The sequence below is a fragment of the Holdemania sp. Marseille-P2844 genome (assembly GCF_900120005.1).
Lineage (GTDB): Bacteria > Bacillota_I > Bacilli_A > Erysipelotrichales > Erysipelotrichaceae > Holdemania.
Genome location: NZ_LT635450.1, coordinates 343534 through 394692 on the forward strand (window position 1 = coordinate 343534; position 51159 = coordinate 394692).

Annotated in this window: 51 protein-coding genes and 1 rRNA gene; 1 reads left to right on the forward strand and 51 read right to left on the reverse strand. The window is 50.1% G+C overall.

Annotated elements, in window-relative coordinates; translation table 11 throughout:
• Positions 1–169: 169 nt before the first annotated feature.
• The 44 genes from BQ7364_RS06275 to BQ7364_RS06500 all read right to left on the reverse strand — a co-directional run bounded on the left by BQ7364_RS06275 (position 170) and on the right by BQ7364_RS06500 (position 45637).
• On the reverse strand, positions 170–982 hold the full coding sequence (locus BQ7364_RS06275) for a class B sortase (protein WP_072683914.1): 813 nt from the start codon (positions 980–982) through the stop codon (positions 170–172).
• 39 nt (positions 983–1021) lie between these two features.
• Positions 1022–1495: a DUF5640 domain-containing protein gene (locus BQ7364_RS06280; protein ID WP_072683915.1), complete on the reverse strand. Its 474-nt coding sequence runs from the start codon at positions 1493–1495 to the stop codon at positions 1022–1024.
• A gap of 85 nt (positions 1496–1580) precedes the next feature.
• On the reverse strand, positions 1581–4373 hold the full coding sequence (locus BQ7364_RS06285; protein ID WP_072683916.1) for an InlB B-repeat-containing protein: 2793 nt from the start codon (positions 4371–4373) through the stop codon (positions 1581–1583).
• Complete coding sequence (locus BQ7364_RS06290) at positions 4370–4708, reverse strand: hypothetical protein (RefSeq protein WP_072683917.1); 339 nt, start codon at positions 4706–4708, stop codon at positions 4370–4372. Before BQ7364_RS06290 ends, BQ7364_RS06285 begins: the two co-directional genes overlap by 4 nt.
• Before the next feature lie 172 nt (positions 4709–4880).
• Positions 4881–5522 (reverse strand): PrsW family glutamic-type intramembrane protease, encoded by a 642-nt coding sequence (locus tag BQ7364_RS06295; RefSeq protein ID WP_072683918.1) that lies wholly within the window; start codon positions 5520–5522, stop codon positions 4881–4883.
• On the reverse strand, positions 5519–6130 hold the full coding sequence (locus tag BQ7364_RS06300) for a hypothetical protein (RefSeq protein ID WP_072683919.1): 612 nt from the start codon (positions 6128–6130) through the stop codon (positions 5519–5521). The genes BQ7364_RS06295 and BQ7364_RS06300 overlap by 4 nt, the downstream gene beginning before the upstream one ends.
• Positions 6120–6470, reverse strand: coding sequence for a hypothetical protein (locus tag BQ7364_RS06305; protein WP_072683920.1), 351 nt, complete (start codon positions 6468–6470; stop codon positions 6120–6122). The genes BQ7364_RS06300 and BQ7364_RS06305 overlap by 11 nt, the downstream gene beginning before the upstream one ends.
• A complete protein-coding gene (locus BQ7364_RS06310; RefSeq protein WP_072683921.1) occupies positions 6457–7011 on the reverse strand; it encodes an RNA polymerase sigma factor in 555 nt (184 codons plus the stop codon). Before BQ7364_RS06310 ends, BQ7364_RS06305 begins: the two co-directional genes overlap by 14 nt.
• A gap of 301 nt (positions 7012–7312) precedes the next feature.
• The gene (locus BQ7364_RS06320; protein ID WP_072683923.1) at positions 7313–9118 is read right to left on the reverse strand and encodes a CHAP domain-containing protein; all 1806 of its coding nucleotides are present in this window, start codon (positions 9116–9118) and stop codon (positions 7313–7315) included.
• Positions 9111–9944: a class B sortase gene (locus BQ7364_RS06325; protein WP_072683924.1), complete on the reverse strand. Its 834-nt coding sequence runs from the start codon at positions 9942–9944 to the stop codon at positions 9111–9113. The genes BQ7364_RS06320 and BQ7364_RS06325 overlap by 8 nt, the downstream gene beginning before the upstream one ends.
• Before the next feature lie 16 nt (positions 9945–9960).
• Positions 9961–12288 carry a VirB4-like conjugal transfer ATPase, CD1110 family gene (locus BQ7364_RS06330; protein ID WP_072683925.1) on the reverse strand — a complete coding sequence of 776 codons (2328 nt, stop codon included), beginning with the start codon at positions 12286–12288 and terminating at the stop codon, positions 9961–9963.
• A gap of 5 nt (positions 12289–12293) precedes the next feature.
• On the reverse strand, positions 12294–12644 hold the full coding sequence (locus BQ7364_RS06335) for a PrgI family protein (protein WP_072683926.1): 351 nt from the start codon (positions 12642–12644) through the stop codon (positions 12294–12296).
• A 7-nt stretch (positions 12645–12651) separates the two neighbouring features.
• Positions 12652–12867, reverse strand: a complete 216-nt coding sequence (locus BQ7364_RS06340; RefSeq protein ID WP_072683927.1) for a hypothetical protein — start codon at positions 12865–12867, stop codon at positions 12652–12654.
• A gap of 22 nt (positions 12868–12889) precedes the next feature.
• A complete protein-coding gene (locus BQ7364_RS06345) occupies positions 12890–13726 on the reverse strand; it encodes a VirB6/TrbL-like conjugal transfer protein, CD1112 family (protein WP_072683928.1) in 837 nt (278 codons plus the stop codon).
• A 66-nt stretch (positions 13727–13792) separates the two neighbouring features.
• The gene (locus tag BQ7364_RS06350) at positions 13793–14146 is read right to left on the reverse strand and encodes a glutamyl-tRNA amidotransferase (protein ID WP_083538468.1); all 354 of its coding nucleotides are present in this window, start codon (positions 14144–14146) and stop codon (positions 13793–13795) included.
• Between the two features lie 16 nt (positions 14147–14162).
• Positions 14163–15956, reverse strand: coding sequence for a VirD4-like conjugal transfer protein, CD1115 family (locus tag BQ7364_RS06355; RefSeq protein WP_072683930.1), 1794 nt, complete (start codon positions 15954–15956; stop codon positions 14163–14165).
• On the reverse strand, positions 15943–16134 hold the full coding sequence (locus tag BQ7364_RS06360) for a hypothetical protein (RefSeq protein WP_072683931.1): 192 nt from the start codon (positions 16132–16134) through the stop codon (positions 15943–15945). Before BQ7364_RS06360 ends, BQ7364_RS06355 begins: the two co-directional genes overlap by 14 nt.
• A 3-nt stretch (positions 16135–16137) precedes the next feature.
• Positions 16138–17028, reverse strand: coding sequence for a hypothetical protein (locus BQ7364_RS06365; protein WP_072683932.1), 891 nt, complete (start codon positions 17026–17028; stop codon positions 16138–16140).
• A gap of 5 nt (positions 17029–17033) precedes the next feature.
• Complete coding sequence (locus BQ7364_RS06370; RefSeq protein WP_072683933.1) at positions 17034–17843, reverse strand: PcfB family protein; 810 nt, start codon at positions 17841–17843, stop codon at positions 17034–17036.
• Positions 17806–19245: a relaxase/mobilization nuclease domain-containing protein gene (locus BQ7364_RS06375; RefSeq protein WP_072683934.1), complete on the reverse strand. Its 1440-nt coding sequence runs from the start codon at positions 19243–19245 to the stop codon at positions 17806–17808. The genes BQ7364_RS06370 and BQ7364_RS06375 overlap by 38 nt, the downstream gene beginning before the upstream one ends.
• Positions 19246–19249: 4 nt before the next feature.
• Positions 19250–19684 carry a plasmid mobilization protein gene (locus BQ7364_RS06380; protein ID WP_072683935.1) on the reverse strand — a complete coding sequence of 145 codons (435 nt, stop codon included), beginning with the start codon at positions 19682–19684 and terminating at the stop codon, positions 19250–19252.
• The gene (locus BQ7364_RS06385) at positions 19677–19790 is read right to left on the reverse strand and encodes a DUF3789 domain-containing protein (RefSeq protein ID WP_139248579.1); all 114 of its coding nucleotides are present in this window, start codon (positions 19788–19790) and stop codon (positions 19677–19679) included. The genes BQ7364_RS06380 and BQ7364_RS06385 overlap by 8 nt, the downstream gene beginning before the upstream one ends.
• Before the next feature lie 225 nt (positions 19791–20015).
• Positions 20016–20189 carry a hypothetical protein gene (locus BQ7364_RS17935; RefSeq protein ID WP_159432761.1) on the reverse strand — a complete coding sequence of 58 codons (174 nt, stop codon included), beginning with the start codon at positions 20187–20189 and terminating at the stop codon, positions 20016–20018.
• Between the two features lie 12 nt (positions 20190–20201).
• Complete coding sequence (locus BQ7364_RS06390; protein ID WP_200798768.1) at positions 20202–21608, reverse strand: ATP-binding protein; 1407 nt, start codon at positions 21606–21608, stop codon at positions 20202–20204.
• Positions 21609–21747: 139 nt separating this feature from the next.
• Positions 21748–22440 carry a hypothetical protein gene (locus tag BQ7364_RS06395; RefSeq protein WP_072683936.1) on the reverse strand — a complete coding sequence of 231 codons (693 nt, stop codon included), beginning with the start codon at positions 22438–22440 and terminating at the stop codon, positions 21748–21750.
• Between the two features lie 17 nt (positions 22441–22457).
• Complete coding sequence (locus BQ7364_RS06400) at positions 22458–23417, reverse strand: DUF3991 and TOPRIM domain-containing protein (protein WP_072683937.1); 960 nt, start codon at positions 23415–23417, stop codon at positions 22458–22460.
• Positions 23418–23426: 9 nt separating this feature from the next.
• Positions 23427–23762 (reverse strand): DUF3848 domain-containing protein, encoded by a 336-nt coding sequence (locus tag BQ7364_RS06405; RefSeq protein ID WP_072683938.1) that lies wholly within the window; start codon positions 23760–23762, stop codon positions 23427–23429.
• A 96-nt stretch (positions 23763–23858) separates the two neighbouring features.
• Positions 23859–31232, reverse strand: a complete 7374-nt coding sequence (locus tag BQ7364_RS06410) for an SNF2-related protein (protein ID WP_234973157.1) — start codon at positions 31230–31232, stop codon at positions 23859–23861.
• Between the two features lie 119 nt (positions 31233–31351).
• Positions 31352–31705 carry a TnpV protein gene (locus BQ7364_RS06415; protein ID WP_072683939.1) on the reverse strand — a complete coding sequence of 118 codons (354 nt, stop codon included), beginning with the start codon at positions 31703–31705 and terminating at the stop codon, positions 31352–31354.
• Between the two features lie 871 nt (positions 31706–32576).
• On the reverse strand, positions 32577–33122 hold the full coding sequence (locus BQ7364_RS06425) for a hypothetical protein (RefSeq protein ID WP_072683941.1): 546 nt from the start codon (positions 33120–33122) through the stop codon (positions 32577–32579).
• Complete coding sequence (locus BQ7364_RS06430) at positions 33119–34072, reverse strand: hypothetical protein (protein WP_072683942.1); 954 nt, start codon at positions 34070–34072, stop codon at positions 33119–33121. Before BQ7364_RS06430 ends, BQ7364_RS06425 begins: the two co-directional genes overlap by 4 nt.
• Positions 34072–34470, reverse strand: a complete 399-nt coding sequence (locus BQ7364_RS06435) for a DUF7007 domain-containing protein (protein WP_083538470.1) — start codon at positions 34468–34470, stop codon at positions 34072–34074. The genes BQ7364_RS06430 and BQ7364_RS06435 overlap by 1 nt, the downstream gene beginning before the upstream one ends.
• Positions 34470–34739 (reverse strand): hypothetical protein, encoded by a 270-nt coding sequence (locus tag BQ7364_RS06440; protein ID WP_072683944.1) that lies wholly within the window; start codon positions 34737–34739, stop codon positions 34470–34472. Before BQ7364_RS06440 ends, BQ7364_RS06435 begins: the two co-directional genes overlap by 1 nt.
• Before the next feature lies 1 nt (position 34740).
• Positions 34741–35526 carry a hypothetical protein gene (locus BQ7364_RS06445; protein ID WP_234973155.1) on the reverse strand — a complete coding sequence of 262 codons (786 nt, stop codon included), beginning with the start codon at positions 35524–35526 and terminating at the stop codon, positions 34741–34743.
• 2 nt (positions 35527–35528) lie between these two features.
• Positions 35529–35762 (reverse strand): hypothetical protein, encoded by a 234-nt coding sequence (locus BQ7364_RS06450; protein ID WP_234973156.1) that lies wholly within the window; start codon positions 35760–35762, stop codon positions 35529–35531.
• 154 nt (positions 35763–35916) lie between these two features.
• Positions 35917–40164 carry a SpaA isopeptide-forming pilin-related protein gene (locus BQ7364_RS06455; RefSeq protein WP_072683980.1) on the reverse strand — a complete coding sequence of 1416 codons (4248 nt, stop codon included), beginning with the start codon at positions 40162–40164 and terminating at the stop codon, positions 35917–35919.
• 175 nt (positions 40165–40339) lie between these two features.
• Positions 40340–41284 (reverse strand): ParB/RepB/Spo0J family partition protein, encoded by a 945-nt coding sequence (locus BQ7364_RS06460; protein WP_072683945.1) that lies wholly within the window; start codon positions 41282–41284, stop codon positions 40340–40342.
• On the reverse strand, positions 41241–42062 hold the full coding sequence (locus BQ7364_RS06465; RefSeq protein WP_072683946.1) for a ParA family protein: 822 nt from the start codon (positions 42060–42062) through the stop codon (positions 41241–41243). The genes BQ7364_RS06460 and BQ7364_RS06465 overlap by 44 nt, the downstream gene beginning before the upstream one ends.
• Positions 42063–42176: 114 nt before the next feature.
• Positions 42177–42347, reverse strand: coding sequence for a hypothetical protein (locus BQ7364_RS06470; RefSeq protein ID WP_200798769.1), 171 nt, complete (start codon positions 42345–42347; stop codon positions 42177–42179).
• Positions 42348–42760: 413 nt separating this feature from the next.
• Positions 42761–43168, reverse strand: coding sequence for a 30S ribosomal protein S9 (gene rpsI / locus BQ7364_RS06475; protein ID WP_006059536.1), 408 nt, complete (start codon positions 43166–43168; stop codon positions 42761–42763).
• Positions 43169–43183: 15 nt separating this feature from the next.
• Positions 43184–43621, reverse strand: coding sequence for a 50S ribosomal protein L13 (gene rplM / locus BQ7364_RS06480; RefSeq protein ID WP_006059537.1), 438 nt, complete (start codon positions 43619–43621; stop codon positions 43184–43186).
• Between the two features lie 255 nt (positions 43622–43876).
• A complete protein-coding gene (locus BQ7364_RS06490; protein WP_072683949.1) occupies positions 43877–44737 on the reverse strand; it encodes a DUF4097 family beta strand repeat-containing protein in 861 nt (286 codons plus the stop codon).
• A complete protein-coding gene (locus tag BQ7364_RS06495) occupies positions 44734–45324 on the reverse strand; it encodes a DUF1700 domain-containing protein (protein WP_072683950.1) in 591 nt (196 codons plus the stop codon). Before BQ7364_RS06495 ends, BQ7364_RS06490 begins: the two co-directional genes overlap by 4 nt.
• A complete protein-coding gene (locus BQ7364_RS06500) occupies positions 45317–45637 on the reverse strand; it encodes a PadR family transcriptional regulator (RefSeq protein WP_072683951.1) in 321 nt (106 codons plus the stop codon). The genes BQ7364_RS06495 and BQ7364_RS06500 overlap by 8 nt, the downstream gene beginning before the upstream one ends.
• Before the next feature lie 101 nt (positions 45638–45738).
• Between BQ7364_RS06500 and BQ7364_RS06505 the strand changes: the two genes are divergently transcribed.
• Positions 45739–46116: a hypothetical protein gene (locus BQ7364_RS06505; protein ID WP_072683952.1), complete on the forward strand. Its 378-nt coding sequence runs from the start codon at positions 45739–45741 to the stop codon at positions 46114–46116.
• Between the two features lie 123 nt (positions 46117–46239).
• Here the strand turns inward: BQ7364_RS06505 and truA are convergent, their stop codons facing one another.
• From truA to rrf, 7 genes are all read right to left on the reverse strand, one after another.
• Complete coding sequence (truA, locus tag BQ7364_RS06510; protein ID WP_072683953.1) at positions 46240–47040, reverse strand: tRNA pseudouridine(38-40) synthase TruA; 801 nt, start codon at positions 47038–47040, stop codon at positions 46240–46242.
• Positions 47037–47834 carry an energy-coupling factor transporter transmembrane component T family protein gene (locus BQ7364_RS06515; protein ID WP_072683954.1) on the reverse strand — a complete coding sequence of 266 codons (798 nt, stop codon included), beginning with the start codon at positions 47832–47834 and terminating at the stop codon, positions 47037–47039. Before BQ7364_RS06515 ends, truA begins: the two co-directional genes overlap by 4 nt.
• Positions 47831–48688: an energy-coupling factor transporter ATPase gene (locus BQ7364_RS06520; protein ID WP_072683955.1), complete on the reverse strand. Its 858-nt coding sequence runs from the start codon at positions 48686–48688 to the stop codon at positions 47831–47833. The genes BQ7364_RS06515 and BQ7364_RS06520 overlap by 4 nt, the downstream gene beginning before the upstream one ends.
• Positions 48664–49491, reverse strand: a complete 828-nt coding sequence (locus BQ7364_RS06525; protein ID WP_072683956.1) for an energy-coupling factor transporter ATPase — start codon at positions 49489–49491, stop codon at positions 48664–48666. The genes BQ7364_RS06520 and BQ7364_RS06525 overlap by 25 nt, the downstream gene beginning before the upstream one ends.
• Positions 49492–49726: 235 nt before the next feature.
• Positions 49727–50287: a hypothetical protein gene (locus tag BQ7364_RS06530; protein WP_072683957.1), complete on the reverse strand. Its 561-nt coding sequence runs from the start codon at positions 50285–50287 to the stop codon at positions 49727–49729.
• 51 nt (positions 50288–50338) lie between these two features.
• The gene (locus BQ7364_RS06535) at positions 50339–50926 is read right to left on the reverse strand and encodes an O-methyltransferase (protein WP_072683958.1); all 588 of its coding nucleotides are present in this window, start codon (positions 50924–50926) and stop codon (positions 50339–50341) included.
• 138 nt (positions 50927–51064) lie between these two features.
• Positions 51065–51159 (reverse strand): 5S ribosomal RNA (gene rrf / locus BQ7364_RS06540); the annotation flags it as partial.

Here is a 51159-nt window from a genome sequence, read left to right on the forward strand (position 1 = left end):
TCTTGTTTTATTGTCTTTTTTCATATTCAGGGTTATTATGTCGAACAGATAAAAAAGAGAGCGCCCAATCTGCTTTTACAGATCGGACGCTCTCCGTATATTCAATGCCGATGGTCGGCACCCTGGGCTATTCAATTTCATCTTAGATGCCTCCTTTCGGCAAACAGGATTATGGGTTGCTTTCCACGCCTATCACGATGATCCGGTCACTTTTGGTTGCTCCGTAGCAGGTGGACAGCGTAAGGAGCTGCTGACCGTATTCGGGCGTGATGCTGGTGTCATACAAGGCACGGCGCTTTATTTCAGCAATTTTGTTATTATAATCAGTTTCATCGGCGGCAGTATGGAAGTCATACCAGCCGTCGTTATTTTTCACATACACTACTGCAAAAACAGTATACAGTTTCAGTCCCCGTGCGGTCTCAAACTCAATAACCGGATGTTCTGTGAAGTAATCCTCGTTTCGGTACTGCGTCACATCGGAGAACATGGTGCCATTTCTCATGTTGTGACCGTAGATGATCAAGTTGTCACAGTCCAGCGTGTTATCGCCGTCAAGAAAGGGGATACCGGCATTGCTGTACTCTTTATCAAAATTCAGCCGCAGATAGCGTTGCGGTTCGCTGGGCGTGTGCATCACGGGATAATCCACCGCCGTGTCCTCGATATACACCCAGCCGATGCAGTCTGCGTTTTTCTCAAACAGCGGTGTAAGGTTACGGGTAAACACGGGCGCAGGTTCCTGCGGCTCGGTTACTTCGATCACTTCGGCTTCTTCGACGCTTGCGGTTTCGCTGTTTTCCGGTTCGGTTATATCCTCAGATTTATCAGGGACGGTAACATCGGCAATAAGGTCTGCAAGCTCATTGAAATCGTCGATCTCCTGCTGGCGGTCTTTGACCTCGCCAATGATCATTATGATTGCCACGACCATGACTGCAGCAAAAAAGAGAGTCAAGAATGGCAATATTTTCTTAACCATTCAAGACCCTCCTTTATTGGTCAAGGTTATTGCTTTCATTTATTTGTTTTCGATCCTTGTCAATTCATAAGTGCCGCCGATGGTTCCTTCGCCGCCTACAAGGGTCATTTTGTCATCATCAACCGTAAAAGTATAACTGCCGTCGTGGACGGATTCGTTTTCATAGTCGATGTGGATCTGATCTTTTTCAATCGTATAGGTAAACACATAGGACGTACCCGGCAAAATCATCATGCCGCTTCCGTCATCGTAAAACTCATAAAAGGTCGTGCCATCCACATCCCATTTTCCAATAATGGAATTCGAAGCGCCGGAACAGCCCTTACAAATCAGCACGATAATAAGGATCAGTATAGCCAGCGCAATAGCGGCGAGGATACCTCGCTGCATCATAATCTGGCGGTGGCGTTTTTTCTTTCTGCGCAGTCTTTCCGCATTGCTGAGATATCGTCCACCATTTGACCTCTGCGACGGATAGGTACGTTCTGCGGGCTGGTTGTTTTGCTCGTTCATATAATCTCTCCAAACTTATACCCACCATAAAGGGCGGTGGCGGAATTGACCGTCACCGCCCTTCGTTTAAAGGTGTGGTATCAATTTACTTTACGGAAAATTTCTTTTTTCCGAATACAGTTGTTGCTACTACGCCTGCACCGCTGATGAACAGCAGAGCGATCCAAAGGAACATATTGCTGTTATCACCAGTCTGCGGAGATTTGGTATCATCAGTCAGTTTGGCAATCACGGTTGCGGCCTTTGTGATTTCATTCTTTGCATCCGCATCCGAGAAATACTTGCCGCAGTCCTCGCAATACCAATACTCAATATTTCCCTCCGCGTTTTTCGTCGCCGCCTTCGCTTTGATGTGCTTGAGGTCGGTATGGTTGTTGGCGTTGATCTCACCATAGGCTGTACCGCAAACCTCACACTTTGCTTTTTCGGTACAGGTAGCCGTACCGCCAGTATGTCCGTCATTGACAGTCACGGTCATTTCAGCCTTGTTTCCTGCCTTGTCGGTTACAACAATGGTCTGTTTGCCATCAGCCGGCGAAAGAGTAAATTTCCCGTCCGTGAGGGTAACAGCCGTTCCGTCCATGGTGACGCTGTCAACATACTTTTCATCAATCGTAACCGTCTGCGCTTCACAATAGGTCTTGCCGTCTATAATGCCGGAAATCAAAGGATCAACATTATCCAGCACAACGCCGTTGGAATTGATATAGCAGATGTTACCGGAGCTATCGGTCAGCTTTGCGTAGATCACATATTCGTTATTCGGTTCAATGTAAAACGCACCCGTGTATGCAGTAAATACGCTGGCGTTCAGTTCGTCAACGGTAAGCTCCTTGTCGCTTAACAAATAGGTAATGGTAACATTATCACCGCTGTTGTCGCTTGCCGTGATCGTCACTTTCTGTGTATCCTTAAAGAACAAGCCAAAGGTAATGTTGTTAAAGAACGTATTCCATTTGCTTTTGTCAACCGTAATTTCGCCTGTCGGGCAGGTAACATCTTTCCACTTTGCGTAGAGCGTCAGGCTCTCGGTGACGGTGGTGGTGAAGTCATACTCTGTGGTGCAACCCGCTTCAGTGTACCAGCCGCCAAAGGTGTAGCCCTCGTAGGTGGGAGCGGTGGGTTCGGTTACCGTGCCGCCGTGGCTGACAGTCTGGCTGTCCACCTTGCTTCCGCCCTGGCTGTCAAAGGTGACCGTGTAAGTATTCAGCGTCCACTTTGCGTAGAGCGTCAGGCTCTCGGTGACGGTGGTGGTGAAGTCATACTCTGTGGTGCAACCCGCTTCAGTGTACCAGCCGCCAAAGGTGTAGCCCTCGTAGGTGGGAGCGGTGGGTTCGGTTACCGTGCCGCCGTGGCTGACAGTCTGGCTGTCTACCTTGCTTCCGCCCTGGCTGTCAAAGGTGACCGTGTAAGTATTCAGCGTCCACTTTGCGTAGAGCGTCAGGCTCTCGGTGACGGCGGTGGTGAAGTCATACTCTGTGGTGCAACCCGCTTCAGTGTACCAGCCGCCAAAGGTGTAGCCCTCGTAGGTGGGAGCAGTGGGTTCGGTTACCGTGCCGCCGTGGCTGACAGTCTGGCTGTCTACCTTGCTTCCGCCCTGGCTGTCAAAGGTGACCGTGTAAGTATTCAGCGTCAGCGCAGGCGTGCCAAGTTCACAGGTTATCTGGAGCTGAATCGGCACACTATCTCTGGTTGCAATCGTACAATCTTCCGGCGTCTTGCCGTTCATGGTGACAGCCGGCGCCAGCTCCAGACCTTTGTTGTCCAGACACAGCCAGAGTGTATACTGCGTGCCGGCCTGAAACACTTCGGTTTCACCCATGGGGCGCCACTGGTAGCCCTCTATATAAAAAACATATTTTGACCAGCCAATATCCTGAATATCGTCGGCGCTGAATTCGACGCCCGGTATCGTGGATTCAAAGCTGTAGGTGATGTCGTTCGGCGTATTGCCCACCTCGAAGCCGTCGACCGTGACGGCGAGGGCCGGCGCCACCGGCGTGCCGAATTCACAATCCATCATGATACTCCGATCGCCCGTGTTGAACCCGCAAGACTCCGGTGTTTTGCCGTTTATCGTGACAGCCGGCAGTTCAGAAAGACCCTTGTCTTTCAGTTCGAGTACGAGCTGATAGCGCGTGCCTGCCTCGAACCACTCATCGTCATAAATAATACTTTCCCACCCGCCGATTTCTTCGACGTATTTGTTCCAAGCAATCAACGCCACATCGTCTTTGCCGAAGGTGACGCCCGGGATCGTGGATTCGAAGCTGTAGGTGCAGTCGGCCGGCGTTTTGCCCACCTCGAAGCCGTTGACCGTGATGGCGAGGCCGCCCGTTTCGCCGGCGGATAAAGGCTTATACGTTGCAGTCACACTTACCGGCCCTGCAGGCATGGTAAAGGTGGTCGTTGCACTGTTTGCGTCTGCAAGGGTAACATTGCTGCCACTCTCTACAATCCACTTATCAAATACCATGGCGTCAGAAGGGTCCATACCGTCAGGAGGCGAATCTGCGGTCAGGGTAACCCTTGTACCCTCTGCTGCTTCGCTGATTTCAGTGCCGCATGCGGTTGCTTTACCGTTTGTTACGGTAATGCCGCTTTCCGGTAATTCAAGAGAGCGTTGAAGTTCTGTCAAATCGCTGTAGTTTACCACGCCGTCTCCATTAAAATCTGCGACAACGAGTTGTTCATTGATGAAACTTTCAAGACCTTCAAGATAATTTTGAAGGAGGATGGCGTCTCTTTTCGTAACTGATCCGTCTCCGTTTATATCGCCTACTATGGTATCGAGCGGCACATCCGCAAAAGCCGTCACCGGGCAGAGCATCAGCACCATGCAAAGGGTAAGCAGGATGCTCAAAATTCGTTTTTTCATGTTTGCTCCTCACTTTCTCCCGCATCCTCCGTGCGGTTTGTTTTTTTCTTTTTGAGCCGGATGCAGATCACGGTCAGCGTCACGCCTACCACAAAGGCGGCGATGCCGACCACGATGTACGCGCCCGCATCCTCCCGCAGCAGCACCGAGCCGTAGCCCTCCGCCACAGCGGAGACGCCCGGCGCCTGTACGCCTTGCAGGAGAACGCTGATACCGGCAAGGAGAAACAGGCCAAACACTGTAAGAGAAAAAAGCTCACGGTTTTCACGCCGCCGCCTGTACCGCCGCGTCCTGCGGCGGATCTCCCGCACCCGGATTTCCGTCCTACCGGTCATAATCAAAACCTCCTTTCGCGTTTTGTCATCGGGGCGTCTTTTGCACCCCTCTACTATCCTAAATACAAAAAATCAGAAATCCTCTCACCCAAAATCAAAATTTTTTCAAAAAAATTTTCAAAAAAATTGGAGCCGCCCCGATTTGGGACGGCTCCATGCGCCAGTCAGCGTATTATTTCAAATGAATATTCAGGTTTGGCAAGGACCGCTTTACCACGAACAGACAGGCGATCAGCAGCGACGGGAACAGGTAGCCCGTCATGTTCCACGGGCTGTCCGCCGTAATGAGCAGGTTATAGATGGCGTGAAAGCCGGTGCAGGCTCCGAGGATGCCCGCCGTGCCGGTCAGCGCCAGCCAGCGGCGTCGGAACACATAGGAAATACCAAAGCCCGTCAAAATCCCACAGAGGATGTGAATCGCACCGGCGGAGATCCCGCGAATGAGCAGAAAGGTAAAGTCCTCCGCACCGTTCTCCGTCAGGTAACACACGTTTTCAAAGGTGGCAAAGCCCACGGCAATAGCGATGGCCGCAGACGGCAGCTCTTTTGGCTCCGGCTCGAAGATCAGAAAGTAGAACAGCAGCGGCAGCAGCTTCATCACTTCCTCGCAGACCGGCGTGATCTCAATGGCGGCAACTGTGGTATCCACGCCGTAATACCCCATGAAAAAGCTGCTGACGTAGGCACCCAGCAGACAAACGCCCATGCCGACGGTGAGAAACAGCGTAAAGCTGCGGGCGCGGCCTTTCGTGAAGAACAGGGACAAAATCAGCGGAATGGCAAGACAGATAAAGATATTTTCGATATAGGTCATTTCTCCGCCACCTCCCGCAAATTAAGGATCAGCAGCGCCACAAGGGAGAGCGTCAGCATAATGTCCACGGCGAAGTAGAGATTGAACCTTGTAAAATCCTCCATGAACGCAGACACAAAAAAGAGGCCCACCTGCAGCGCGGTGCAGACGGCAAAGCAGACATCTGTCCGCCGGTGCGCCGTACCTCTTTGCAGCCGGAACAGGGACAGATACGCAACTGCACTCACCGGAACCGCGAACAGCCCCGACACCAGATAGGACGCCATGAACCGGAAGGCCAGGATAGACGCCGCAATCAGACCCGCACATACAGCGGGGACGGGCAAAACGCAAAGTTTCATGCCCTCCGTCCGCATAATTTGGAGCGAAAGAAAGAAAAACCACGATGCGATCCATGATATTTCCGCCACATAGAACACACGCGGAGTGTCGCCGGTGATAGCGAGGTGCAGCACATAATACAGCGTTCCCATGAAAAAGCAGGCATAAGCAAGGGCGAGGATCAGGCAGCGGCGGTCTTTGTACCGGAACAGGTGAACCACAGCCACCAGCACGGCGCAGGCCAGGACCGCCACCTGAAAAAGATTGTCAATGATTTCAAAGTTCATCGTCCCTGTCCTCCCGCTGCCTGCGTTCCTTCCTGCGGCGCAGACGGTACAAAAGCACCGTCACGCACACGCCCAGCAAAAAGGCCAGAAGTCCCATCAGGATATAGCCCAGCGCCGCATGGCTTCCCACAAGGCTTGCCGCGCCCGAAGCATGGCTTACGCCGCTTTCGGAGACACCCGCCATCAGGCCGGGCATCCACGCGCCAATGCCGACCACCAGCAGCAGACAGGCCGCTATGCAGGCCGCGTCCAGCCGACGCTGTTTCTTTTTCTGGTTTTCCCGCTTTATTTCTGCCGTCCGTTTGTGAATCAGACGGGTCCGTTCCTCATTCGTCCGCATAGGTAAATCCCTCCTGCTCTAAAATCGTTTTGAGGCTTTGCTTCCCCCGATAAACCAGATTGGAAATCTGCTTCTCGGTCTGCGCCATAACCGCCGCCGCGTCCCGGTAGCTCATATTCTCAAAGTAGACAAGGTACAGGGCTTCCCGGTACTCTGCCTTCAGCTTCTCCATTGCGGCGTAAAGCTGCCGGTCACGCTCGCTGCGAATAAGCTCCGTATCGGCCAGCGTGTCGCTTTTGGGTTCAAAGGTCAGCTCGTCGAAGCGCAGGAAGCGGATGCGGTGTTTCTGCTTGTGCCGCAGGGCAAGGTTGCGGGCGGTTTTATATAAATACGCCTTAAAGCTGCCCTCATCCTTAATCGGGCGTTCCTTTGCAAAGAGCTGGGAAAAGGCTTCGATCATCAAGTCCTCGGCCTCGTGAATGTCTTTCAGATAGCCGTTTATGTAGAGCGTCAGCGCATCGCCGTACTTTTCAACCAGCGTGTCGGCGGCCTTGTCCTCGCCGTCCAGATAACGCCGGTATAATATTTCATCGGAAATCATGTCTGCCGCCTCCCTCCGCGTTTTTCTATGCGCGGGTCAGCCGGCTTTTTGGCGTCCTCCGGGATTGCCCAGGATCGTCCAAAGCGGGACGCGCCGGGGATGCGTCCCTGTGCCACATATTGATTGACACGGCGCTCCGATATACCCCATTTGTAGGAAGTTTCCCGTATGGAGAGATAACCTTTCATACGCTCTCCTTTCTAATCGACACAATAATACAAAATATATTATATACGAATATCCGTAGATTTGCAAGAGATTCAGGAAAATATGTAGGCAGCCTCATACGAGGCTACCTATTTTAATAGGCCGGGATACCGTAGCCGAGAATTTCATAATAGCCGAGAGGATAATCCCGCCTGTTGCAGCTATCGCTCGTGTTACCCTCAATGGTATAAACTCTGCCATTCTCTACTTTCTCAACGATACCCACATGGTCGGAAAGTCCGTCCTGCGGACCGGAGGAACCATCAGGATTGTCCCAATCGAAGAAGATAATCATGCCCGGTGTAGGCTGTGCGCTGTTGTCTGCCCATTGCCCACGATCTTTGAACCACTGTACGCCGTTGACACAACCGGCGAATTTCGGGATAATGCCGTTTTCGATATAGCCGCACTCGTTGGCACACCACGATACGAAGCAGGCGCACCATTCCACACGGCTTCCAAAGCCATACCATGACCAATAAGGCTCACCGCCAACATTACCGATCTGCGACATGGCAACGGCGACAATGGCATCATCTGTTGCACCGATCCCATACAAAGCAGCCGCCCACAGGGAATTGTTTTCATCGGATAACAGTTCCGTAAGCTGCGCCCTCTGGTCATCATTAAAACCGAAGTGGTCTGCCATTTCATCGGCAGTCTTGTGACTGACTGTGATATACAGATAGGTTTGGGTCACGGTGGTTTCCGTTTCCACGATATTTCCGTTGCCGTCATCCGTTTCTGTAATGACAGTTTCCGTCTTGCTTTCCGTCCGGGAAGATATGGCGTTCATCTGCCAGAATATATCCTTTAGGATCGCTTTCTTGGATTCATCCATAGACGCCACATCCTGGGCATTGTCCGGGTCGGTGGTGGTCTTAACGGCATAGACTGCCAGCACCTCCGGCCATACCGCACGGGAGCCGGACATTTCCAATACATCGTAACTGATATTCGCCTTTGTGGTGTCGATCTGACTTTGATAATCGTCATTGATCTCCTGTACCACGGTCTGCATGGTCATCCCGGAGCCGGTATCCTCACCGGAAAAGAAGATACCGAAGCAGGAGCCGACGATCAGTGCAATCAGACAGATAACAACGATAATAACCACAGCTACCCAGCCTCCTGCAGCAATAGCGGCAACCAATGCTTTCACACCGGCAATAATCGCTTTCACGGCTGCAACTGTTGCTTTCGCCACGGCCTTGGCAGCTACAACCGCTGCCTTTGCCGCCGCCCGTGCAGCCTGCGCCGCAGCTCTGGCGGCTTTAGCCGTTGCCTGTGCGGTTTTCTGCGCCGTTTTCGCTGTAGCCTGTGCCGTCTTAACAGTGGTCTTTGCTGTCTGTTCTGCGGTCTTTATGGTTTTCTGTGTTGCTTTTACAGAACCCTTTGCCGTCTTGACCGTAGCCTTGCCAGTAGATTTCGCGGTCTGCTTTACAGTCTTTTTTCCACGCTCCACAGTTTTGACCGTCTTATCCGCAGAATGGGATACACGCTGCCCGGTACGCTGGGCACCTTTTTTCTGCATCTGCTTTTCAGCCTGTTTCTGTGCCTGCTGCTTTGCCGCTTGTTGTGGCGTTTTGGGTTCGGATGGGGTCTTTTTCTTTTGCTGAACATAGTCCCGTGCCTTGGAGATGTTTTCCTTGGTGGTTTCCAAACCCTTGCGCCCCTGCTTATCAAATTGGTGGACAGCTTCATAGGTGACAGCTTCGGTAGCACCCGTCATGCGGTCAGCGGCATATTCATCCGGGTTGTTTTCCGCAGAATATACGCCATGCTCCGCCTTGTCCTTGGTACGCACATAGGCATCCTTCATGCGCTCTCCGGCAACCGCCGCTTTGTCTATGGTTTTAATGGTGCCTTTGACAACATCCCTTGTTTTAATATCAGCCATCGGACACCACCTCCCCATCGGGAGGCAGGATCAGCTTTGCCACAACGACCATTCTGCCATTGGTACGGCTGTACTCGCAGGTGGAGAGTGTGATCAGCCTGTCGCCGTACTCGGCAGATACCCCGGTATCATACAGGGACAATTCCTTGCACCCGGCAATATAGGCATCAAACGCCGCTTCATCCTCCGCATCTATAAAGTGGTAATACTTAAAGCCCTCGACGGCAGTAGCCACGGTCTTGAATACAGCTATGATCTCATACTTACCAAAAGCAGACAGCGTATCAAAACGGATGGTTTTGTGCTGCTCATAGAAATCCCTGCTTTTGTATTGGTTCAGGTCGGCAAACATGGAGCCGTTCTTCATGTTGTGTCCGTAAATAATAAGGTTGTCGGAGTTGTCAATATCACATTCCTCCTGCACATACGGCACACCGTAGTCACTGTAATTCTTATCAAAGCCGTGCTTCAGATAAAAGTCGGGATTGTCCGGGGTCTGCATGACGGGATAATCAATGCTTGTTCCCTCAATGCTGATCCAGCCGATAAAATCATTATTCTGCTCATATACTGCACCGTACTTGTCATAGGGCGTAGGCTGCGGGGCTGTTTCCGGCTCATCCGTTCCCGGTAGCGTTTTGCTTGGCTCCGTCTGTCCGGTTTCATCGGTCTGCACGGCAACTTCTGTGTTCAAAAGGGCGGAAACACTTTCAAAGGCTTCTTTGCTTTCCTGCTCCGCCGCATAATGGCGGTACACCATCACGCCGGAGAACAGAAAGAGGACGGCGAAGATCACCGTCCCGGTTATCAAAAATATACGCTTCATGGCAGTAACCTCCATATCATCCCTGGGTGAATACACCCTCGCCGGGTTTTGTGGTAATCAGTTCGTAGAGCTTCGTATCCCTTGGGAATTTATTGATGAACGGCACAAGGGCACTGCCGTAACGCATCAGTCCGCAACCGGCATCTGCATTTGTAACATAGCTCATCTGCTCCGGGGAAATATTGAGAAGCTGGGCCAGCTTTTCACGGTCAGAAGCCGCCTGACTGAGCATTACAATAAATTCACTATTGGACAGCATGGTGCTGGCCTGCACGGAGTCCAGAAGATACTCCACATTCTGCGTGATGGCGCAGGGGTAAGCATTACGCTTTCTGAACTGTCGCCATGCAGAGGTAAAGAAGTTTCCGCTGTACTCGTTTTCATAGACAATATGAAATTCATCCACGAAAATGTGGGTACGCTTTCCACGCTTCCAGTTCAGTGTAACACGGTTAAGCATGGCATCCGTAATCGTCAGCAGACCCGCAGGCTTTAACTGTGCGCCGAGATCGTGAATATCATAGGAAATAATGCGGTTGTTGGTGTCCACATTGGTTTCATGGGCAAAGATGTCAAGGGAACCGGAGGTAAACAGCTCCATAGCAAGGGCAAGGTCACGGGCTTCCGGCTCCGGCTGTTGCAACAGCTTTTCACGGAGGGTACAAAGGGTCGGCACCTTGCCGGTCTTTTCCTGCTCCCGGTACACCTCTGCGGTACAGCGGTCAATGATGGATTTCTGATGTGCGCCCACGCCGTTTTTGTCGATCTGCTCGATCAGCGACATGATAAACTGCGACTTTTCCACGATGGGGTTATTGTCGCCATAGCCCTCCACCATTTCCATAGCGTTCACACGATCTTTGCCGCCTGCGGCAATACGCACCACGGAACCACGCAAGGCACGGACAAGGGGCGAATATTCGCCCTCCGGGTCACAGATCAGAATATCCTCATCCGGGCAGGACAGCGCCAGAAAGATGATAAGCAGCTTCGCAAAGAAAGATTTGCCTGCGCCCGGAACGCCCAGCAGGAACATGGACTGATTCAAGAGGTTGGCAAGGTTGCAAAGGATCAGATTGTGGGAAATGGCGTTTTCCCCAAAGTAAATGCCGCCCACTTCCTGTATCTCCTGAACCTTAAAGGGCATGAACACCGCAAGACTTTCCGTGGTAAGGGTACGCAGGGCGTTGATCTTTCTCACACCGATAGGCAGTGCCGTGTTAAGTGCATCAAGCTGCTGATACTTCATCGTGGCAAGCTGGCACAGGTGCTTTCTTGCCGTGGACAACAGGATCTCCGTGTCGGAGTCAAGCTGTTCCTTGGTATCCGCCACATGAACCATGGTAATGACGGCAAACATCATGCGCTGGTCACGGCTGGTAAGGTCATTGAGAAATTCCTTGGTTTCTCTGCGCTGCAATTCCATATCGTAGGGAACCACAGCAGAGAAATTGTTGTTGGCGTTCTGCCTGCGCTGCCAGTTGGTAATGTTGGTTTCAATGCCCAGCATACGGTTTTCCACTTCACGCACCGCTTCATCCGTGGATACCGGGATGATGTCAATGGAAAGCATCATATTCCGGTTCAGATCGGTCAGCTCCGTTACCATGTCATCCTTAATATAGGAAGCATAGTCTTTCAGGAAAATGACACGGGCGAATTTGTCGCCCAGCTTGATATAATCTGCGTGTTTTTCCAAGCTGTCCGGGCAGATATAGTCACGGAAGTCGTGACCTTTACGCATCATGTCACGGGCATCAAAATGGAACGAGGTTTCTTCTCCGCTGCGGTAGAAGTCATGCAGGATACGCAGCTTTTCCGTTGCGTCCAGAGGCACACACTTGGAGCCGAGGGCGGTAAAATGGGCGGTAAGGTCTGCGCCCACACGGGCAAAGTACGCCCTTGCTTCCTCCACATTCTTCTTGTGGATGGAAATGGTGATATATTTCTCCTGCATGATGCCGTTTGCGCCGGTGGCTTTATCAAGGAGCATCTGGTTATACTCACGGCGGTATTCGTCCAGTTCATCCCCGGCCATGGGCAGGAGGATGGCTTCCTCAAAGTCCTTGCGGTTCATACGGCGGTTGTTAATGGTGATCTTGGTGGTGGCACCGCAATCCAAACTGTTCAGCAGTTCGGAGTAGGTCAGAAACATGGCTTCCTTATCCTCACGGGATGCCACAAAATAATTGATGTCGGTAAATCTGAAGGTCTTGGCAAATTTATTTCCGACTATAAAAATACCGTCCTTCCAGATGCGGCGAATGGGTATCACATCCTGCACCTTGCGAGGGACGGTATATTTTTCTTTATCCAGCTTGAAAAGTTTACTGAGTGCTTTCATCCGGGTTACGCCTCCTTTTCATGTTTTGCGATACAGTCCTTTAGGGCTTCGTAGTAATAATCGGTAGGCTCAAAGCGGATTTCCCGTGGCTCGATCATCTCCGAGCGCAGCCATGCCCACAAAAACTGTTCGGCGGTCATGCCGTGGTAAGTGATAAAGCCCATAGCGGCAAAGGGAGCCGCACCGAGAATACACATCCAGGATACGGTTTCCGTTCCCACATAGGGCTTCATTACAAAGTAAAGCAGCACGGCAACGCCCACTGCCAACAGCGAAAAAATGAACTGCCGCATGGACAGTCCAAAGAACATGGATTCCGTATAGTTACGGATCTCACGATTGATTTTCACTTCCATCTATATCTCACCCCTCTTTCACATCGCCGGTGGAGATATAGACGATACTGCTCTTGGGAACATAGGCAAAGCCCACAATGGGATCGCCAAATTCCAGAATTTCATTGGGTTCTGCATTTTTGTATCTGCCGATCAGTCCATTTTCCATAGGCAGGTCATAATCTTCGGACACCTCAATCATTGAGCCATCCAGCAAATGAAGTAAATACATCTGATAGCACATAATTTCTTGCTCCTTTCATCGGTTATAAGCCCATCATTTCACGCACAACACGGTCAGCCATTTTCACAGCACCGACCAAGACGAGCATATTGAAAACCAATTCTCCGATATAGCTCCAGACCATCGACACTGCTGCGGCATTGGGATCGACCACAGGAGGCGATGCGGCAAACAGGGAGAAAATAATACAGCCCAGCACGATAATTGCGCCCTCCAGACAGACGGCGGCGTAAGACTTGATAAAGGCCACGCCTACGCTCTGCGTCGGTTCGCCTGCAAAGGTCGCCAGCGGCACCGGGGATATGGCGGTATAAAGGTACAGCTTAAAAAATCTGCCGTACACGGTCATAATCATAATAAAGGACAATACCGTGACAAACAGACCGCCGATCAGCGTGACCGCCCATAGCGGGATGCTTTCAAAAAAGCCGCAGTCCTCAACAGCGGTTACGATCTCCGAGGGGAGAACGGTCTGCTGTGCTGTACCAAAGCCTGCGGCGGTCATAATGGTGGAAATAAGCCCCTGCACGATACTGAATAATGCCAGCATCAGCTCCATGCCGTAAGTGACAACGCCTTTTGCCATCGCAAAGCGGATAAACAGCTTTAATGCCGTTTCCGGGCGTTTGGTTTCGGCAAAGGAACCGCAGGTGCGCATCACACCCACCACAAAGAACAGCACAAGCAGGGCAAGGCCGATTGCCTGTACTGCGCCGTTGATGTTGACAATAACATTCCAGATCGTGCCGCCCTTAAACTGCTGGGGAGACTGCGTGATGAGCGTCCATATTTCCGCCAGCTTCTCATTCCATGTTTCCAGAGCGTTCTCAAGGTTTTGTACGACCCAGTTATCTGACATTTCGGGTTCCTCCTTTCAGCGAAATAGCGGCAGGACGGTTGCCCGTCCCGCCGCACACCGCATAGATTAGCCAGTAATGAGGGTCAGAATTTCCTTGGCGAAGGTGATAACGATACCACCTGCAAGGGTCAGGAAGCCGTTGGAACGCTGAGAAGGGTCATGGGACTGGAGGGAAAGACCCACCTGCACAATACCCCAGCCGAGCAGGATCAGACCTACAGCACGGATCAGTCCAAAGATGAAGTCGGACAGGTTGTTGACAACGGTAAGAGGGTCGGTGCCTGCGGCAAAGGCCGTCATGGACATACCCATTACAAGGGTCAGTGCCAGCACGGTCATCACATAAAAACGGAAGCCCTTTTTTACCTTTCCGGGCATAGGCAGCTTGTTGGTGTTCTTGGTGTTGTTCAGTTTCTTCATGGTAATTTACCTCCTGTTAATTGGTCAGAGCTTCCATTTCCTCGTCGGAAATCAGCTCATAATCGGTTTCGGTTGCTTCAAACTCCGGCAGACCGTCAAGGTCAATATCCAGAGCAGAAAGGGTTGCAACGGCGTGTTCTGTGCCGCCGTGCTGATATGCTTTTCCTTGCCCGTCGGTGGTGTACTGCACATTCGGGTGTTGGAGAAGATCATACTTTTCGTCCATAATGGGATATTCGCCACGGATAAACAGCAGCGCATAGCGGTTGTCCAGCATACGCACCTCCGATGCGTCCAGCAGCTCACGCCCCGTGATCTGATAGTTGGTGCTGTAATTGCCGCTTCGTCCGGTGGACTTTCCGTAGGTGTTGGTGTCGATTGTCTGCTTGCCGAGGTAGGATTCTGCGATCATCTTGTGCGTCCCGGTTTCGTTACCGCCGAGATAGAGAAATTCATCGCAGTTGCCCAAAATGCTTTCCCATTGTTTTTCAAACAGGGCTTTAAGCTGGGCGATATTCTGAATGATGATGGACACGCTGATATTTCTGGAACGCATGGTAGCCAGCAGCTTGTCGAAGTCATCGGGCAATGAAACATTGGCAAACTCGTCCATCAGAAAATGCACCGGCACGGGCAGGGAACCACCGTACCTGTGGTCAGCAAGATAAAATAACTGCTCAAAGGTGGAGCCGTAGAGCATACTGACCAAAAAATTGAAGCTCACATCATGGTCGGGGATCAGCGCAAAGAGCGCCATTTTCTTTTCGCCCAGGGATGCAAGCTCCAGTTCGTCCGTTGCAGTCAGCGCCGCAACGCTGGACAGGTTAAATTTCTCCAGTCTTGCCGCAAGGGTGATCTGGATGGATTTCAGCGTTTTGGCAGAACCGGAGTGATAGTCCTTGTAATACTTCACGGCGATGTGTTCCGGGTCACGCATTTCCAGCCTTTCAAACAGCTCATCAAGGGGCGATTGATAGGTGTCATCGTCCTCCCGGACTTCACCGGCACGAAGCATCTCCATAACCATCGGGAAGTTCTGTTCATCCTTTGGCGCTTCATAACGCAGGTAGAACAAAATGGCAAGCAAAAGCATTTGGGCAGCGGTATCCCAAAAAGGATCTTGTGTCTGACTGCCTTTTGGTGTAGTCGCCTTAAAGAGATTTGTGACCAGCTTTTGCACATCGTTGTCACAATGCAGATAGGCAAAGGGGTTATAGCAATGACTTTTTTCCATGTTCAAAAGGTCAACCACCTTTATCTCATAGCCACGCATGGCAAGCAGTGCGCCCGTATCCCGAAGCAGCTCGCCCTTACAGTCCAGCACAAAAAAGGATGTGTTTGCCTGAAGCAGATTCACTTTCGCATAGAAGCGGCTTTTACCGGCACCGCTGCCGCCCACACAGACGGTATTGAGATTACGCCTGTGTTTTCTGCCGTCCAGACCCATGCGAAAGTTCTTTGTAAAGATACGGTTTGCATACGGGTCACTATGGTCGCAATACTTTTTGTTGATCGCTCTGACATTGCCCCATCTGGCAGAGCCGTGTTCTTCCCCTTTGCGGTAATTGCGTCGGGTGGAAAGGAAAATACCAATACCCAAGCCATAAGCGCATAAAAAAATGAGGACAGTTTTTAGGCTGTCCTCACATAGCGTAATATGGAATGGGTTATTCATGGCTTCCGGGAACCGTACAATAATTTCCGGCAACCCACCCGGCAAGGCAGGCGCAAGGAGCAATCCCAGCCATGTCACCGGGATAATACCCAGCAGGCACAGGATGTTCCTTGCACGGCGGTCATCGTTCTTCACGGGAACCGAAACGAACCTTTTTCACCGGGGCATCAATGGTTTTTAAGAGAATTTCATCCACAATATCCGTGGGACGATCTTCTCCAATCAGGTCGTTTCTCATTTCATTCAGAGCGTTTATCACAACGCCGTGTTCATACTTGTCCAGAGTTAATACACGCTTTTCTTCCTTTCCCATGGCTTATCGCTCCTGTTCCTTGGATTTGGGAGCCCTGTTCTGCTCAAAGACACGGGCCATCCTTGCGGAGATCTCGCTGGCGGCATCCCGGATCTCCGTCAGCGTGGCTCGGACGCTTTGTGCATCCGCTTCACGGAAATCGTCGGGCAGACGGCTGAAATCATAACCGCTGCAATCAATACCGTTTTTGCGGCACAGCATATAGGACACGCTGTATGCCGCAAACGCCGCACCCTCACGGGTGTAGTTTTCATTGACGGCGGCAAGCTCGGCATGGGCAAGCTCCTTGGATACGCTGCGGAAAATATCGTCTGCCGTCATGCCACGGCGGACGAAAATGACCTGCTGATCGTGGTCATACAGTGCGCCCATGTGATTGGGAAGCTCGTTTACCGTCTGCATCGGCACGGGAGGATTGCTGATAAGACCACGGAGCAAAAGCCGGTCATCCATGCTGACCGAAGGCTGAGCCTTGGTTCTTGTTGTGGTCTGGGACACATCAAACACACGCTTCACATTGTAGGAAGTGGCACGGGTGCCGTCCTCACGCTCATACTCATCACCGGGTTCCAGAATGGAAATACTCTGCGGATTTTTCTTGACATAGACGCCGGCAGCTTTCCAACCGTCAAAATCTTTCAGTTGGGTAGCCTGCGGCATCTGCGCCAGAATCAGCAGCGCATTGGTTGCGGAGTATCGGTCAAACCGTGCCTGCACATCCAGATAATCCCGGTATCTGCCACCGTCCGCACTGACGGCTTCTGCGGTGGTATCCGCAAGGTCATAGACGGCCTTGCGCTCTGCCTGCTTTTTTTCTGCCCATGCTTCTTTGTCGAAGGGCTGGTCGGTTTTCCGTGCAGGCTGAGCATCAAAAATATCATCAAAATTGCTCATTTTTGTTACCTCGCTTTCGATTTATGCTTTTTCTTTCTGTTACCCGGCTGCTTGTGCTGGTTGGTTTTCTGCTGCGGTTTCTTGCCGGGTTGTTCTTTGGCTGGAGCCGCAGGTTTCTCCGCTGTTTCCTGCCTTGCAGCCTTGATCTCCCTTAGTTCCTCACGGACAGAGGGGCGGTCATCGGCTTTTTTAGCAGTACCCTCGGCGGTTCTGCTTGGCTTCTTTGAGGTAGGCTCGGACGGAGGGGATTTTTCCATCTTCGCCGCAGAGGGGTTTGAGCTTGCAGGTTCCTCCTTTTGGATGGGCGCACCCAGCATTTCATCCAGCAGCTTATCCTCGGCGGATTTGTCCGGTGTAGTGTGTTCCGGTGCTGCAGGTGTCGCCGCACTTGCAGCTCTGCTCTGTTCAATGTCATGCTTGATGGATGCAGCATCCACGGTAGCCAGCTTGAAGCGTTCTACAATGCGGTTGATCTTGGACGCATCCTCCGCACGAACCATTACATCCACCAGCCCATCCTCGGATTTTCCCTTGCCACGCAGGGCGCAGTACACGACACCGTACCGCTTGGCTTCCTCGGCAAACTGTTTCAGATGTTCCTCGCTGATGGTAAATACCTTTAATTCCTTGCCGCTTTTCAGCATGGCGGTCAAACGTTGACGGCCTTTCAGCTTGTTCTTATCCTTATTCTTCAGAACGGTGTAGATCGCTGCGGCAATGTTTTTGGCGGCGGAACCGGTCAGGCGCAGAGCAACCTCTGTACCCTCCAATGACATCCTAACGATTTGTTCCGCTGCGTCGCCTGTATTGTTCATCTCGGTTTTGCTCCTTTCCCTTAGATTGCTCGTCCTCACGGACGGCTTTGATTTTTTCTTTCATTACGCCGGAGCGCATAGCAATATCGTCACATAGTTTCACCTCCCGTCGTATGGTCGAAAGCTCTTTTGAAAGCACGGCAATTTGCTCCTTTACCTCGGATAAAAAAGCTTCATCGGATTTCACCGCCACGGTGCGCTGCTTCTTATACAGCCGCCTGCGATCTGCGGTCAGTGTTTCCGCCTTGCTTTCCAGTTCGCTTCTATATGAAGAAAGCTGCTCGGCGGTATCTATGCGATGCCGTGCAAGCAGCCTTACTTCCTCGGATATGGCATCCATCTTCATCAGGTCCTCACGGAGCAGAAAATGGAGGCGTTTATTGCTGCGCTGTTTACCCTTGGGGAAATAACCCAGCAGATAGCAGTAATGAAAATATAAAGCACGGAAGCCTGTGACTTTCCGTGCGGTTTTGAAATTGCCCTTCAGCTTTGCCCGATACACCTTGCGTTTGGATTCCGGCTCCGGGAGTACCCTGCGGTGCTGGGAGAGGATTCGCTGACGGATTCCGTCTATGGTGTAATCCTCACCAAAGTTCCGTGCCAGCCGCACAAAGCGTTCCTTGCCCGGAGGACGCACGGAAATGTCTTTGCCCATTTTAATCTCATATCCTTTTTTGCGGAGCGCATCAAAAAACTGGCGTTCCGTCATGGACTGGCGGATCGCTTCATCCATATCCGCACGAACAATACCACGCCATGTGGGGCGCTGTTCCTGTTCCGCCCGCCATTCTCCGTAGTGCTTGGATTTTCCCGGCTGGGGATCTTCAATAACGGACAGACGATATTTTAGGCACAGTTCATCGGATGCCTTACGCATATCCCGATAATCCTGCTTGGTGCGGTGATATTTGATGCCGTCCACAAAGGAAACCGTATTCAGCACAAAATGGTTATGCAGATGATTGTCCTTGTCAAGATGGGTGGCAACGACCACCTGGTACTTGTCGCCCCAAAGCTGCTGGGCCAGTTCAATGCCGATTTGGTGTGCCAGCTCCGGTGTCGCTTCGCCGGGGGCAAAGGACTGATACCCATGATAGGCCACAGTGCCGTCCTCTTTCCCGAACCGGCGCTTGACTGCCAGCATTTCCTCACGGGCGGTACTTGGATGGCAGTTTACTCCGGACACAAAGCTCTGCATGACCTGTGCGCTTTCGTCATCCATCTGCTGTGTCTTTTCGCTGTTTACCGCATACTCGATCACATCAGACAGTCCCTGTGTCTGCCTGTCGGTCATATCCTGCTTTTCATAAAATGCGGGGTTGGTAGTCTTGTCCGGGTTCTCCACATAAATGACCACCTTGCCCAGCCAGCCGTTGACACGCCAGATAGATGTGGTAGCCATTTCGTCACACCGCACTGCGCTTGTCGCTTTTGCCGCCAACGGCAAAAGGCTCATCGCTCCGTGGGCGTTCCTCTCCCCGCAAAGCCTTTTGGCTTTGTGGGGTCACCATGTTGCTCATAGGCTGCGGCGATACCACCGCATCGGTGATTTTCTTTACCGCATCCTCAAAGAGCTTTACTCCGGCATCGTAACGCTGCACATCAATGACATTCAGCGTATGGGCTTTCTGTGCCACTTGGTTCAGACTGTTGCCGATACGGTACAGTTCGCGCATCATATCATAATAGTCCGGCGGTGGTGCTTCACGGGGAACGCTGCCGTTAATGAGGTGGCGGAGATAGCTTTCTCTGGAAAGGCGGCTTTTCTTCACACGCTTATCCAACACCTCCATTTCCTTACGGTTCAAACGCACTTTGATTTCAATGTTTCGTTTACTCATGGGTATCCTCCTTTTCGTTACGGTTGATCTGAATGACGCACATGGTCAGCACACCGGCCATGCCGCCGATGATAAGACCGATCACAAAAAACGATGCTTCGTACATGGTGTAATCCATCCTTTCATTTGAGGGGTTTTAGGGGGTCTGCCCCTAACAAGCTGCCTTTTGTCCCCAAAAGGCGATGCTTGCTGGTATAGTGCATATCGTTCTCCCTTGGGTCGAACATTTTTTGATACCAGCCGAAAACAAATCACATTTGGGCAGAAAAAAAGCAGCCTGTATTTCTACAAGCTGCTCTGTAATATAACAATATGAAATTATTCATGGGATTTAATCTTCGCCGGATTTCTCACCATCAAGACGGATGCTTATATTAAGTTCCTGACCATCTAATGAATGTTGGCGTTCCAAGACGGTAATTTCAAAATTCTCCGTCAGGACTTTCCATACCTTTGCAGACAGTTTTGCATCCATCTCAATGGTATACTGTGTCTTTTGTTTCATCTTCTACATCCTTTACACATTCTGTTCATCGCAGAGAAGAACATCATCTCTGGTTGCTGCCAGTGCGGTGAGTTCGTCTGAAAAGCCCGATGCACTGAATAACACATACCAAACTTTTCTGTTGTTTCGTTCCCATGTGACAGAATCGGTCTTTGCTTCCAGATCCCGAAGTACGCTTACTCCTACCGGCTCCTGCCAGTATTTACATTCACCGAGAATCAGATTCTTTCCTTCCGGATCAAGTGCTGCAATATCAATTTCCGTCTTTGCATCCCAATACCGGCCTATCTTGGTGAAGTTGAAGGGCCAAGCATTATCGGCATTCAGTTCCCACATCCGTTCTTTGCAGACATCCTCATATACAAATGCAATATGGTTTATCACAAGACTTTTTTTGATCTTGTTCATCACAATGCGGCTGTGGCCACTCTCAATAAAGCTCATATTCGGGTACACGAAAGCAAACCAAAACCGCAGGTAATTGTCTTTGATCTTATAAAGTCCTTTCTTGCTCTTTTCCGGATTATCTTCCGTAATCGGGACTTCGCGTTCCAATATATCCAGATCTATGAGCGTTTTCAGGTACTTGGTCAGACTGGTAGCCTTGATTTCCAGAACGGCTGAGATGGCAGATAATTTACTGTTTCCTGCAGCAATTGCCTTAATGATAGAGAAATAACTACCTACCTCAGTAACTTCCTGCTGAAGCAAGAAATGGGGTTCGTCATATAGATACCCGGACCGATTCAGTACACATTTTTGAATAGCACTGTAAATGTCTTTGCTTTCAGAGAACAGTTCAATATACTTCGGTACACCACCGGTGACAGAATACATTTCAATAAGTTCTCTGCGAGTCTTATTCGGGAAAAACTTGTGATAATAACCGAACGGAATTTGTTTTAGCCGAATTTGTGCTGTCCGTCTGCCATATAAAGGACTGCCATACGCAAGTGTCTGGGACTCCATCATAGAGATCAGAGATCCGCAGAGGATTACCATAACGGATTTGTCCTTTAATATTTCCTCCCAAATTCTCTGGAAGATTGACGGGAAAGCAGGATTGCTCTTGCCTAAATACTGAAACTCATCCAACACGATTACCGGTTTGCTCTCAAATGGCGTATCCATGATAGACTTAAAAAGCACATCCCAGCTCTTAACATCCGCACTCCGAAGGAGATCACTGTTAATAAATTCCGCAACCTTTTCTTTAAATGCAATTCGGTTTTGGGTTTCGGCTTCCTCGCTGGCAAGGAAGAACAGAGCGTTCTTATCCTTAATAAACTCTGAGATCAGTGTAGTCTTTCCAACTCTCCGTCGTCCATATAGAACAACTAAAGCACTTCCGTCTCTTTCGTATTCGTTTTGCAGGGTTTCCATTTCCTGCTCCCGGTCAACAAAATGCTTCACTTGCATCGCCTCACTTTCTTTATCTATATTATACCCGAAATTATAATAATTTCAAGTATAATCTGTAATTTTGTTGATAGGAGCAGGATTTTTTCAGAACACACCTTACCAATCGTCAGGATCGTTATCAGAAAACAGTAGTTATTTAGTCCATGTTCCGTGACATATAAATCTGTTCAGATACAGATTCCAAAAAATGCTCCACATAAAAATCACCGGTCAGCGCTGCGTAGCTACCGGTTACGGGATAACGATATTCAGCGGTTTCATAATATTTGCCATCCCTGTCTGCAACTGTCATCTGACAGCAGAAGGTCACGGCAAGGCTCATATCTTCAAGCAACCACAATTCGTAGCTTTCAGTTACGGTACTCATAGCCGCCGTGCCTTTTTCCACGGAGCTGTCCAGCCGGTAGCCATTCATACCAAACAGACGGTTATGACGGTAGGTGTGGGACATTTCCTCGGTGCCGTCCACCTCAAAGCCACAGATAGGAACAAACTGCCAGTAAAGCAGGGGATCAAAGCCGCTGTCCCAATATAATTCATCCAGCATCTCACGGATTTCTTCTTCATCAAACTCTGCCGTCTGCTCCATGCAGAAACGAAGCAGGGACATATACATTCTGTCCTTGGCTGACATGGCCAGCTTATCCACCGGCGTTTCCAGTTCCGTGGCCTGTACTGCCAGCTCATCCACATCTTCATTTGTGAAATTGAGCATATCCGTCTGATGGTACATACGGGCAGCCAGCCCCTCCGCCGCACGTTCATTGTCGGCGCAGATCTCGACCTTTTTATATGAGGTCGCCATAAGGGTCACTTCATAATTCTTCATTGCACATACTCCTTTAATTATCGTTCTTTTACTTTGGGTTTTACACTTGTGATGGGAATGCCCAGCCGGTAGCACAGGCAATCGTTATAGTCCTTGCCGATGGGTGGAGGGTACACGCTAACCTCATACCGATCCTGCAGCAGAGCTTTCAGCGTACTTGCTGCCAGCTTGCCGGTGGCATCTTTGTCCAGGCGCAGACATACCCGTTTAATCTCCGAATGATCAGAAAGATACTGTTTCAAGGCCAGCGGGAGGGCTGTTTCTTCGATATTCTCCTTGGGCTTATATACACCGGCAAGGGATACAAGGTGGTCGCCGTTCCACACCATACCTTCCTGTTTGCGGATGGTGGCATAGGATAACAGATCAATGGCACTTTCAAACAAATGCACCGTGTCACTGTCCTTTGCCGGAATACTGAAAGAAAACCGCTTATCGCTGCCGTTGGCTTCGCCTTTGAAATCGGAGCCAATACCACGCAGATTCGCATACCGTGGCTTGTTGTACTTATCAAGGCCCACGAATACAACATTATGATGAGGATAGCTTTCGTACAGCCGCCCGGTAGAAAAGCAGTATTCGATCAGCTCAGGATCGATGCCACGGCGAATAAGGTAATTTGCCGCATGGGTGGCACAGCGGCTTGCCTGCGGCAGTAGTACAGCCTTGGGTTTCTCTTTTTTGGGGGTGTTTACCGCTACGGGAGGAAGTACCGCTGACCGTCCCATGATGGTTTCCACCGCTTCCATAAACGGCAGTTCTTTGACCTTAATGAGATAGTCCAACGCCGTATAGCCGCCGATACCACGGGAGAACCAATACCATTTACCATTGGAAATCTTCAAGCTGTCATGCTCACGGGTACAATAGGTGTTGCCGCCAAAATGCACCAGCTCATGGGGTTCATAGTTTCGCAGATAGGTCAGCAAGTCCATTTCTCTTGCCTTGGCTACCACCTCCGGGGAAATATACGGCATAAGCAGCACCTACCTTTCTGCCCGTCTGGATGCAATAAATTCCTCACGCATGACCTTATTGGCACGACATTCAACGGCATTTCGTATCTGCTCCATGTGTCCATGCTCCTGATTGCGGAAATACTTATATACATCTGCAAGTGGACAGGGAGATTTCAGCAGCGCCCGTGCCTGTTTTTCTGTCAAGTGCATTTCCTCCATCGCTGTGAGAATATCCTGCCGCATGGTGTACTCATAGGTGTGGTTTAGGATCTCATTGGGAGGCTGGGTCAGCAACCACTCGTGGTACTGCTGTTGTTCGGCTTCCATCTTTTCATAAAGCCGGGTATTCAGTTCATTACTCATTGGGGTTCACTCCTTTGCAAAAAAATTAGCCGGGAGATCTTCGTAGTGAAAACCTCTCGGCTATGTAAAACGGCACGTTTTCCCGTGCCGCAGGGATTATCTTTCATAATCCCGTGTTTTTGTTTTCTCCGGTGCATCTTCCTCCGGTACATCATCCAGCAGCGACCTGTCTTTCTGATCCATGTTCAACAGGATGTTCAGCTCTTTCAGCCGTGCAGATTTGGCATTTAGCTCTGCTTCTTTGGAAAACGGGGTGTTCATTTCTGTCCGGGCATTTTCAAGCTGAGTCTGTGTTTCGGTCAGTTCTTCACGGGCAACATCCAATTTCCCCTGCAGGCCGTCAATGACATTATCCATACGGGTAATGTTACCGAAAATATCAGCGCCCAGCACAGTGGTGTGGGACAGGGTTCCCTTCATGGTCATGCGGTACTCATTGCTGGCACCGTCATAGGCAAGGACAGTAGAAAAGCCCCGGTACTGTCCTAAAAAGACAGCATCGGAGCCGGTCATGGTGGTGCAGGCGTCGATGATCGCTTTGCCTGCGGCTTCCTTATCCTCGTAGAAGGTGCCGAGTATTTCCATACCCACAAATCCCTCTGTCGGTTTTGGGTGTTCTGCAGCGACGGCTATATCCTTTTCATAGCCTGCGATACGCTCTGTGAGCCGCTGTATGGTTTCGGGGTACTTACGCAGCACCAATTCCTCCAACGCATACCTTTGGTTCAGGTGATTGGCTTTGAGCATATTCAGCTTTGCCACCTCCATATCCAGATTGCACTTTTCAATAATCAGCGGATTGCCGGTGGCAAGGGCCTTGATTTCGGAGTAACTGAGGGCGGTTTCGTCCACATCCTCCGCAGCTCTTACCGGAGCTTTGCTGGTCATGATCTGTGCGATGAATTTCTGCTTGTTTTCTACAAGCTGATAAAGGTAGGCATCAAAGGTGTTTTCCGTCACATAACGGTAGATCTCAACCTCCGGGTTTTGGTTGCCCTGTCGGACAATACGGCCCAAACGCTGGGCAAGGTCGGAAGGTCGCCACGGGCAGTCCAGGTCATGCAGGGCAATGAGGCGGTCTTGGCAGTTGGTGCCTGCGCCCATCTTCTGCGTACTGCCAATCAGGACACGCACCTGCCCGGAGCGCACCTTGGCAAACAGTTCCTTTTTCCGTGCTTCGGTGTTGGCATCGTGAATAAAGGCAATTTCTTCCTCCGGCACACCCTTTGCCATGAGTTTCTTTTTCAGATCGTCATAGACATTAAAGGAGCCGTCGCCCTTCGGTGTGGAAAGGTCACAGAACACCATCTGTGCGCTGCGCTGTTCCTTGGTACGCTCCCAAATATCAAAGACATTCCGGGCGCATACAGATACCTTGCCGTTTTCATCGTCAGCGGCAAGCGGATTGATAAGACGCATATCCAATGCCAGCTTTCTGCCGTCGTTGGTAATGCGGAGCATATTGTCGATGTGCGGGTCAACACCGCCTGCACGGATGGCTTCAGCTCGCTCTGCCAGTCCCTTAATCATTTCCTGCTGTATTTCAGAGGGTTTTATGACCTCTGTGTGGAAATTTGCTTTGGGAACAGGCAGATGAAGCATATCGGCGGTCTGAATATCAGCCACCATTTTGAAGGTGGACATCAGCTCCGGCAGATTGTAAAACTTGGCGAACCTCGTCTTGCTGCGGTAGCCGCTGCCCTCCGGTGACAGTTCGATGGCGGTAATGGTTTCACCGTAGTTTGCCGCCCAATCATCAAAGTGCAGCATATCCATATCCGCAAGGGTGCTGTACTGCAAGTAACGCTGGATGGTGTATAGCTCCACCATGCTGTTGGAGATCGGTGTGCCGGTGGCAAACACTACACCACGCCCTCCGGTGATCTCGTCAAGATACTGACATTTCATAAAAAGGTCGGAGGATTTCTGCGCTTCGGTCTGTGCAATGCCGCCCACATTCCGCATTTTTGTCGCCAAAAAGAGGTTCTTAAAATAATGGCTTTCATCCACAAAAATGCGGTCAACACCCAACTGCTCAAAGGTCACAACATCGTCCTTGCGGCTTTGGTCGTTCAGCTTGGCAATGCGGGTTTCCAGTGATTTCTTCGTCCGTTCAAGCTGCTTGATGGTGTAACGCTCGGCCTTGGCTCGTTTGGCTTCCTGGATACCGAACATGATGTCATCAATCTGACGCTGCAGAATGATCTCCTGCCGTTCTCTGGACATGGGGATCTTTTCAAACTGGCTGTGACCGATGATGATAGCATCGTAGTCGCCGGTGGCGATCCTGCCGCAGAATTTTTTGCGGTTACGGGTTTCAAAATCCTTCTTGGTCGCCACAAGGATATTGGCTGAGGGGTAAAGCTGGAGCCATTCAGCCGCCCATTGCTCCGTGATATGGTTGGGAACCACGATCAGCGACTTGGTGCATAGCCCCAGCCGTTTGCTTTCCATCGCTGCCGCAACCATCTCGAAGGTCTTGCCGGCACCCACTTCGTGGGCAAGCAGCGTATTACCGCCATACATGATGTGGGCGATGGCGTTGATTTGATGGGGTCTTAGCTGAATTTCCGGGTTCATACCGTAAAAACGGATATGCTGACCGTCAAATTCACGGGGACGGATGGAGTTAAAGGTTTCGTTGTAGATACGGCACAAAAGCTCACGGCGGTCAATATCTTTCCACAGCCATTCAGCAAACTTGGATTTGATAAGTTCCTGCCTGTCCTGTGCGATAGCGGTTTCCTTCTTATTGAGGACACGCTGCTCATTGCCATGTTCATCATAAACGGTATCAAAGATACGCACATCCTTTTGGTTCAGTGTCTGCTCCAGAATGTGATACGCATTGATACGCTTGGTGCCATAGGTGCTGAAGGTACGGACATTGCCGCTGTCAGAGCTTTTATTGGTAATGTTCCATTCGCCGGTTGCCTTGGAATGGAGGATCTTGATTTTGCTCTTGGCATAGCCGCCCGTGCCGAACAGCTCATACATGAATTTCTCGTAAATTTCGGTGGGTATCCAGTTCACACCGATACGCACACCGATCTCACCGGCAGTCAGATCCACGGGCTGTACGGCTTCCAGAGCCGATACATAGCTGCTGACGGTATCTTTCTTTTCGGATGGTAATGCCATCTGCAAGGCTTTTGCCATACGCAGCTTTCGGCGCACATTGCCGGAAAGATATTCGTCAGCCGTCACAAAGGGATAGCGTTCAAGGTCTGTATGGGCCGGGGAAATATCTGCGGCATCTTCTGCACAGCGAATATCCCGGTAGATAACACCTGCAAGTTCTGTTTCCAGTTCCTCCGGGGTTTTACCGGACAGCGCAGACATATATTCCATATCCACCCGTGCCTTTTCCGCAATGGATACGGCAAGAGCTTCACTGGCAGTATCAACGCTTGTTACAGCCTCATGGGGACGGATGGTGCGTTTGGTAAACATATCCGCCTTGCGCTTGAAGTTACCTTCTTCGTCCAGCACCTCCAAAGAACACAGGAGGTAATAGCTGGAGTCATCGCTGAACGCAAGGCTGTTGCCACGGCTGCATATCAGCCCGTATTTTGTAGTGTACTCGTCATACAGGGTATTAAGCTGTGCCTGCTCTTTCAGAATGTCCTCATCCGGGTATCCCTCGGTCTGGAGGTCGATCAGCTTACGGACACATTCTCGCAGGGCGATCATGCCACGGATGCGATTTTCTGCTGTGACGGACACTTCCACCGGGTACATACGGCTGTTTTCACGGAAATACACCTTGCCGTCTGAAATGGTATAACTGAAATTCCGTACATCCGGGTCGGCTGGGATGGAATGATCTTCCTCGTCCAGTTCCTCTGCTTCATATTCCGTGATCTGTGCGTGGAGGGTCTGCACTGCTTCGGCAAGCATATCGGACAAGTCTGCATTTTCGTAAGGCTTGCAGGTACTGTCCATGCCAAATCGTGTGCTTTCCATGACCATTTCGCCCAGCACCATTTCTTGATTCTGCACATAATAGCTGTTCATACGGATACCGTTTTCATCTGTATCCAGATGCACCCAATCCGGCTCAATATCCGTTATGCGGTCACGCTTCTGCAGGAACAGAATATCGCTTGTGACCTCTGTGCCTGCATTTCGCTTGAACGCATCATTGGGCAGACGGATTGCTCCGATCAGGTCTGCTCTCTGTGCAAGGTACTTGCGGACAGCAGAGTTTTCCTTGTCCATCGTTCCCTTGGAAGTGATAAATGCCACAATACCGCCCGGTCTGACCTTATCCAATGCCTTTCCGAAAAAGTAATCGTGTATCAGCCAATGGTATTTGTCGTATTTCTTGTCCAGCACCTTAAAGTCGCCAAACGGCACATTGCCGATTGCCACATCAAAAAAGCTGTCTGGCATCTGCACCTTTTCAAAACCGGTTACGGCAATGGAGCTGTTTTGATAAAGCTGCTGGGCAATGCGCCCAGAGATGGAGTCCAGTTCCACACCATAGACTTGGCTGCCTGCCATTCTGTCCGGGAGCATACCGATGAAGTTACCGACGCCGCAGGACGGCTCCAGAATATTGCCCTGTCGAAAGCCCATTTGTGACAATGCCTGATACATCGCCCGGATAACGATTGGGGAGGTATAAAAGGCTGTAAGGGAGCTTGCTCTGGCGGCGGCATATTCTTCTTCGGTCAGTAAGGATTTCAGTTCCTGGTACTTGGCATGACGGTCATCAAAGCAATCGGCAAGACCGCCCCAGCCTACATAGCGGGATAAGATTTCCTGTTCTTCGGGTGTGGCAAGTCGGTTTTCTTCCTCGATACGCTTCAAACAGCGAATAGCCGCTACATTGGCGGCGTATTTCTCGCTGGCTGTGCCGTAGCCCAACTCCGGGTCATCAATGATATAATCATGCCGCTGCTCCTTTGAGATTTCCGGGTGAAGGGTTGTAAACACGATGCGCTCACGCTTTGGCTTGGGAGGGGCAAGTTTTACAGGCGGTGCGAGTGCCGGTTCCTCCTTTACCGCCGCAGGGCGATGGGAACGGAGGGTGTTTTCTGCTTCTTCCAGAGTGGCAAAACCGCCTGCGGTGGATGCGGCATCGCCGGTCTGCTCATCATAGCCGTAGCGATTGTAATACTGACCGTTGGGATACTGCTGGATAACGATATGCTCATTGTCAGAGCGATACTGGGCAACAATCAGTGCGGATGGTTCTTCCTGCGCAGCTTCGGCATCTGCCATGACCTGCCGTATAAACGGGTCACTGTTTAAGGCTTCTTCATCCACCACCTGACCGTCCACAATACCACGCTGGGCAAGTTTCTGACGGATAGCAGCAGGGTCAACATCGTCAAGGAAGTCCCTGTCAGCGTTGTTTTGCTGATATGCTTCGTCTGCCAGCGCCACCATCACATCAAAGTCAAGGTTTGCAAGATATTCATGCAAGTTCCCCATGCTGTCGCAGGCAATTTCATGGACAGTTTCGCCGTCCACCTGGTACACCAGACGATACCGCATAAGGTCGGCAAAAATCTCAACATTGTGCATACTGTCTGCTGTGGAGCTGAACGCCAGATCCACATGATACAGATCGGTATAATCCGCACCCTGTTCAAAGACTTCCATACAGTATTCATCAATGAGTTTCTTTGCGATGATGAAATCGGCTGTATTCTTAGCGGGGCCGGAACCATACTCGGCTATGCTTGTATCCAGCATTTCCTCTGTTACCGCATAACCGGCTTCGTCCAGATGACGAATAACCTCATCCTTAAAGGTTGGCTGTGTTGGTTCTACAGGAGCAGCCGTTTCTGCTACCAACGGACGGGGTTCTTTCTTTTCCCCAAACAGCGAGAATGTGCCGTTGCGGTAGGCAGTAATATATTCAATGCCCTTTTGGCAAAGATTGTAGTCCCGGTCATCCTGCGTGGTAGTTTCCCATATCGGGAGCATCATCTGATAGATGGCTTCCACCTTTGCCGGATCATCCAACTGCGGCTGAATGATTTTGATTGCATCATAATAGTCAAACCCATAGGGATATGGGTGCGGCATTTCCTGCGGCACACGGGTGAAAAAGTGGTAAATGCTGATAGCAAGCTGTTCCTTTTCGTAAGTCGGGATATATGCCAATTCCTTTTCGGTCAGGTATCTGCCTTGGCGTATCAGCTCGGAGATGCGTTTCTCAACCTTGTTCCATGGAAGCAGGATCTTGTCATAGGGCTTAAAATGTCTGTCCTCACGGGAATAGGAAATGCCTTTGCCGTCGTGATTTTCGTTGAAGCCCATCCTGCCGGTGCCGCCCCAGCCGTATTCGTCTTTCAGAAAGCTGGCTCGTTCTTTCGGAGTATGTCCCTCACGATAATAGGCATAAATACGAAATTTACTATGCTGAACATTTCCTCCGCCAATCAGCAGCTTGTCGATTTCATCTTCAGTAATGAACTGTGATGGTACAGGCTCGGCAGGCTCCGGCGCAGGAAATACAACCACTTCACGCAACAAGCCTTCCAGTTTTTCCTTGATCTCACTGCATCTGTGATAGCGAAAGCGAAGCAGCTCCCGGTTCTCCGAAAGAGCAGTCGCAAAAGTGTCCAGTTCCGCAAGAATTTGTGCAACAGTCTCTTTGTCTGACAGCATCTTGGATAGCTGCGCCGTCATGTCCGGGTAGCCGCCCCGTGTGTCATACACACCTCGTACAGTCACCATATAACTGGCTTCACGGGCTTCCTCTGTAAAGTCGCCTACAAGGTACAGCATACTCTCAGAAAGAGCCTTTTTCTCCACCTCATCATATCGGTCTATGACCGTCTGCGGCACATAACGCCCCATATCCAGAAGTTCCCGGATGCGCTTTGCAACATCCTCCCACAAAAGCACAGTAGCGATTCTTCCCGTGGCACTTCTGCCGTGAGAAACACGCAAGCCGTTTTCGTCGAACCACATAGCATAGGGTCTGTCACCTACGAAAAAACCTTTGCCGTCACGCCTGTATTCCTTTTGCAGAAAGGCGGCATTTTTCTCCAACGGATAATCTTTGGAGAAATAAGCATAGATGCGCTCTAAGCTATCAATTTCATTTCCGCCCAGGCATAGTGCGGTATCAATGACCTGCTGGGGCAGGGTAGGTGCAGAAAAGAATGTCATTTGCGGCTCGTCATCGTTTACCGGTGCGTCAAAGCCTGCAATATCAAAGAGGGACATCTGCTGACTATCCACATTTTTAGGCGGCGTGATCTGCGTATTGACAAAGTATTCCTTTTTGTCGATCATACCTGCGGTCAGTTCCGCAACGATACCCCATGAAAAAACGGACTCACTCTTGCGGGAAAGGTATGCGCCCTCCCACATAAGCAGTCCGTCCTCCTGCGGCTTATATCCAACGCGAACACCGTCAACAATAAGCTCCGTGTATCTGTCCTGATACGCAGATTTGATATATGCCACCCGTTCTTCCAGTTCGGGATGAACCGTAAAGAACATTTCAATTTGCTGTTTTTTGTATTTAAGGTCATCATCCTTATTGGCGATGATAGCGGCAATCAGTTTCTCATCCAAAAAAGCGGGCAGCTCTGCGCTGTCCGCTTCTTCGTGTTCTTCACTTAGCTGTAAATCAGCTCCTGCAGCACTGTTTCCTCCGCTGACTGCCGGATGCTGTTCATCAGTCCCGTCCAGAGCATCGGGTCGGCGGCTTTCAGTTCCTCCGTCACGCCCTCGCTCTTCGCCGTCCGACTGATAATCTGCTCCATCCGTATTTTCGCTGTCTGTTCGATCTCCATCAAGTGGCTGTTCAGATTGCCCGATGTCAGCAGATTGGTGTAGGTGATCCTGCGGTGCTGCTTGAGAAATTTGCGGCGCATCAATGCGTACTTCCCAAGGTGAACCTCCGGCTCCTGCGGAGGCAGTAGGTTGGGCAGGTTGTAATCTCCCTGCATCGTGTATGTGATATTCTGCATATTCTATGCTCCTTTCCGGCTGTGTTGTTTCTGTTCTGCTAACAGGATACTCATTTTCGGGGACAACTGCAAATGTGCGATTTTGGTTTCTGTCCTGCCTTTGCAATGTCATAACAGTACGGGAGATTGCTGACAGACACATTTGAGAAATATCCCCGGTGGCAGTACCAAGCGCATTAAGGGTCTGCGGCGTATTGAAATCCAGTACACATCGAAAATCATCGTCCGTAAAGTATTCGCCGGGGTCAATGCCGCATCGGGAGAGAAGCATATAGCCGATACTGTTTTGCAGGGCATTACGGTATGCCACTTCCACATTCAGCTCATCCAGTTCCTCCAAAAAGCTGTTTTCCTTGTAATAATGCAGTTCTGCAAGGTAATCGGTCATGTTGTCCTCTACGGCATTTTTTGCCGCAGAGAGCAGTGCCGATGCCAAGTCCTGCTTTTCAGACAGTTCTCCAAAGCTGTTTTCCAGAGTTTCGATAACCTCTGTTTCATATTCCGGCTGCATCGCCCAAATAGGAACAGGTCTTGCAAAGCGGCTGGGGTGAGTATCCGATATGTCAAAGTAGTATTTCAGCCGGGAGCGTCTGTTATGTTCGCCATCAAACACGGCAATGCCGGTTGCCCCTCGGTTGACCCAACGCCCAAAACGCTTATTCCATCCATTCGGCCCTTCAATCGTCAGGACAGCGGTTGCGTCCGGGCGCTGGGCATAGACCAATAGCTGCTCGTCAAAGGAAAGACGGAAATTGCGGCAGGCAGAGGTAAGAAAATCCTGCCATGCCATGGGAGCTGTCACGCTTGCCTGTGTTCTGCGGTACAGCTCCGTTATGATTTCATATTTTCTCGCCATCCGGTTACATCCTCCTTATCTTGAAATTTCAGCGGTTTGCCGCTGCTTTGGAATAGAAAACCCGTAAACTTTGGCAATCTCATCGCCAAGTCTACGGGTAATCCTTGTAATGTCTGCACGGGTAGCCTTACCCTCATACAGTTTTTCTTTCAGTAGGTCTATCTGTGATTCACGAATACCGGGCTTATATACCCGATAGAGGTAATGATTTGTGCCATCGTGATGTATGGCATCACACCGCAGGTCGCCCAGCTTATCCACATACCATGTGGCATAATCAAGGTCTGAATACAGACAATCGCTGATCTTGCCGCTTTTTATCTCGCCATATCCGGAATACCGTCCGTCCCATCTGCCAATGTCTGCAATCATCAGGATGGGCTGTGAAAGCTGAATACTCAGGTTAGCACGCTCATCATCCAGATAATTGCCATTGATTTCATACATCAGGGAGATCCGTTCTTCTTCGGACATATCCGGGTATTCTGCTTCCAGATCATCCCGCCAGTTCTCATAGTCGAGGTCGTAATTGCTCCAGATGATATGTTTATCGCTGTTCATCGGGCATCACCCCTGTCATGGTTTTTCGGACGGAGGGGATTGCCTTTATCATCGTAGTTTTTGGGGTCGGCGGCAGGAACATCCCACCCGTGCATGGAGCCTGCAAGCATAGCTTCCTCCTGTGCCTTGCTGACACCCAGCTTTACATTGCGGTCATCTGCAAATTCCCGGTTATATGTTCTGTCATCGGTTGAAAACTCGCACCGGTAATAGCCGGTTTCGCCACGCTTAATGATAATCAGCTCATCCGTGGACGGCACGGTGGAATAGCACAGCTCCGGCAGGGAGGAACGCAGAGGAATAACCGTATTGCCGCATTGCTGCATACGCTCCGCAAATTCGCAGATATGGTAAAGGTTTTGTCCAACCTCCACATGATAATCGTCGATATATCGGCACACCCTGTCCATCGTTTCATCCGTAGATAATGTGATACGCACCTTATCACCGTCCGGGATACGGAAACGCTCTTTATAGTCTGGAGTGATGAAACGGATACCTTTTTCTGCATGGCTCAGATGGCGGTCAAGCCATTGGCGCAGATAGCAATAGCAGTACAGATTATAGTCGCCTTTGTTGGGATTAAGGCGGAGCATATAGGAATAGTGGTCGGTATCCACACGGAAGCCATATTCCTTGGTGTAGTTTCCCTCAAAGCCACTGGCGGGATGGTCGTAGCAATATGCAGTCATATCACGGCGGCTTTTCAAAATACCGCCGTAGCTGTTATCCTCACGCAGAGCGTTGATAACATCATCAAATTCTGCCTTGAACGCATCGCTTTTCAGATCGGCCCGGTGGTCATCCCACGATGAAAAGAAACCTGTGCCGTTGCTGCCAAAGTCTGCCCGGAGGTGTCCGATACAACCGGTCTGCATGGTAAGCTGCTGGCTTTGGGAATAGCTGTAATTTCGTTCCTGCGGGTTCATGGGTCTTATGGTCATTTCCATTATCGTTCACGCTCCTTCATCTGTTTTTGTTTTGTATGGACTTCTGATATGGTCTGCCCGTTTTCTCTGGCAGTCCAGTAGGCCGGGTAATATCGTTGCACACTATCATTGATGCACTTTTCGTATTGACCCGGTTTCCAGTAATCATTGACCGGGGCTGTGAACAGATTTCTGTCCATCAGCTCTCTGATAACAACGGTGGCAGCGCAATCTTCTTCAAAACAATAATAACCGCCCTCACGGAAAGCGCATTGCAGAGCCTCCCGTGAGAAAATGGAGGTTGCAACTCTGGCATTGACCATGATCCCGCCGTGACTGGCTGTGTCCACAGAAAAAACATGGGGATATAGCACCCTACAATGCTGAATTTCTCCCCACGGAGAAAATAAAGGCTGCATTATCGCTCACGCTCCTTATCCTTATTTTTCTGCGTTCTGCCAAAGCGCCGGTCTTGCAAATCAAGCTCTGTTTTTGCTCTCTCCAAAAGGTCACGGTCAGCTTGGCGGCGCTCATTCATATAATGACCCCAAAAGTAATTGTTGCCGTCCTTGCACTCCCATGTGACATAGGGTGCCGGGGCGGCAGGGTTATGACCGATGACAAATTCAGCATCGCCAATCATTAAGGACTGCACAATGGTATAGCTGGCATTTTTGCGCTCACTCATATCAGCGTTCCTCCTTTGTCTTAGGCTGTTTTTGATTGTGATTCTGCTCATACTGCACAAGCCCTAATTCTGCCCACTTGGGTAGCTGCTCCCGTGTCAGAGTGCCGAGAACCTCCCTGCGCTCATAGCGGCTGGTTTTTCCGGTGTAAAGATCTACACAGTAGCAGGCCGAACCACGGCTGTGGGGCGATGCACCAAAGCCGCCCACGCACAGCTTGATTTGGTGCGTTGCCTTGCGGTACTCACGGCGCAGTACATCCGGGTTAATGACAACAATTTTGTCGTTAATATCATCGTCATGGGAAATAAGGGTACAGTGTTCTGCGGTCAGCGGCGTATCCTGGATACCCTGTATCTTAGGTGTCAGTAGGGCAACACGGGTCTTTTCTGCCTGTTCTGCCACACGCTTCCCAAAGATGCCCATGATCTCCGGGAAGTCATCGCTGGAAAGGATTTCTTCATACCGGGCAAAAAGTTCATTCTGCTGGCAGAAGCCGCACATATACTTTTCATCCTGTGCGCCTGCCGGATTTTCGCCTACAACGACCTCTCGATCTCCCACATGGACAGCGTGGATGATCGTATAATCGCCTGCGGTTCTCTTGTGTTCCGACTGGATATGCACTTCATCAGTTTCCGGGTAGTTCTGCCGTTCTCTGTCCTCGATAATCAGATGCTGCAGATATTTTCCTTTATCCAACTGACTTTCAAACCAGTCTTTCATTTCATCGTCCAGCTCCAGTAACAGAGAATAGTGATGGACTTTGTTGCTGATAATCGTGTTCATGCTCACACCTCACTTTCCTCAGCATTTTCAAGCAGTTCCTTAATGCGCTGCCCGGTGCGGATATTGTGCTTATCTGTAAGCACTTTGTTCTGCACATACAGCACCGCACGGATATTGGGGACGGTAATACCGGGTATTTCCACCATTTCCTCCGGTGTGATGGTCAGAATACGGATGGGCGAATATCCTGCTTCTTCAAAGATGCGGAACAATCGCTTTTCATATCGTTCTCTCATTTTACATACGCTCCTTTCTTCGGGTATGTAAAAAGGGCGGCATATTTCAGCCGCCCCGGTCATTACTTCTTCTTGCTGCTTCTGATTCTGAGGAAAATCAGTGCCGCAACGATGAAAACGACCAATCCGATTGCGACGATGGTTTTAGGTTCCATTATTCAGCGTCCTCCTTTTTCTTGAATTTTTTGAAGCTGAGAATACCAAGCCCTGCAATACCGGCTGCGGAAACGCCCATCAGAGTCAGCCACAAGGGTAGGTTAGAAGCGTCACCGGTCTTGGGGTTATCGGGTTTCAGCTCGTTGTGCATCTCCACTTTGGTCACAGATCCCTCAAAGACAGCCGCCGTTTTATCAGCCGGGAGGATATAGCCGGAAGTGGCTTCATTATTCACTTCGGAAATGATATAGCCATCGCCAATACGGAGATTTTCAATAAGAATTTCGCCGTTGGCATCGGTTACGAACACTTCGTCATAACCATTCGGGCCGGTCACACGGAAGGAGAAACCTTCCACCTTTCCATCTGCGGAGGTCTTGATGATCTTGATGCTGCCAACCTTCGGCTGGTTCATAAAGCCTTTGCCTGCTTCATTTTCCACTGTGACAGTTTCGCCGTCCTCCGCGATCTCAAAGTAGTAAGCATTTTCGTCCAGGCAGAAGCCATCCGGCGCAGTCTGTTCCTTTACAAAGAAACCGCCATAGCGGAGATTACTCATTTCATAGAGGCCCGTTTCAATTTCGGTCATCATGCCCATGCTCTCGTCATCGGCATCCAGCTCCTTATTGCCATTGGTGTCACGGAAAATTTCAAATTCTGCACCGGTCAGTTTGTTGTCGGGATATTCCGCATCCACCTTTGTAAGCTGAACAGAGCCACGGACGAAAGCATTTTTCACTTCGATTTCAATGATCTGACCGTCCTCGGTTACAGATACCGGGAACAGAGTTTCGTTCAACACATAGGCGGGACTGCCGGTTGCAAGTTCTCTCACAATAAAGCTGCCCACGGGGATCTTCTCAAAAGCAAAGATTCCATCCTCTGCGGCGGTAGCCAGCATGATAGCATTTGCTTCTGTAAATTCTTCTGTGCCGGAAAGAAACAGACCGAACACAGCACCGGCAAGGGCGTTGCCGTCCTCGTCCTTTTTCAGTCCGTGAATACTGCCGTATTTCAGTTCATTGTGGATTGTTTCGCCATTGTTGACCTTGATTTCTACAAGTGCCACAGTCTGATCGGCGTATTCAAAAATAACGGGATATTCGGTATCGGACAGCTTGTAGTGACCGTCTGTTGCATATTCCTTGATATACAGGGAAGCACCTACAGGAATATCAGTTGTGAATACGATGCTACCGTCCACGGCACAGGTAGCAATTTCAAGCAATGCCCCGGCAGGAATTTCCGTACCGTCAGCGGCGGTCAGCTTATCCTTTGCATACAAGCCAAAGGACACAGCAGAGATTTCTCCGTTGCCGCCGATGCCAAAGAGGTCATCCTGCTCCATATCCTTTGTCAGCGTTACGATTGCTTTCTGGCGTTCATTGACCATATCTGCGGCGATTTCCGTGATTTCCACTTCCTGTCCTGCATAGGTCAGTTCTACATCTTTCGGCTCGGTATTCAGCACCGTGCCATAGCTTGCCTTGGTTTCCACGATGGTGTACTTACCCAAATACAGCTCGATGGATTCCACCGGCTTGTCTGCCAGCGTGGTAACGGTATCCACGACCTCGCCCTTGGCATAGCGGAGAACACCGCCGCTGTAAATATCCTCGGCGGCAATAATATCATAGACCGCACCGGCCAGACCCTGCATTTCATATACAGGCTGGTACACACCGCCCTGTTCCGTCACAGTAGCGAATACTTCGCCGGTCTTGCTGATCTTGATAATGCCTTTCTGCGGCATATTGGGACGCAGCACTTCAATGACCTTTACGCCTTCCTCGTCGGTACTGTCATCGGGAACCACATCGAAATAGACGGGTGTGGGGTCAAGCACATAATTTTCGGGGGCGGATACCTCCACAAGATAATAGCCCTTGCCGTATTCCAGAGGCTCCGGAGTAATCAGGAAACCCTCGTCATTGGTGTAGAAGGTAGAAACCTCAGTGACCTGCGGATAGGTGTAGGTCATTGTGATCTGTTCGCCATCCGGGGTATAAAGCTCAAAACCTACATTCGCACAAGGGATGATATTTCCGCTTTCTGCATCGGTTTTTACGATTTTGATTCGGCTTTCAAATACGGCATTGTTGGCAAGATAATGGTAGGTGCGTCCATCCTCGGAAATGAACACTTCAAAATCCGGGAGCAGCTCAGCACCCTCCTTACCGGACACCTGATGCACTACATAAGTGCCGTAAGGGAGGAACTTTGTTTCTGCGAAGCCGTTTTCATCACAGATAAGATAATCTCTTTCGCTTTCCTTGGCATCCTCATAGCTGCCGGAGGATTTCAGATAGACCTCAAATTCTGCGCCGACTTCCGGAGTTTCGATCTGTGTGGAGCCGTCATCTGCGTGTTTAATCATGCTGAGTTTGCCAATGATAACACGCTCGGTCACATCCAGATGCTCAGTGTTCAGTTCCACAGAATACTGTTCACAGCCTACATTCAGCCAGTAGATTTCATCGGACAGAAGATAACCGCCGTTTTCCGCTGCGGAGATCTCACGGATGTTCCAGTTATCGCCGCAGGGATAATAGTCCGTAATGAAATAGCCGTTTTCATCGGTCACATAAGTGTCAATGAGTGTTTCACCGTCAAACACACCGTAGGTGTGACCGGCAAGAGTAGCGTCGCCCTGTGCTTCGCCATAAGGGTAGCCATATTTTTCTACAAGGGCATCAGATTCCGCAGAAAGCAGCATCGGGACAGCACCGCTATCTCCCAGTGCTGTGTCATAGAAAAGGTTATAATCGACCTTAAAGACTTCAACCTGCCATTTCTTCAAGATGTTATTGAATGTTACTTCCGATTCGGTGTTCCATTCAATAACGGTTTCCTGTGTGTCGGGAACCACATACTGCTTGCCTGTGTTGATTTCCTCAACCACATAAGGGGTATCACCGGAAATCAGCACATTCTCAAAGATTGCCACGCCATTTTCATCGGTTTCGGCAAACTGTTCCACAGCATGTCCACTCAGAGAAGTACCGGAGAGCTTAAACTGCACACCGGCAACCAAATCATCCTCGGAGTTCTTAATGACCTTCAAGGAACCTCGTTTCAGGATGTTGTCAAAATTCACGGTAGCAGTCTGACCGCTGACCACAGTAACAGTCTGACTGCTCTGCGGCTCATAACGGTCAGATACCATTTCGGTTACAGTGAATGTGCCGGGGCGCAGGCCATCCAAGGTAATTACACCACCGTTTGCCGTCTGCACGGTCTGGTCGATTCCATCGCCGGTAATGTGGAAAGATACACCGTCCACCACGCCATCCTCGGAGGTCTTAACAATCTTCAACGAACCGGTAGATGTTTTCACATTCAGATATGCGGTTACGGGGTCAGTATTTTCCACACCTGTGACCACATCCTGCAATTCAGGAGCACCATAAGCGATCAGCTTGGCACTTTCACTGACAACGGGGATATTATTTCTTGTTGCTGTGATGGTAGCACCATCAGAGATAACATCGTCAGTGGTAATGGTCAGCGTGTTGCCGGACTGTGCAATGCTTACGCTGTTATCAGATACGGAAATGTTGTACTCGGACAACACATTGTTGGAGTCGGTCAGTGTCATTACATATTTTCCATCGCTATACTCGAATTCCTGCGTTGATCCATTCATAAAGCTGGGAACCGTATTGTGATTTCTAAGCAGGGACACGATCTGATCGTAAGCTGCTGCAGCTCCACTGTTAGGGTAATTTGAACCAAAGTGCAGAGAATATATAGTAGTATCCGTCTGACTAAAGGAACCGGAAGTATTACGACATCCAGTTACAAACTCCCAGATCAGCGTCTGCGTTGCCAACCACTTTTCATCGTCACTGCCTGTCAAGCCGTCACGATTGCCCTGGTAGCCATACAGCAATGCCAAACCAACGGCTTTTTTCTGACTTCCTGAAAGAGCATTCCATGTTTCAGAGGAATTGGCGGTCAGTTGGTCGCCAGTATGCAGCGGAACACCGGGCTGAATACAAAAGGCCGTGTCGCCGTCTACATACATTCGGTACTTGGGGTTTCCGACACCACCGGCAGTATAGCCGTTGATCTCAGCTCCGGAGTTATAATACATCGTATTGCCGTTTGCATCATAGGTGTAGGCAAATGTTACTGTACCTACATCGCCTGTTGCCGCAAACGCAGTTGCCGGCAGGAGGGATAATGCACAGACCGCAGACAGGAACAATGCTGCGGCCTTCGTAAAGAACTTTTTCATTTTCATATTCATTTTGTCCTTTCTGAATGATTTGTTGAAATGTCTTACCCATAGAAATAACAAAACCTGTACTTCTTTTTCGGAAAGTACAGGCAGTTCTGAGGGGGTGAGGTGTGGAGAGGGGGAACAGCCGGTGTCGTCACACCCGGCATAAGGGTATAGTTACCCCTTGTCAGTCGGCTCATCGTTCCATATCTCGCTGTCGCTTACGGTACAGCTCCAACGCCTTGACAATGGTATCTTCGATCTTCTGTGCGGGCGTCCCCGGCGCAAAAAATCTGTTGATGCGATCTTTGGGCATACGAAATTGCTCCTTTTGGTTCGGTTTTTCTTCCTGCATAATGGAGCAGATGACTTCCTCTGTCAGCTTGCCCTCCTTGGAAAACTGACGCATCTTGATTGCCTGTGCATGGGACGGAGTACAATCCTCCAGTTCCATAGTATCAAGCAAAATGCGCTGTTCTTCTTCGGGGAGGTAGGACAGTTCCACGGCAGGCCGCAAAGCAATCTGTAATTTTCCCTTTTCCTGCAAAACGGAGTTGTCCACCATTTCAAGCAGTTCGGGAACAAGGTAGGTCAGGCGGATAAATCGTTGGATTTGTCTTGCACTATCGGGAGAATTATCAGCAAGTTCATCTCTCGAATACTTTTGGCCCACTGGGCCAGAAGTTAAATCTGTCCGCTGTCCCTGACGCTTCATGGCATCCAGCTTCATTTTATAAGCAAACGCTTTCTCTGACGGCAAAAGCTGTTCGCGCTGTAAGTTGGAATCTACCATGATGATAATGGCTTCCTCGTCCGTCAACTCACGGACAATGCAATCCATATCCGTTTTACCAGCAAGGCGGCTTGCCATTTTGCGCCTGTGACCGGCTACCATTTCATAGCCGCCGTCCGGCTTGGTGCGCACAAGACCCGGCACAAGGACACCATGGAGCATGATGCTTTCCACCATTTCCGTCATGCTGTCATCTTCACGCACCTTAAACGGATGGTTAGGAAAGTCGCTGATTTCGTCCAGGGGTATCTTTACAACCGTTTCCCGCTTTGCTTCATCGCGCTCTGCTTGGGTGGTGAATAGACTATCTACCGAGGTCAGTAGATTTGCTGCGCTGTTTTTCGCCAATGTCCATTACCTCCTTTACCAGATTGCGGTAGGTTTCCGCCGCACGGCCTTTGGGTTCGTGCCTGAAAATACTCTTGTCTGCTGTGCTGATCTCTGCAAGCCGCACCGTAGCAGGGATAACGGTCTGCATCACGGGCAGACGTTTCCCGAAATTCTCCCTGACCGAGTTCACAATATCTTTGCGGAAATTGGTGTCATTCGCCATAGTCAAGAAGATCCCGCCGATCTTCAGCTTGGGATTAATCTGCCGTTGGATGCTCTGCACTGTGCCGATCAGCTCTGTCATGTCCTCTGCGGCAAGGTAATCTGCCTGTACGGGAATCAGCACATAATCTGCTGCGGACAAAGCGTTGATTACCAGCATACCGAGAGACGGGCGGCAATCCAGAAACACATAGTCGTAATCTTTTTTGACACGATCCACATACTGCTTTAACACCGTTTCACGGCACATGGCATTGACCAGCCCAACCTCCACAGCAGACAATGTGCGGTTGCCGGGGACAAAATCAAAGCCCTCGTAATGGTGCATGATCTCGGGATGCTCTGTGCCGCTGACACCTGCCACAATGTCATTCATAACATTACCGAGGGTCAGCGGCATATCATGCGGCTTTCGATGCCCCAGCATCTTGGTTAGGTCACCCTGCGGGTCAACATCCAAAAGCAAGACTTTTTTGCCGTTCATCGCAAGTCCGGCACCGAGATTATACACGGTGGTGCTTTTCCCAACGCCGCCCTTTTGATTGGCAACGGCAATAACCTTTGTTTTCGCCATAGATGAGTTCCTCCTTTACATAGATTTAGCCGCCCACGGCGAATGGACGGCTATGTACGGGCATGAAAAAAGCCGCTTACTCTTTTACGAATAAGCGGCTCGATCAATATGTAATTAGATACTGACCCTTTTCACAGGGGCTTCATGGAGCTTTAGAATAAGCTCATCAATACAGTCGGTGTAACGCCCATCTTGGATAAGGGCGTTCTTCATCTTAATGAGGCTGTGCAGTATTACGCTGGTTTCGGTATCGCTCAGATAAAGATAAAATTTTTGCTTCTTCAACGTTTGGCCCTCCTTTTTCTTACATGATAATCTGAAGTTATTCATATCGCAAATGTATGAAGCTATCAAACTATATTTAACGATGTCAGATTAGGACAAATCGTGTGATTCCATATCAATTGCTTTTCATTAAGAAGATTAAGCTGTTTTTTTCACCTCACTAAGCAACAGAAGGGCAGGGTAAATCACCTCGAAAACACCCCTGATTTTGCCTTGAGTTAGCCATTTCATTAACAGAAATGGGGCAAAAATGCCCGGTTAGCCTATCATTAACATGAAAATTTCAGTACAGAACGAGTCAAAACAGGACAGAAACAGACAAAGCAAGTCAGAACTTTTGGGCATAAGAAAACCCCGGAAAACCGTGATTTTCCGGGGTTTTTGTTGTGTTTTGATTGGGTTTGTGGGTCTCGTTATCTCTTGCTGAACTGAGGCGCACGACGGGCTGCCTTGAGACCGTACTTCTTCCGTTCCTTAGCGCGGCTGTCACGAGTCAGGAAACCCGCAGCCTTCAGCTTCGGACGGTAATCGCTGGAAGCTTCCAACAGTGCCCGTGCGATACCGTGACGCATAGCGCCTGCCTGGCCGGTGAATCCACCGCCGCAGACGTTGATCTTGATGTCAAACTGACCCAGAGTTTCTGTCAGTTCCAACGGGGAACGGACAACCATGCGCAGAGTTTCTTCCGGCAGGTATTCCTCCAAAGTCTTTCCATTGATGCTCATTGCACCTGTGCCCGGGGTCATGAAGACGCGGGCAACAGCTGTTTTACGACGGCCTGTGCCGATATACGTTACGTTTGATTTCTTTTTCGCTGCCATTAGTCTTTCTCCTTACTAACCCTTGATTTTCAGCTCAACAGGTTTCTGAGCCTGATGCGGATGCTCGCTGCCCGTGTAAACGAACAGATGCGTGCGCATAACATCGCCTAACTTCGTGTGCGGAAGCATACCTTTGATGGCCTTTTCGACCCATTCAACCGTATACTGTTCCCGCATCACGCGCGTTGTGCGGACACGCAGTCCACCTGGATGCATAGAATGGCTGAAGTAGCTCTTCTTGTTATCCTGATCGCCTGTGATTTCGATCTTGTCAGCATTGATCACGATGACATAATCACCGCAGTCAACATTTGGTGTATAAGTAGGTTTGTGCTTTCCACGCAGAACCGTTGCGACTTCGCTCGCAAGCCGTCCCAGTGTTAATCCTTGTCCGTCAACGACGTACCACTGACGTACAACTTCATTTGGTTTTGCCATAGTTGTCTGGCGCATAATTTAATTCCTCCTAACCAAGTGTAGTTTCCGGGGCTACATTTGGCATAAGTTGCCGAGTATTATTCTAAACTCCCGGCTCCTTTTCGTCAACTGTTTTTTAGCCTTTTTACCGTTTATTTTCATACTTTTCCCTATTTGGAAGATTTCCACAGCTCTCCGTGTGCCATTTTGCCCGAAAACGGAAAAAGCGGCTGTTCCTGCCGCCTTCCTCATCAATACATGTTTTATGAAAATTCAAGGTTATCGGAAAGGTTATCGAAATTGAATCTCCGTATCCCCCATGGCATTATCCACCTTCAGATGATGCGTTCCAGAAGTATCCTTCCAGGAATTCGACAGATTCTGATCATAGTACGCCTCGCCGATTCCGAGACTGCCCATGGCGTTCTCCGCTTCAATCCGATAATCCGAGCGGCTTCCGTTGAGCGTCAGCATCGCATCGCCCAGCGCCACGTCAAACTTGCAGCGCCCCTGCAGCGTCCCGGTGAAATCGACGTCACCCAGCGCCATCTCAAATTCAGAATCCACAAAATCCAGATCTTCGACGATCAAATCGCCCAACGCCAGTTCCACTTCGGAATTGGTCAATGTCACGCCGCTGCCAACATAAATGGTAATCCAGCTGTGATCATGACTCAAATTGCAGTTATTGATATGATCCGGATGTTCCAGTTCCACTTTCAGAATGCCCTTTTCAACCTTTGTCTTAATGCTCTGGCAATTCCGGTAATTAATTTCCACGCGGGTCTGAGGACCATCGTTGCGCATCAGCGTGACATCGCCCAAATCGCTTTCGACGTCGATGCCTGTGATATCGGAAAAAGTCTCGTCGTACGTCTGATAATTTCCATCGCCATACCCCATGCCCATGCCATGCCAGTTATGTGTTTCATAATCCTCATCCTCGTCGTGATGCTGCCGGTTCATATGTCCCTGACCCATTCCCATCCAATGATCCCCAACGCGGATGCCGACGCCGTTTTCCAGCTGATCGACGTCAATTCCCAAATCCTGTGAGGTTAAAGCGGTCTTCCCGGTGATCAGCGAGATCGTTAAGATCAGAATCAACCCGGCTGCGCCCATACCAGCCGCAATTTTCAAAACTGTCTTCATGCCTGATTTCTCCTTTCACGAATCCATTCCACGCCTTCCTGCGCCTTCTCTCTCGCCCATGGCCAGACCTTTTTCACCAGCGCGATCAAACCGCACAGGCAAACCAGAAACAAGGCCGCGCAAATTAACATGCCACCCAAGGCCAGTCCCGCTGAAGCCCAGGAAACAAAGATCATCCTGACGGCACTCACCAGCAGCGAACCAGCCAGCCCGAAAAATAAGAACAGCAGCAGAAGAATGACCATAAACGGTAAAAACAGAAGGAATCCGAAAATGATCAGTAAAATGACAATCACGATCGCCAGCGGCACCCAGATCGGACTGGCAACCAGTGCCAGGCACAGGATCTGCGGCCACGGCCATTTCTTAGCTTCCTGCTGATCAGCATTGATCCGGCTGTTGTAGCTGCTGCGGATCCCTTTCGCAAACGCCTCCGGCGAGCCCAGATCGCGGACTGCCTGATCGAACTGATCTTCGCCCGCTTCGTCAAAATATTCCTCACAATACCGCATCGCGCTTTCCTGCTCTTCCCGCGGCAGTCCTTCCAGCGCTTCTTTCAGCCGATGCAGATAAATCTGTCTAGTCATCAAGATTTCCTCCCTCTAAAATCGTCGTTATCTTCCGGGAAAAATACACCCACTCCCGCTTATATTCTTTGTTTTTCTCCAGACCTTCGTCTGTCAGCCGGTAATATCTTCGATTTCTGCCCATTACCGCCACGTCGTAGGTTTCCAATAATTCTTCTTTCTGGAGCCTTCGCAAGACCGGATACAAGGTCGATTCCGAGACCCCCAGCGTTTCCTTGATCTGCTGGGTCAGACGATAACCATAAGTATCCTCCTTCGCCAGGATCGCTAAAACACACGCATCCAGCAGGACCGAACCAATCTGAAATGTCATGGTATCTCCTCCTTGTATAATATTATATGTTGTATAATATTATATGTCAACTAGAGTATAAATCGAATTGATTTCGTCCATACTAAGATCAGGTGATAAACATGGAACTTTCTGAACACAGACATATTTTATATTTCAGCGAACAGCCGATCATTCTGATGGAAGAACTTCTGAAAATCAAAAACATCGGTTTTACCCATATTCCTACGGGAATTCCTGAAACCGCACTTTCGCAGGCTCAGCAGCATTATATCGCGCTGAAGGCTTCGCCGTTTGTGGAAAACTCTGGAATTGGATTTATCTTATTCGGTTCCGCCTGCGATCTGGCGCTGCCTCTGCAGCAGCTGTGCGAGGTTAAGATGCTGCTGGTCAATCCGCTGCGGCACGATTATTTTCCCGCGAGGATCAGCGTCATCGAAGCCAGCGAGGAAGAATCGATGTTCCTGCAGATCAAGGCGAAGCTGGAAAATATCGTATAGGCAAGCTTTGTCTGAGCACCTTTTGCAGCTTTGACATCCTTCGCATAACACGTGGCGTCCACTGCGCAAACAAAAAAACTGATCCTTCTCAATCAGTTTTTTTAATTTATGACAAAGCTCTTTTTATTTATCCTGAACGCAACTTTTGGCCAGAGCGTCCTGTGAAGATCCACGGGATGAAGAATAATAGACCTCAACCAACGTCAATCCCTGCGGTTTGGCATTGAAATGGCAGATCTGTTTATCCCGGGCCAGCAGCATCTTCTGCACTTCCTGCGGCGTCAGCCGGCCGCGCCCAACTTCAATCAACGTTCCCGTCAGCATCCGTACCATATACCGCATGAAACCATTGCCTTCGTAAATCAATCGCAGCTGATCCCCGTCTTCAACCAGCTCCAGACGCGTGATCGTCCGCACCTGATCCGGCGTTTCCGTCCGGGAATTGGCGCAGAAGGAGGAGAAATCATGTTCGCCGATCAGATAAGCCGCCCCCTCGCGCATGGTCTGGACATTTAAAGCCCATGGCGTTTGGAAGGCATAACGGCGGGTAAATACGTTCGCATCGCCCAGCTGAATTCGGTATTCATACCGTTTCCCAATCGCGTCAAACCGGGCATGAAAATGCGGGTCAACAGTTTCGATGGAACGAATGTGGATATCTTTCGGCAGATGGCCATTGATTGCCCGCTTCCATTGGAAAGCGTTGAGTGAGAAATCGACGTCAAAATGGAAAACCTGTCCCCAGGCATGGACCTGGGCGTCCGTTCGACCGGATCCCGTGATGGATATGGGCTGCCGGCAAATGGCGCTGATCGCATCCTGAATCGTCTGTTGAATCGTCGCTCCGCGCTCGGCCGGTTGGATCTGCCAACCGGCATAATCAAAGCCATCGTAGCTGACGACCGCTTTAAACCGCTGTCTCATGCCAGCCAGAGAACAAGCATCGTTCCCAGCAGCGCGGCACATCCTGCCAGCAGCAGATAATCCCGGCCTTCCATCTTTAAGATCTTATATCGCGTCCGCGTCCGTCCCGGGCAATAGCCGCGGGCTTCCATCGCGTTCGCCAGTTCCTCAGCCCGCTGAAACGCCGACACGAACAACGGCACGATCAGTGATAAGACCGCCATGATCTTTTCTTTCAGCTTGCCCTCTTTCAAATCCACGCCGCGGCTGGCCTGAGCGCGCATGATCCGCTGCGTTTCCTCGATCAACGTCGGAATGAACCGCAAAGCGATGGAAATCATCATTGCAATCTCATGCGACGGCAGGTGAAACCGCTGAAATGGCTGAAGCAAATCTTCAATCCCCAACGTCAGATCCAGCGGTTTGGTCGTTGCGGTTAACACCGTCGTGATGATGATCATCAACATTAACCGGATTGCGATATATAACGTCTGGAATACCGCGTCGCTGTAAATCGTGAAGCCAAATATTGTGACCAACGGCGCGCCGGTGCGCAGCACGAGAATGTTGACGATCAGCAGAAACAGCAGCATGAACAACATGGGCTTCATCGACCGCCAGACAAAGTTCAGGCTCAGCTTCGCGATCAGTACGACCGCGACGGCGCAGACAGCGATGATCGCATAGCCTGAGAAGCCGGCTGGAAAAAAGATCGCGATCAGCACGATCAGCATCGCCATGATCTTCGCCCGCGGATCCATGCGGTGGATTGGGGAGTTAAGCGGCATGTATTTGCCTAACGCAAAGTTATTCATTTCAGCTTCACCTCCCGCAGGATTTCCTTCGCCAGGGAGGGAATATCCATGATGTCTTCAGACAGGTGAAAGCCGCGTTGATTCAGCATCTCACGGGTACGGATGATCGCCGGCGGCAGGATGTTTAACTGCTTTAACAGATCCGTTTTGCGGAAAAATTCATGAACCGACGTTTTCTGCAGAATTTCGCCATGATCCACAACGACGACATTGTCGCAATAATTGAGAACGTGTTCCATATCGTGCGTCACGATCAGCACGGTTTTGTTCATCTGCTTGTTGAGATTCATAAACAGCTGCATCATCGACTGAGCACCCTGCGGATCCAGGCCGGCCGTCGGTTCATCCAGCACCAGCACCTGCGGATCCATCGCCAGAATGCCCGCAATCGCCACGCGGCGTTTCTGTCCGCCGGATAAATCCAACGGCGAGCGTTCCAGCATCGTTTCATCCAAACCGACAACCTTGATGACCTCGCGGGCCCGGCGCACTGCTTCTTCTTCGCTGGCACCGAAGTTTTTCGGTCCAAAAGCGATGTCCTTCAGAATTGTTTCTTCAAACAACTGATATTCCGGAAACTGAAAGACCAGTCCGACATCCTTGCGCAAGCTTTTCAAGTGCTCCGGCTTCTGCTGAGCGCTGATCGTCCTTCCCAGAATTTCGAGCTTCCCCGCGGTCGGAAGCAGCAGCGCGTTGAGATGCTGCACCAGCGTCGTCTTTCCGCTGCCGGTCTTGCCGATAATCGCCGTGACCTTGCCTTCCTCAATTTCCAGATCCACATCTTTCAATGCGGCGTAGGCAAACGGCGTCCCACTGGAGTATGTATAGCTTAGTTTTTCAAATCGAATTGACACAGTTGATTCACCAGCCCTTCAATCGTAATCTCCGGCTTCATCGTTAAGCCGTTTTTCTTTAACTGCTGCTGCAGCTTGATGCTGAACGGAATATCCAGATGCAGGCGAATCAGTTCTTTATCCCGCAGCAGGATTTCCTCCGGCGTGCCTTCCATCTTAATCTCGCCCTGATCCATCACCAGCACATGATCGCTCTTGGCGACTTCCTCAATGTCATGGGTGATCGAGATGATAGTCAGCTGGGTTTCGGCATGCAGCTGGCGGATCACGCGGTTAATTTCATCTTTCCCCTGTGGATCGAGCATACTTGTCGACTCATCAAAAATGATCATTTCCGGCGCCATTGCGAGCACCCCGGCGATGGCTACACGCTGTTTCTGGCCTCCAGACAAGCGGGTTGGCTCGCTTTCCAGATAATCGGTCATGTTGACCTTTTCTGCGAATTCCGTAATGATGGCGTCCATTTTTTCCTGCGCCACGCAATGGTTTTCCAAACCAAATGCGATATCGTCCCGCACCGTGGAACCGATGAACTGGTTATCCGGATTCTGGAATACAATTCCCACCCGGCTGCGGATTTCCATCAGATTTTCCTCGTTTAAAGGCAGATTGTCGATCAGGATCTCGCCCTCATCTTTTTCCAGCAGCCCGATCAGCAGCTTGGCGATCGTCGACTTGCCGCTGCCGTTGTGACCGATAATTGTTGTATAACTTCCTTTCTCAATGGCGAAGGAAACATGACGCACGGCATGCGTCGCTTCGTCATAGGAAAAGCTCAGATTTTTAACTTCCAGCTGTTTCATAGTTCTCACCTCAAAGTGTTTTAATTATACAACAGATAAACTCGTTTTAAAACAATAAAGAACCCCTTATGGGAAAGGGATTTTCCAGGTCTTTACAAAGCGTTGAATTTGTTTAGCGATCTGCGGTCGATGACACCGCTTTCGCTGATTTCAGCCTTGGACATGCCCGCGAGAACCGCGATCGGAAAAAAGAAAAAGTCCGCGCCGCCGAAGCGGAAGCCGACTTGTTTCCATTTTATTTCGATTCCAGACGATATGCGTGATACTGACCGTTCAGGCAGTCGACCTGATTGGAAACGTTCAGAATATCGCTTAAGATTTTTCCTTTTTCCACAAGCAGATCCTTGCTGATCGTAAGCGACTGATCGCCGTCCGCTTCGTTGATCTGATAGTCATGTTCCTTGATAATTCGAACGAAGGTGATCAGATCCTCCACCGCCGGGAAGCTGATATCGTGATAGATCGTCACCAGTGAACCTTCCGGATAGTTCTGATCAAAATCCAGCTGTTCTTTCAGGCAGGCTGAAATGAAAGCCGGCTTTAAATAGGGATACATCAGATTGATTTCCTGTACTTCGCGGGAATACTGCGGCTCTTCTTCAGCCTTTTCTTCAGAGGCCGCTTCCGGTTCTGTTTCAGCCGGTTCTTCTTTCTGCGGCTGCGGCGTTGTTTCTTCTTCGTCGCTGCTCAGTGTAATAATCGTTTTTTCTTCGTCTTTTTTATTGGCTGCTTTACTTAACAAATAGGCGGCGCCGCCAGCGGCTGCCAACAAGCCGAATATTAATCCTTTTTTCATCGTTGTCACCGATCCTTTTCTTTATTCTATCATATTTCATCAGGTTTTAAACTATTTTCTTAATAAGCCCACGACGGCGACACCATCGCCGACCTCCGGATAGAACTGCGTGAGGCAGTCGGGATCATGCATCAGGGTTTCCCGAAACCGCCGCAGTTTTTTAATCATTTGCCGGGTGCCTTTGTTTTCAGTCAGGGACGGATCTTCGACCATTCCATGAAAGTTCAGATTATCAAAGACAAAGACGCCGCCCTTGGCAAGATTACCGCGGAATTGTTCCATATAGCGGGGATATTGCGCCTTCGCGGCGTCAACAAAAATCAGATCATAGAGCCGGTCAGTCTGAAACTTTGCGATATCCATTGCGAACACATGGATCTGAGTATCCAGCCGTTCCGCCGCAATGTTGGCAATCGCCAGCTGTGCGCGCTCGGGATCATTTTCCAAAGTGTCAATTTGAATCAACGTTGAGAGCTTCGCCATCCGAATTGCCGAATAACCGATTGCAGTGCCCAATTCCAGAATTCGGGTATAGGCTTGATTGCGAATGAGTTCCAGAATGAATTCAATACCAGTTTTCATCATAATCGGCACATGGTTTTCCTGAGCGTAAATCTCCAAATCATTAATGGACGGCATTGAATTTCCCCCTTTTTATCCTTTTTTATTCATACGCGCTATTTCCACAGGATAAGCATGACTTTGTCTTTGGGCATCCCCTCAGCTTTCTGACGGGGTTGATAAGAAAAAAGGCTCCCTGAGAAAGGGAACCGGAGAACCTGGCAACGAGCTACGTTCACTATGGCAGGCATAGCTATTCTCGCCGCGGAAATGCTTAACTTCTGTGTTCGGGATGGGAACAGGTGTGACCA

Excerpts from the sequence above, each read along its gene's own strand:
- BQ7364_RS06375 (WP_072683934.1), bottom strand. The coding sequence starts at position 19,245 with ATGGCTACCACATCTATCTGGCGTGTCAACGGCTGGCTGGGCAAGGTG.
- truA (WP_072683953.1), bottom strand. The coding sequence starts at position 47,040 with ATGAGACAGCGGTTTAAAGCGGTCGTCAGCTACGATGGCTTTGATTAT.
- BQ7364_RS06330 (WP_072683925.1), bottom strand. The coding sequence starts at position 12,288 with ATGAAAGCACTCAGTAAACTTTTCAAGCTGGATAAAGAAAAATATACC.
- BQ7364_RS17935 (WP_159432761.1), bottom strand. The coding sequence starts at position 20,189 with ATGAAACAAAAGACACAGTATACCATTGAGATGGATGCAAAACTGTCT.
- BQ7364_RS06360 (WP_072683931.1), bottom strand. The coding sequence starts at position 16,134 with ATGGGAAAGGAAGAAAAGCGTGTATTAACTCTGGACAAGTATGAACAC.
- BQ7364_RS06285 (WP_072683916.1), bottom strand. The coding sequence starts at position 4,373 with ATGAAAAAACGAATTTTGAGCATCCTGCTTACCCTTTGCATGGTGCTG.
- BQ7364_RS06275 (WP_072683914.1), bottom strand. The coding sequence starts at position 982 with ATGGTTAAGAAAATATTGCCATTCTTGACTCTCTTTTTTGCTGCAGTC.
- BQ7364_RS06400 (WP_072683937.1), bottom strand. The coding sequence starts at position 23,417 with ATGCCGTATATTTCCCCGGAGGTGGTAGCCAAGGCAAGAGAAATGGAC.
- BQ7364_RS06350 (WP_083538468.1), bottom strand. The coding sequence starts at position 14,146 with ATGAAGAAACTGAACAACACCAAGAACACCAACAAGCTGCCTATGCCC.
- BQ7364_RS06310 (WP_072683921.1), bottom strand. The coding sequence starts at position 7,011 with ATGATTTCCGATGAAATATTATACCGGCGTTATCTGGACGGCGAGGAC.
- BQ7364_RS06290 (WP_072683917.1), bottom strand. The coding sequence starts at position 4,708 with ATGACCGGTAGGACGGAAATCCGGGTGCGGGAGATCCGCCGCAGGACG.
- BQ7364_RS06490 (WP_072683949.1), bottom strand. The coding sequence starts at position 44,737 with ATGAAGACAGTTTTGAAAATTGCGGCTGGTATGGGCGCAGCCGGGTTG.
- BQ7364_RS06495 (WP_072683950.1), bottom strand. The coding sequence starts at position 45,324 with ATGACTAGACAGATTTATCTGCATCGGCTGAAAGAAGCGCTGGAAGGA.
- BQ7364_RS06345 (WP_072683928.1), bottom strand. The coding sequence starts at position 13,726 with ATGTCAGATAACTGGGTCGTACAAAACCTTGAGAACGCTCTGGAAACA.
- BQ7364_RS06500 (WP_072683951.1), bottom strand. The coding sequence starts at position 45,637 with ATGACATTTCAGATTGGTTCGGTCCTGCTGGATGCGTGTGTTTTAGCG.
- BQ7364_RS06300 (WP_072683919.1), bottom strand. The coding sequence starts at position 6,130 with ATGAACTTTGAAATCATTGACAATCTTTTTCAGGTGGCGGTCCTGGCC.
- BQ7364_RS06370 (WP_072683933.1), bottom strand. The coding sequence starts at position 17,843 with ATGAACAATACAGGCGACGCAGCGGAACAAATCGTTAGGATGTCATTG.
- BQ7364_RS06425 (WP_072683941.1), bottom strand. The coding sequence starts at position 33,122 with ATGAACAGCGATAAACATATCATCTGGAGCAATTACGACCTCGACTAT.
- BQ7364_RS06465 (WP_072683946.1), bottom strand. The coding sequence starts at position 42,062 with ATGGCGAAAACAAAGGTTATTGCCGTTGCCAATCAAAAGGGCGGCGTT.
- BQ7364_RS06450 (WP_234973156.1), bottom strand. The coding sequence starts at position 35,762 with ATGAGAGAACGATATGAAAAGCGATTGTTCCGCATCTTTGAAGAAGCA.
- BQ7364_RS06435 (WP_083538470.1), bottom strand. The coding sequence starts at position 34,470 with ATGCAGCCTTTATTTTCTCCGTGGGGAGAAATTCAGCATTGTAGGGTG.
- BQ7364_RS06525 (WP_072683956.1), bottom strand. The coding sequence starts at position 49,491 with ATGAAACAGCTGGAAGTTAAAAATCTGAGCTTTTCCTATGACGAAGCG.
- BQ7364_RS06530 (WP_072683957.1), bottom strand. The coding sequence starts at position 50,287 with ATGAAAAAAGGATTAATATTCGGCTTGTTGGCAGCCGCTGGCGGCGCC.
- BQ7364_RS06390 (WP_200798768.1), bottom strand. The coding sequence starts at position 21,608 with ATGCAAGTGAAGCATTTTGTTGACCGGGAGCAGGAAATGGAAACCCTG.
- BQ7364_RS06380 (WP_072683935.1), bottom strand. The coding sequence starts at position 19,684 with ATGAGTAAACGAAACATTGAAATCAAAGTGCGTTTGAACCGTAAGGAA.
- BQ7364_RS06335 (WP_072683926.1), bottom strand. The coding sequence starts at position 12,644 with ATGGAAGTGAAAATCAATCGTGAGATCCGTAACTATACGGAATCCATG.
- BQ7364_RS06415 (WP_072683939.1), bottom strand. The coding sequence starts at position 31,705 with ATGCAGAATATCACATACACGATGCAGGGAGATTACAACCTGCCCAAC.
- BQ7364_RS06280 (WP_072683915.1), bottom strand. The coding sequence starts at position 1,495 with ATGAACGAGCAAAACAACCAGCCCGCAGAACGTACCTATCCGTCGCAG.
- BQ7364_RS06395 (WP_072683936.1), bottom strand. The coding sequence starts at position 22,440 with ATGAAGAATTATGAAGTGACCCTTATGGCGACCTCATATAAAAAGGTC.
- BQ7364_RS06405 (WP_072683938.1), bottom strand. The coding sequence starts at position 23,762 with ATGAGTAATGAACTGAATACCCGGCTTTATGAAAAGATGGAAGCCGAA.
- BQ7364_RS06320 (WP_072683923.1), bottom strand. The coding sequence starts at position 9,118 with ATGGCTGATATTAAAACAAGGGATGTTGTCAAAGGCACCATTAAAACC.
- rplM (WP_006059537.1), bottom strand. The coding sequence starts at position 43,621 with ATGCGCCAGACAACTATGGCAAAACCAAATGAAGTTGTACGTCAGTGG.
- BQ7364_RS06295 (WP_072683918.1), bottom strand. The coding sequence starts at position 5,522 with ATGACCTATATCGAAAATATCTTTATCTGTCTTGCCATTCCGCTGATT.
- BQ7364_RS06340 (WP_072683927.1), bottom strand. The coding sequence starts at position 12,867 with ATGTGCTATCAGATGTATTTACTTCATTTGCTGGATGGCTCAATGATT.
- BQ7364_RS06445 (WP_234973155.1), bottom strand. The coding sequence starts at position 35,526 with ATGAACACGATTATCAGCAACAAAGTCCATCACTATTCTCTGTTACTG.
- BQ7364_RS06410 (WP_234973157.1), bottom strand. The coding sequence starts at position 31,232 with ATGTTCTTTACGGTTCATCCCGAACTGGAAGAACGGGTGGCATATATC.
- BQ7364_RS06430 (WP_072683942.1), bottom strand. The coding sequence starts at position 34,072 with ATGGAAATGACCATAAGACCCATGAACCCGCAGGAACGAAATTACAGC.
- BQ7364_RS06455 (WP_072683980.1), bottom strand. The coding sequence starts at position 40,164 with ATGAAAATGAAAAAGTTCTTTACGAAGGCCGCAGCATTGTTCCTGTCT.
- BQ7364_RS06440 (WP_072683944.1), bottom strand. The coding sequence starts at position 34,739 with ATGAGTGAGCGCAAAAATGCCAGCTATACCATTGTGCAGTCCTTAATG.
- rpsI (WP_006059536.1), bottom strand. The coding sequence starts at position 43,168 with ATGGCAGCGAAAAAGAAATCAAACGTAACGTATATCGGCACAGGCCGT.
- BQ7364_RS06515 (WP_072683954.1), bottom strand. The coding sequence starts at position 47,834 with ATGAATAACTTTGCGTTAGGCAAATACATGCCGCTTAACTCCCCAATC.
- BQ7364_RS06535 (WP_072683958.1), bottom strand. The coding sequence starts at position 50,926 with ATGCCGTCCATTAATGATTTGGAGATTTACGCTCAGGAAAACCATGTG.
- BQ7364_RS06305 (WP_072683920.1), bottom strand. The coding sequence starts at position 6,470 with ATGCGGACGAATGAGGAACGGACCCGTCTGATTCACAAACGGACGGCA.
- BQ7364_RS06325 (WP_072683924.1), bottom strand. The coding sequence starts at position 9,944 with ATGAAGCGTATATTTTTGATAACCGGGACGGTGATCTTCGCCGTCCTC.
- BQ7364_RS06365 (WP_072683932.1), bottom strand. The coding sequence starts at position 17,028 with ATGAGCAATTTTGATGATATTTTTGATGCTCAGCCTGCACGGAAAACC.
- BQ7364_RS06505 (WP_072683952.1), top strand. The coding sequence starts at position 45,739 with ATGGAACTTTCTGAACACAGACATATTTTATATTTCAGCGAACAGCCG.
- BQ7364_RS06385 (WP_139248579.1), bottom strand. The coding sequence starts at position 19,790 with ATGTACGAAGCATCGTTTTTTGTGATCGGTCTTATCATCGGCGGCATG.